Here is a 57671-nt window from a genome sequence, read left to right as displayed (position 1 = left end):
GAATCTTTCCACGACCACCGCATTGCCATGGCCTCCGCTGTATTATCACTTAAAGGAAAGGGTGAAAGCAAGATCAAAGATGCAGAGTCAGCTGCGGTTTCCTATCCTACCTTCTGGGAAGATCTCGAAAAAATGATGAATTGAAGAGTGATGAAGTAAATCGATAGTATCATTTAGCCTACTTCATTTCTTATCAATTTATCACCCACCACTTCTGACAATACGTCGGTCATTACGTCAGTATTGATACGCTCTTCAAAAGTTGGCATTGGTATTGCTTATCTACTTATGAATTTGAATAAACCATTACGCACATGGGAGATTTTACAGAATTTGGTATCGAAATTGAGCGGCACCTGTCCAAGCTGGGGAAGGACATTCAGCAGTTTGTGGAAAAAGTGGTGCCTTTGGCCAATGATGAAAAAGACTTTGCTCCCGATTGCGATATCCTGGAAAGTGAGGATGAGTATAAGATCATGCTGGATCTACCCGGACTATCAAAAAAAGAAATTGGGATCTCCCTGAAAAACAATGTGCTTACGGTGAAAGGTGAACGTGAGATTACTGCCGGAGACGAAGAAGAATTCAAGCGACAGGAACGACGACGTGGTGCTTTTGCCCGCGCATTTGCCGTTCCTCAGAATGTGAATGCAGCAGAAGTGTCTGCCAGTTTCAGAAACGGCGTTCTGACGATCGCCATGCCAAAGTCGGAGGCATTGAAGGACTCACAGTCCATTCCGGTTAAATAAGTTTAGTAATGAAGTGATGAGCAATAAAGTAGTCTTATAAAACTATCAGTGAGATTTTGAATGAACGAGTAAAGAATCAGAAAAACTTGCTTCATTACTTGATCACTCATCACTATAAAAAGAATATTAATAACAGTAAAAAGTAAAACAGAACAGACCAATGGGAAAAATCATAGGAATTGACTTAGGAACAACCAACTCATGCGTGGCCGTAATGGAAGGCGGTGAGCCGGTGGTTATTCAGAACAGTGAGGGTGGAAGAACGACACCTTCTGTTGTGGCTTTCTCCAAAGATGGAGAGCGACTGGTAGGTGCCCCTGCTAAACGTCAGGCGATCACCAACCCGGATAAGACAGTGGCATCCGTGAAGAGATTCATGGGCCGCATGTTTGATGAGGTTAAAGGAGAGACCAAGCAGGTTTCTTATAAAGTGGTAAAAGGTGACGACGGCACGGCACGTGTTGAGATCGAAGACCGTAAATATGCACCACAGGAAATATCAGCTATGGTTCTTCAGAAAATGAAGCAAACCGCTGAAGAATATCTGGGTGAAAAGGTAACAGAAGCTGTAATTACGGTTCCTGCATACTTTAATGATGCCCAGCGTAAAGCCACTCAGGAAGCCGGAAAAATTGCCGGACTTGAAGTGAAGCGTATCATCAACGAGCCAACCGCTGCTTCACTGGCTTATGGTTTGGATAAAAAAGATGATGACCAGACCATCGTTGTGTATGACCTTGGTGGTGGTACCTTTGATGTTTCAATTCTGGAACTCGGTGACGGTGTATTTGAAGTGAAATCAACCAACGGTGATACTCACCTCGGTGGCGATGACTTTGATCAGCGCATCATTGATTTCCTGGCAGACGAATTTAAGAAAGATGAAGGCATCGACCTTCGCAAAGATCCAATGGCAATGCAGCGACTCAAAGATGCTGCTGAGAAAGCCAAGATCGAGCTTTCAAGCTCACAGAAAACCAATATCAACCTACCGTTTGTGACGGCTACTGACTCAGGACCTAAACACCTGAATATAGACTTGAGCCGTGCCAAATTTGAGCAATTGGTTGATGATCTTGTAAAACGATCCATCGACCCTTGCAAGAAAGCGCTTGATGATGCCGGACTGTCAAAGTCTGATATCGATCAGGTCATTCTGGTGGGTGGTTCAACCCGAATTCCAAAAATTCAGGAAGAAGTAAAAGCCTTCTTTGGCAAAGACCCAAGCAAAGGCGTAAATCCTGATGAAGTGGTTGCCGTAGGTGCTGCCATTCAGGGTGGTGTGATGTCCGGTGATGTGGAAGATGTAGTTCTTCTCGACGTGACTCCGCTGACTCTGGGAATTGAAACCATGGGTGGTGTGATGACTCCATTGATCGAGTCTAACAGTACGATCCCAACCAGTAAGTCGCAGGTATTCTCTACTGCCGCTGACAATCAGTCCAGCGTAGAGATCCATGTACTGCAGGGTGAACGTGCCAAAGCTCAGGATAACCGAACCCTTGGCCGCTTCCACTTAGATGGAATTCCACCGGCACCACGAGGAGTGCCTCAGATCGAAGTGACCTTCGATATTGACGCAAACGGTGTGTTGAACATTACCGCGAAAGACAAAGGAACCGGAAAAGAGCAAAGTATCCGTATCGAATCTTCTTCAGGATTATCCGAAGAGGAGATCGAAAAAATGAAGAAAGCTGCGGAAGAGCATGCAGAAGAAGACAAACAGATCAAAGAGCGGGTAGAGAAATTGAATCAGGCCGACAGCCTGGTGTTCTCAACCAGGAAGCAGCTTGATGAATACGGAGATAAGATCTCTGATGAGAACAAGAAGGCTATTGAAGAGGCCGTTGAAAACCTAGAGAAAGCTCACAAAGAAGAGAACATCGACGAGATCGATGCAGCTATCGAAGCTGTAAATCAGGCCTGGTCCGGTGCTTCTGAAGAGATCTACAAAGCTACTCAGGAAGAAGCTGCAGCAGGCGGAGCCGCAGGTGCTGAAGGTGCCGGCGCTCAGGGCGAAACAGCTTCTGATAGCGCAGACAGTGGCGACGATGCCGTTGATGCCGACTATGAAGTAGTTGATGACGAAGACGACAAGAAGTAAGCTGAGTTTTCTCACTTACTCTCGATAAATTTAAGATCCCGCTTTGGTTTTCCCGGAGCGGGATTTTTTTGTTTGTGGAGATCAATGGAATAGAACACGGATAACGCAAATGTTGTGGATAGTCATGGAAAGGAAAGAAATAATCGTAAGCCTGCGAAAATCCGCTCAATCCGCCTAATCCGCGTTCCATTCTTCATGTCTTTCAGGTGCAACATTCGTATCTTTGAAGTATGAAAATTTTAGCCATTGAATCTTCTTGTGACGATACCTCTGCGGCAGTTTTAACCGACCAAGGAGTTCTATCCAATGTTATTGCCGCACAATCCGTACACCTTCAGTTTGGCGGAGTGGTACCGGAATTAGCTTCCCGTGCGCACCAGAAAACCATTACGCAAACGGTTCAGCAAGCCCTCGAAGAAAGTGAAACCTCATTGGATGAAATTGAGGCTATTGCCGTTACTCAGGGACCGGGTTTACTCGGTTCACTTCTGGTGGGAATTTGTTTTGCTAAAGGGTTGGCTTTATCAAGAAACATTCCATTGATCGGGGTGAATCATATGGATGCGCATATCTACGCTAATTTCATCGATCATCAGCCGGAGTTTCCGCTGATCGCCCTTACCGTATCCGGGGGGCACACGCAATTAGTTCATGTAAGATCTCCATTTGAACATGAGATCATTGGTGAAACCCGTGATGATGCTGCCGGCGAGGCTTTTGACAAGATCGGTAAGCTTTTGGGTTTGCCCTATCCGGCCGGACCGCATATGGACAGGCTGGCAAAGGAAGGTGATCCTAAATTTCACAAATTTCCACAGGCGTTACTGCATGAAGGGTTGGATTTCAGTTTTTCGGGTTTAAAAACAAGCGTACTGTATTATTTACAAGATAAGGACGAGGATTGGATACAGGAGCATTTGAATGATTTATGTGCCAGCGTATCCTTTGCCATTTCGGAAGTGTTGGTAAAGAAATTAAAGCGGGCGATCGAGCAAACGGGAGTGAAAACGGTATTGCTTGCAGGGGGAGTTTCCGCCAATTCCATGCTTCGGGAGAAATCCCTGAAAATGGCAGAAAAAATGGGAGTGCAATTTTACTCTCCAAAATTAAGCTACTGCACCGATAATGCCGCCATGATCGCAATCACCGGAAAGATGAAGGCTGATCTGGGGCTGTTTGATGATCTGGACCTGGTGCCTTTTTCTTCACTTTCGTGAATTAAAAATTCAACATTTTGAATCTTTAATTTTGAATTCGCTGCGTAGCTGCGACAGCCAGTTGGTCTGCTCGCTCGTTCAACTCAATACCAGCATGTCCCTTTACCTTCACCCAAACAACTTCATGTGGCTCCATGGCTTTTAGCATATCCTGCCACAGCTCTTTGTTCTCAACCGGTTTTTTGTTGGATTTACGCCACCCCCGTTTTTGCCAGTTTTTGATCCATCCTTGTTGGAATGCGTTTATGATAAGGGCACTGTCACTGTGAATTTTTACCAGGCAGGGCTTTTTGAGTGCCTTCAATGCCTCGATCACTGCCTGCATTTCCATGCGGTTATTGGTGGTTTGAGGATGCCCTCCCGAAAGTTCTTTTTCCGTTCCATTCCATTTTAGAATAGCTCCCCATCCACCCGGACCGGGGTTTCCGCTGCAGGCTCCATCTGTATAAACAATGACTTCAGGTTTGTTAGACATACCGTTGTGTGATCTGATTCAACTTTTGCTTCATATTTCGTGCAGCCTCTGCCACATATTCAGGCCAATCACCTTCATCTTTGCCGGCATAGATGATTCCACGGCTGGAATTGATCAGTGGAATGCCTTTATGATTTCGTAAGGCCTTTTCAAGTTCCGAAACTGATCCGCCCTGAGCTCCAATTCCGGGGATCAACAAGGCTCCTTCGCTGTGATAGGACAGGACAGATTCCGATTCCTCTGCCTGTGTGGCACCAATCACCATGCCCAAGTGGGTGGTGGCGGATGTAGATCTTTTAGCAAGCTGATCGGCTATGAACTGAGCCATAAGGTCAAATCCACGAAATGGCTTTTTGAGAAAATCATCAGCACCCGGATTTGAGGTAAGGGTGAGCACGTAAACTCCCTTCGACTCATTCTTGGAAAATGCTTCCAAAGTTTCAAATCCCATAAGTGGATTCAGGGTCACTGCATCCACGTCAAATTCATCCCAGAACGCTTTTTTATAGTGTTCGGCTGTGGAGCTGATATCACCTCTCTTGGCATCGGCTATAATGATCTTGTCACTTGGAATATGCTCAATGACTTCTTCAAATACTGAAAGTCCATTGGGACCCAATGCTTCAAAAAAACCCAGATTAGGCTTAAAAGCGGCACAGTATTCGGAAGTGTAATCGATCACTAATTTGCAGAAATAAGAAACTTGTTCTTCAGGGCTGTCAAACTGATCTTTTACGGATTGGGGGAGAAGTTCCAGGTTAGGGTCTAAACCCACACATAGGGTAGAACCTGTATTCGAAACAGATCGATGTAATTTTTCGGAAAAGGTCATAGATGAAAATTTTTGAGGAAGATAACATTTCTGAAATCCAATGTTTTGGGTTGTGAAGAATTCTGAGCTTTGGCTAACTAAAGAATTGAACGCACATGAGGTGGATTGTGCGGATCTTCGCTGATTAGTTGTAAGAAAAATGTGACAATTTAAAATCCGCGCCCAACTGCTGGATCAGCGTTATCAGTGTTCCATTCAATTATGTTTACAATCAAGATATAGTTGGCACTCTTGTATATACTTGTAAAAACGTTGGGCTGAGTAATTAAATTTTTTAGCTTCACCCATCATTATAATCTAATTCAGTACCTATGAAATTGTTTGAAACTGCTTCCACTTTTCTGAAACTAACCATGATGGTGTTAATATTTAGCTCCGCCTCTCAAATGGTATTTGCACAGGATGATAGTGCAGAACCTGATTCTACCGATAAAGAAGAGCTTAACGATCTGCCACTGGAACCCGGCAGGGAGTTTTCCTTTGATCTGACAGAAGGTTCGTGGATATCACTGGATGTGAGTCCTGACGGTGAAACCATAGTTTTCGACTTTTTGGGAGATCTGTACACTATGCCCATATCAGGCGGTGATGCGACTCAGATCACTAAAGGGATGCAGTTCGATAGTCAGCCCCGGTTTAACCCTGATGGCACGAAGATCGCTTTCATTTCTGATGCCTCAGGCGGGGAAGGGGTTTGGATCTACGATGTGGAAACCGAAGAAACGGAGCAGCTTACGCGTGGTAAGGACAATGAATATCAGTCGCCCGAGTGGACACCGGATGGTAAATATGTGATCGCCTCTAAGGATGATCCCGGTAACCATAAGATCTGGATGTATCATATTGATGGTGGTTCAGGGACTCCTTTGGTCGATGAACCCGGAAACCTGCGCATGACTGAAGGTGCTTTTGGTCCTGATGATCGTTATGTGTGGTTTTCAAGACGATCCGGAACCTGGAATTACAATGCCTCCCTGCCTCAATATCAGATCGCAACCTATGACAGGGAAACCGGAGAGATCACCAATCAAAGTAACCGTTATGGATCATCCTTCCGGGCAACTTTATCAAACGATGGAAAATGGCTGGTGTATGGTACCCGACACGATGAACACACCGGTTTGGTGAAACGTGATCTTGATACAGGTGATGAGAGCTGGCTGGCCTATCCGGTTCAGCATGATGATCAGGAGTCGCGGGCAACACGGGATGTACTGCCCGGAATGTCCTTTACTCCGGATAATCAATTTGTGATCACATCTTACGGAGGTAAGATCTGGAAGCTACCCATAAATGGTGGGGATGCCCAAGAAATTCCGTTCCGAGTAAAAGGGACGATCGAGCTTGGTCCTGAATTGGACTTCGATTATCCTATTGAGGATACACCACAATTCGAGATCACTCAGATCCGGGATGCGGTTCCTTCACCTGATGGGAGCAAGATCGCATTCACTGCATTAAATGAAATTTATACCATGGAGCTGCCTGATGGCAAACCACAAAAGCTGGTGAATTTGGATGAAACACAGGCTCAACCCGTATGGTCGCCGGATGGAAGATGGATCGCTTTTGTAACCTGGACTCCCGAAACCGGAAAACTTTATAAGGTTCAGCCAAATGGTCGTAGACTTCAGCAACTGAATGAAGAAGAAGGAGTTTTTCAGGATCCGGTGTGGAATAATGATGGAAGCCGAATTGTAGTGATCAAGGGTCAGCCTCAGGATTTTAGAAATGCTACACAAAGATCGGCTTTTCAGGGTACAAGTGACCTGATCTGGATCGATGCCGATGGCAGTGAGAATAATTTCATTACCTACACCAATGGTCGCTCAAACCCTCATTTTATAAAGGGAACGGATCGAATTTATCTCTCCAGCTGGGGCGGTTTGTCATCAATCAGGTGGGATGGAACCGATGAAAAGGAACATCTTGAAGTGAGCCGAAGCGGTGGAGGAAATGCCTCGTGGATACGCATGGCACCCGAAGGAGATCAGGCGCTTGCACAGATCGGAACGGATCTATTTGTTGTGACAGTACCAAAAGTTGGAGGGGAGGCACCGAACATCAGAGTGGGTGGATCCTCAAGTTCATTTCCAAGCAATAAACTGACCGATATTGGCGGACAATTTCCGGCCTGGAGCTGGGATGCAAATCGTATTCATTGGTCCATCGGGAATGCCCATGTGATCTATGATCTTGAAGACGAGGAAGCATATCAGGATAGCGTTGAAGCTGCAAAAGAGATGGAAGCTGAGGAGGAAAAATCTGAGGCTGATGATGAAGGTGAAGATGAATCGGAGAAAGATAAAGAAGAAGAAAAGAAAGAAGATGAAGGCTACAAGCCTCTGGAGATCAAGATAAGCGTAATGGCCGATCGGGATATTCCTGAAGGAGTGTTGGTGCTTCGCGGTGCAACGGTGGTCACTATGAATGATGATGAGATCATCGAAAATGCAGATCTTGTGATCCGAAATAACCGGATCATTGGAGTCGGTGAGCGAGGAGACGTTGATGTCCCTTCAGGAGCTGAGATCAGAGATGTTTCTGGGAAGACAATTATTCCCGGGTTTGTGGATACACATGCCCATTTCCGTCATCCTGTGAACCTGCATCGTGGCGAATTTTGGAGTTATCTGACGAATCTGGCATATGGTGTTATAACTACCAGAGACCCACAAACGGCTACTACGGATGTATTGACCTATCAGGATCTGGTTCATGCCGGAAAACTGCTGGGACCAAGAGTGTACTCAACCGGACCGGGTGTTTTCAGCAGTGAAAATATCAAAGATCTGGATCATGCCCGGGATGTCATGAAGCGATACAGTGACTATTATGATACCAAAACCATCAAGATGTATGGAGCCGGTAACCGTGAGCAGAGACAGTGGATCATTCAGGCAGCCAAGGAAGAGCAATTAATGCCGACAACGGAAGGTTCTTTGGATTTTAAGGAAAACCTGACTCAGGTCATTGACGGTTATCCCGGGCACGAGCATTCTTTCCCTGTGTTTCCACTTTATAAAGATGTGATCGATCTCACAACCTTTTCGAGAACGGTTTATACTCCGACTCTTCTTGTAGCATATGGCGGTCCCTGGGCAGAGAATTATTACTATGCTACCGAGCGCCCCCATGATGAGGTGAAGCTTCAGCGGTTCATGCCACATCATAATCTGGATGAACGTACCCGGCGCCGAAATGCGGGCTGGTTTATGGAAGAAGAACATGTGTTTCAAGAACAATCTGTGTTTGTGAAAGATCTGGTTGAAGCCGGTGGCCGGGCCGGAGTGGGAAGCCATGGTCAGTTACAAGGCCTGGGTTACCATTGGGAACTTTGGGCGATGCAGTCGGGTGGTATTTCAGAACATGATATCCTGAAAGTAGCCACCATTCAGGGTGCTGAAGCCATTGGTTTGGATACCGACCTTGGAACTATAGAAGAGGGTAAATTAGCTGATCTGTTGATCCTGAACTCGAATCCATTGGATGATATCCGGAATTCGAAAGACCTGGCATTTATTTTAAAGAACGGGTATATGTACGAAGCCGAAACCCTGGATGAAGTATTTCCAAATCAGCGAGAATTACCGACCTTTTGGTGGCAGAATACCGAGCCAATGAATGTTCCCGGAGTAGAAAAGTAGTGTTAAGGTGTGAGAGTGTTACCAAATTTTCTGCAGGTAACGCTTTAACACCTAAGCACCGAACACTAAAGTACTGTCTCGGGGTGGACTTCCTCAAAACCGTGAGGCGGACGATCGAGTGTCCAGGTCTCAAAAAAGAAATGGCGTTCTGTATTGAATTTCTTTCCATTAATGCTGAAAAAGCGAAAATGGTCGGGCACTAATTTTTGCAGAGGAAAGAACATTTCGCGATATACATTCTTTTGTGAATACATTAACAGATCAAACCCATTCCTGGCCGGCACTTTGTAAAGGGTCATATGACCGGTCTCAAGTGCTTTCTTGAGGGTCTTTTTATGTGAGTTTTTTTTTGTATTCAGATCTGAAATATCAAGATCGATCATATCTTCATTTGAAAGTACTAAAGCTTCATTTAGATCGATAGCTTCTACAGCATCCTTAATCGAGAGGTATTTATTGGTATGAGTAAATATCTGTATATCAGGGAAGGCCATTTGCAGGGCATTGAGCACCCGATCGTAGGCCTCCAATACGTTTAAACCAAAACGCTCTTCATTCAGATCGGTTCCCGAAAAATAGAAACTGGAAAATGTGGGATCCGGCTTCATGAAATCTTCCAGTGAAGATTCCATCTTCTTAGGGTTTACAGGAGAGTCCTGATCATCAAGTTTGTTAAGACGTTGATCGTGATGGAAGATGAGTTTGAAGATGTCTGTTACCATAGGTAAAATTACTATAATCTGTTTTCAATGTTTTTATAAAGATCACTGACAAAACCCTCATGCTCAGGCTTCATAAATACACTGCGTAGTATGGTCACATTCTCTGAATCTGCTTTGAATTCAGGATGAAGGCGAGTGAATGTCTTGGTTGGAATTCGGTAGAGGGAGAGATAATATGAGTGGTCGTTCATTCCCCGGTCGAAGATCTGTTTTGAGAGAGAAGAGATCTCTGAAGTGGAATAGGCAGTGGCAGGGAAATACCCAAGTATGTCAAGTTCAGGTTTTTTGAAGGCTTTTAATTTAGAACCGGAGTTTGTCAATTCGTACATCTTAAGAGCAGCTTTACGGCACTTGGTAAGAATTGGGCCAAATCCTTCCTTTTCCTTCAATGGAAACAGTTGTAGGGTAGTCCAAAGAGCCACAGCTGCTGCCCCTGCCCGTGAACACTCCAGGCTAATTTCCCCAAGATGCAGATCTTCGGAAGTGAAATAAGTGTAGGGGGAATCGTGCTTGTAAAATTTACCAACCGAAGGGTCTTTAAAAAGCACACAACCACATCCATAGGGCTGAAGACCATGCTTATGTGGGTCAACTACAATACTGTCGGCTTCCTGCATAAACTGCCAGGAGGTTCCGTCAATTAGATCCGAATTCATCAAGGTTCTGAAAAAGCCACCGTAAGCCGCATCAATGTGAATACGAATACCATGTTCCCGAGCCCATGGCAGTACCTGATCGAGAGGTTCAACTTCGCCAAGACCGGTCGTGCCAAGTGTGACGACCATCGTGCCTATCTGATCTGGATCAATAGCATCAAGATCAAAATACCCGTCTTCAGAGACCGGTACCTTAATTCCTTCAACCCGTAACACAGAACACATGCGTTCGTGTGTGTAGTGGGACTGATCCGAAAAGGCGATCTTCTTATCCGGATGAGACTCACGGGCGATCCACAAAGCCTCCAGGTTGGCAATAGTGCCACTGGCAGTCAGATGGCCCAGGTAGGTATCTCCGTATCCAAAAAAATCAGCAAGTTCAGCAATGGCTTCTTTTTCCATTTCTGATGATGGCGGTCCACCATCCAGCGCGTGATTATTTGGATTGATGGACATAGCCATTGCATAGGCTGCCCAGGATAGTGGGTGAGGTGGTTTGAGCATTTGTCCCGCATAAACGGGATGCTCAAACGGGTAATTCCCTTTAAGCCGCTGAGTTAACCGGTCAAAGACTTTGGCAGCCTTTTCGTCAGAAAACTGTAGAGTTTCGTCAGGTTTCCAGGCACCATAAGAGTTGATCCACTCATTAAGCGATCTAAGACCGGTTTTCAGAGACTTTTGTGCTTGGGGATCCATTAGTAAAGGTTAACAGAAATACCTGCAGAAAGCACTTGTTTCAACTGAATTTCACGTGAGAAATCGTTGTCGTATCTAAGCTCGAATTGAAATGAAGCACTGATCAGGCTATTGATCTTTCCAACCAATTCATTTCCCCAAACCACATCGGTTTCATCAAAAGGGATCAGGAAATTAGTGAACGTTTCGACAGCACTGGTATATAATATATTTTCAAATACCTCTTTCTCATAATATATGCCGGTCGTTAAACCACCCTCAGATCTGAAATTCTCCCCGGGATCCAGGCCATATTCAGGAGCCAGTTCATCTTCTGTTACAAAAGTTTGTTTAAGTCCAAGACCAGCCTCAAATATGATAGCAGGTGCCGGTTTGTAGGAAAGACCCACGCTTTCTGATAGATAACCCGGAGCCATAAAGCTTGAGATTCGAACATCTGCTACATTTGGGTCAGCTGTGTACTCAAAACCGTCATCGAACTGGGTTCTGAAAGCAATAGTCGCATAGCTCGAAAGGGTACCGTCTTCCCTGAACTGATAGTTGAACCTGTTGGAAATAGCGATAAGGTCATCGGTTTTGCGTACGCCTTCATCTTTAACTTTAGATTGTCCGTATTTCAGATTTGTTCTGAAACCGTAACTAAATTGATCTTTTTTATACATCAGTGTAAATACGGATGAAGCTGTTCCACTCAGGGTACTAACACCACCCTGAGACCAATTGTTGTAAGCAGCCTGGGAGCCGTTCAGGTTTGCAACCCAGGTCTGAGTCCAGCCACTCAGGGTATCAGGTATGGAGATATTTTGAGCCTTAGCTTGTGTACTGAAAACCACAAGTAGCGAAAGGATAATTAATTTATGGGTCGTGTTATTCATGATTTTTTTGTCGTTAATTTTTGAAAAGAACCGCTTCTTTTAGTTTTGAATCTTTGAGCATTACTTCAATGTGTTCCCCGGGTTTTGTTGGCACAGTCATTCCAGTCAGGTCTGCAGATAACGGGTATTTTCGGTGCCCCCGATCAATCAGAACTGCGATCCTGATAGATTTTGGATCATGGATCGAAGCTACAGCTGATAGTGCTTCAAACATGGTTTTACCCGAAAAGATCACATCATCCACAAGTATCACTTGTTTGTCACTGCAGTCCGGCAAGGTACTTCCAGGGTTATTGTCCGCAATGTTATAATTGTGGACGGTCACATTTTCCTCAATGATCGCAGAAATGTCAGCAGCGATCTCTTTGGCTGTTGTCAAACCCCGTTCATTCAGTCCGATAATAACCAGGTCTTCCCCGGTAGATGATTTTTCCAATATCTGAATTGCCAGGCGTTTTAATGTGCGAACAATTCTCGCCCGGTCCATCAAAGTAAATTGTTTGCTCATAGTCTGTATTTTAAATTAAACCAAAGGTAATGTTTTCTATACTTAGTGTTAAAATCATTGTCAAAAATATGCAGAGAAATTATTACCTTAACAGTGTTAACCATAACCGAAATGAGGGAGAGGTATGAAAAGAGGAATTGGAACATTATTAGTTGGGATGACAGCCTTTGCCGGAGGTATTTTGGCCGGCTTGGTGTTATCGCCTAAAAGTGGACGAGAAAACATTAAGTGGGTAAAAGATCAAAGTGAAGATACCAGGCACTGGCTTGAAACAACCGGTCGAAAGCTCAAAGAGGATAGTGAAAAAAGAATTGACCGTTTTTCTGAAGGGATCAAAAAATCCATGAAAGATTCTCTGCCTGACCTATATGAAGCGACTGAAGATCTGGACTTCTCAGAAGATGAGGAGATAGAAGAGATCACCAAACATGGTTGATGCGGGTTTCCAATATTCGGAAGCTTTTCTTCAGTGGATCTGGGAAAATGGGTTGTTTGATACTAGCGGTTTGAGAACCGAGTGTGGCAAAGTAGTGCAGATCCTTGATCCGGGGGACCTTAATGCCACGGATGGACCCGATTTTAAGTTTGCCAAAATTGTTATTGACGATCTGGTTTGGCATGGTGATGTTGAATTACATCTGAAGGCTAACGATTGGTATAACCATAATCATCACCTTGATGCTAACTACAACAACGTGTTTTTACATGTGGTTGCTAACGGAAAGGTCAGCGAAGTAGAGTCCCAAAACGGTAGCAAGCCATATCTACTTAATTTAGGGAGGTATCTCTCCTCAAACTTAAAGGTCTTTCTGCAAAGCTTTGAGAATCAGTCGGATTTACCATGTTCAGGAAATGTTAATTTTATTTCTGAAGAAGTATTTCGGGAGCAACTGGATAAAGCACATTCAGAATATCTGGAAAAGAAGGCTGACGATATTCTCGCTATGTATGATCCGGAAATGGTACCCTCAAAGGCCTGGAAAAAAGCACTGATCCTTTCAGTGTGGGATGGTTTGGGGATCGCGCACAACCGGGCAGCGATGAAAGTTACCGGAGAAAGATTGCTTGCAACCTGGAGTGGCGAGCGAATCGATTTGGGGGTCGATCTTGCCATGAGGGAGGCCGGGTTAATTGAAAGTTCCGACCTGATCTGGAACTTAAAAGGGGTGAGGCCTGCAAATCATCCAAAAATAAGGATCAAGCAAGCGGTTCAGATATCATATGAAATATTAAACACACCCTTTGAGGCCTTTCTGAGTAAGGATGGCAGTCAAATTGACCTGTGGGATAAATGGGGTAAACGCTACAATTTAGAGCGCTCATCCAGAATGAAGATCTTATTCGGGACCGTTTATCTGCCATCACTCTATGTGTTAGGAATGTTGTTTGCTCATAACACTTTGAAGGCGGAAGTTCGCACAGCCTGGAAAGAACTTAAAACGCCAATTCCAAAATCATTGCTGAAAAAATTTAATACACTGCCGTTGAATGAAAAACATTATAGCAGGAAATTAGGTGCTATCCATCAATTAAAATCATATTGCAGGCCCAGAAGGTGTTCAGAATGTTTTGTTTTAAAAAATGCGATTCAGTCTTGATTGCTTTTAAAGTGATTTCTATCTTTGGAGTCTGTCAATGACATGAAATGCCCGGTCGTCTAATGGCAGGACAGCTGGTTTTGGTCCAGTCAGTGGGGGTTCGAATCCTCCCCGGGCAACAACATTTATGAAAGGATGACTGTAAAGCCATCCTTTTTGTTTATTGATCAATAATTGGAAGATCATATCTTCACAAATAACCTGAATCGAAAGCCTGCAAAGTGGACACTCCCCTGGCGATATTTTCCGGCACAAGTAACCCGGCTTTAGCAAGAGCAATTGCTGAAGAATATGGGACATCATTAGGTGATGTAACCATAAAGAAATTTTCTGACGGCGAGCAATACGTTAAGTATGAGCAAAGCATCAGGGGGGAAGATATCTTTGTGATTCAATCAACTCCTCCTCCCGGTGATAACATCATCGAGTTGTTGTTACTGCTTGATGCTGCAAAGCGGGCTTCTGTTAAGCGAGTTACTGCGGTTATTCCATATTTTGGATATGCCCGGCAGGACAGAAAGGATCAGCCCAGGGTGTCGATCGGTTCAAAACTGATGGCGAACCTGTTGGTACAGGCCGGTGCTGATCGAATTCTTACAATGGATCTGCATGCAGCACAGATACAAGGTTTTTTTGATATCCCGTTGGATCACTTATATGCCAGCAGGGCTTTTATTGATTATTTTACCTCAAACCCGATTGACAATCTGGTGGTAGTTGCACCGGATGTTGGAAGTCTGAAAATGGCAAGGGCTTATTCCAAGAAACTGGATGCAACCCTGGCGTTTATTGACAAAAGGCGGCCAAAGGCCAACGAATCAGAAATCATGAATTTGATCGGTGAGGTAGAAGGAAAGAATGTGTTAATCGTCGATGATCTGATCGACACTGCCGGAACACTAACAAATGCTGCTTCAGCTCTTAAGGAAAGAGGAGCTTTGAGCATTAAAGCTATTTGTACACATCCGATCTTATCGGGACCGGCATTTCAGCGAATCGAAGATTCGCCAATTGATGAGTTGTTAGTAACTGATACTGTTCAGCTGCGCCAGCCTTCCGACAAGATCAAGGTGCTGAGCGTTGCGAACATCTTTGCTGAAGCTATACAACGTATTCACACTAACGACACTATCAGTGCACTGTTTGATAATTAATGATTAAGGTAAACGCATTATGGCATACCCAGAATTAGTAAAACTTGAAGGAACAATCAGAGAGACCAGTAAGCAAGCCAATAAGGCGCTTCGCGAAGAACTACGTGTTCCTGCAGTACTCTATGGACCGGAAGTTGAAGAGAATATCCATTTTTCTGTAGATGAACTGGAATTAGAAAAGATCCTCAGAAAACCACAGACCAAGCTTCAGGAACTTACCGTAGATGGTAAGACCTATAAAACGCTCCTGAAAAGAACGGAATTTGATCCTGTTACGGATCGCATTGTTCATGCCGATTTTTATGTGCTTGCTGACAAGCATAAGGTAACACTCAGGGTGCCGATCAAAATTACCGGTAACGCAAAAGGCGTTGTTGAAAATGGTGGTCGTGTGTTCAAACCAATGAATTTTGTGAGAATTCGTGTACTTCCTGAGGCTATTCCGGCAGAATTTGAATTAGACATCACACCACTGCAAATTGGCCAGTCTCTGCATATCTCAGACCTGGATCTGGAAGGAATTATTCCTTTGGATGATATGAGCAGAACGATCGTAACCATTCGTCCTCCAAAAGGAGCCGACTTCCTCGAAAACCTTGTGTCAGGTGTTACGGATGAGGCTGCTGAAGAAGAAGTGGCTGAAGGTGAAGCGGTTGCTGAAGGCGAAGAAGTGGCTGAAGGTGAAGCTGCTGAAGGCGCAGAAGGTGATGAAGAAGAATCAACTGAGGAATAGATCCAAAGTTATTCACTAACATAAACGTGTTCCGAAACCATGTCCATTATTGTAGGATTAGGAAATGTTGGACAAGAGTATGATGGAACACGCCACAATATAGGTTTTGAAGTTGTTGATGCATTAGCTGAGACGCTTTCTATTACATTTGGCCCGGGTGACGGGCCTTTTGTGGTTGCAGAGGGCAGGCACAGAGGCAGAAATGTTATTCTGATCAAACCCACCACATACATGAACCGAAGTGGGTTGGCTGTGCGAAAAGCTCTTTCAACATATAAAACTGAAATAGATCATTGCCTGATCGTTTATGACGACCTCAACCTTGAGGTAGGGGATGTCAGGCTAAAGGCCACAGGCAGTGCCGGTGGCCATAATGGTATTCAAAACATCATTGATCTGTTGGGGAGCCGAGAATTTCCCCGTTTGCGTTTTGGGATCGGAAACGATTTTCCAAGAGGAAAACAGGTCGATTTTGTGTTATCACCATTTAAAAAAACAGATCAGAAGTATTTAGAAGAAGGCTTGCAAAAAGCCCATGATGCCTCACTATATTTTGTACGTGAAGGCATTCAGAAAACAATGAATCAATTTAATTAACCATAGGTCTCTTAACCGACTTATTGAACTTTAACTACGTAACGGGAAACAATGGATAACATAATCTATTTTATACCGGTGGCCGGAGTGATCGCACTTCTGTACACCATCTTTAAAACATCCTGGGTATCAAAACAGGAAATTGGAACAGAACGCATGGAGCGCATTAGCAAAAGTATTGCAAGTGGCGCCATGGCCTTTCTTAAAGCCGAATATCGCGTACTGGCCATTTTTGTAGGTGTGGTAGCTGTACTTCTTGCATTCAGTGCCGACCCTACCACTTCCAGCTGGATGGTAGCCATATCATTTGTTGTAGGAGCTATTTGTTCCGGATTAGCCGGTTTTATTGGTATGAAAGTTGCCACTAAAGCTAATGTCAGAACAACACATGCAGCGCGTACAAGCCTTGGTAAAGGTCTTGAAGTTGCGTTTGCCGGTGGATCTGTTATGGGTCTTGGTGTAGTTGGCCTTGGAGTTCTTGGATTGAGTTTGCTGTTCATCATCTTTGGAATGCACTTTGGACTTGAAGGAGCCGGAGCCGTAAATAAAGTACTGGCCGTTGTAACCGGTTTCTCATTTGGAGCTTCATCCATTGCTCTGTTTGCACGTGTGGGCGGTGGTATTTATACCAAAGCCGCTGATGTTGGCGCTGACCTTGTAGGTAAAGTTGAAGCCGGTATTCCTGAAGATCACCCTTTAAATCCTGCAACCATTGCAGATAATGTGGGTGACAATGTAGGTGACGTAGCCGGAATGGGTGCTGACCTTTTCGAATCTTATGTAGGTTCAATTATTGGTACTATGGTATTGGGTGCTGCTTTTATTGCGGGTGCCACTATAGATGGTGCTGCATGGGCAGATGCCTTTAATGGTCTTTCCGCTGTGATCCTGCCATTAGTTCTGGCAGGTGTTGGAATTCTGACTTCCATCATGGGAACCTTCTTTGTACGTGTTAAAGAAGGTGGTGATCCACAAAAAGCCCTTAACCTGGGTGAGTTTTTGTCTGCTGCTGTCATGTTGGTAGCCTCTTTCTTTATCATCACCTGGATGTTGCCTGAAACATGGACATTCAACGGTGAAGTATATAGCAGTACCGGTGTATTCTGGGCTACCATCTTTGGATTGGCTGCCGGACTTTCAATTGGTCTTATTACAGAGCATTACACAGGAACCGGAACTAAACCGGTATGGTCTATTGTGAAACAATCTGTGACAGGTTCTGCAACGAATATTATTGCCGGTCTTGGTGTGGGAATGATCTCAACGGCAATCCCGATCATCATCATTGCGCTTGCAATTATTGGTGCCTACGAATTTGCCGGTCTTTACGGTATTGCGATCGCGGCTGTTGGAATGCTTTCTAACACTGGTATTCAGCTGGCTGTTGATGCTTATGGCCCGATCTCTGATAACGCCGGTGGGATTGCTGAAATGGCAGAACTTCCAGGAGAAGTACGAGAGCGTACTGATAAGCTGGATGCTGTTGGTAATACAACCGCGGCAATTGGTAAAGGTTTTGCCATCGGTTCTGCGGCTCTTACCGCATTGGCCCTGTTTGCTGCGTTTATTACAGCCTACAATGCTACTCATGAAACCCAATTGATGGGCATTGATATTACTTCCCCATCTGTAATGGCTGCGTTGTTTATTGGAGCGATGTTACCGTTCCTTTTCTCAGCACTTTCTATGAATGCTGTGGGACGTGCTGCTATGAGTATGATCGAGGAAGTTCGTCGTCAGTTCAAGGATATTCCTGAGTTGAAGAAAGCTTTAACTGCCATGAACAATAATGAAGGCAAAAAGCTGGCAGACTGGTCAGAAGAAGATCGTGCTGCATTTGAAGCGGCCGATGGAAAAGCTGAGTATGAGAAGTGTGTTGAGATCTCAACAGCTGCTTCTATCCGTGAAATGGTTCTTCCGGGAACCTTGGCGGTTGTAGTACCGGTATTGTTTGGATTTGTACCGGGCTTCATCAGTGATGACCCTACGCTGGGTGCTCAGATGCTGGGTGGGCTTCTCGCCGGTGTAACCTCTGCAGGTGTACTTATGGCTCTGTTTCAGTCTAATGCCGGTGGTGCCTGGGATAACGCCAAGAAGATGATCGAGGAAGGCGTGACCATCGACGGTGTTGAATATGGAAAAGGCTCTGAGCCTCACAAGGCCGGTGTAGTTGGAGATACGGTTGGTGATCCTTTCAAGGATACTTCCGGTCCTTCACTGAACATCCTGCTTAAGCTGATGTCAGTAGTAGCTCTTGTAATTGCTACTATGATCTAAAGCTTAGTCAGCTAAAAATTTAAACCCCGTGCATATTTTATGGACGGGGTTTTTTTATGCTTTTAATATCTGAAGAGTGTGTTCCAAAAAGCTTCGCCATAATTAAAAGCTAACCAACCAAAAGAGAAAACACCAAAACCAAGCGCAACCCAGGTATAGGTCTCTACTTCATCAAAGCCATATCGGAAGATCCTGATCCCGGCTAATCCAAAAAAGCTAAACCCAAAAAGCAGACCGGATAGGCCACTTATCCGTTTTCTTTTCTGATTCTTTTTATGTTCTTCCTTTGAGGGTATTTTTATTTTCATGGTACAAAATTTAATCCCACATCTTTCCCTTCCCGTAGCCTCACGATGCATCCTGAGGCTGCGGGAAGGGTATAGGGTAATTTTCAAAACACAGCATTTTATCAGCTACAAAAGAACCTTTTAAACCTGAAATACATTATAAAAGATACAATCGCAATAAAAACAGGAGTACCATTATGGCAGCTAAGAAAATATTGATGATCGTTGGAGACTATGGAGAAGACCTTGAGATCATGGTGCCGTTTCAGGCCTTGCAGATGGTTGGGCATGAAGTCCATGCCGTCTGTCCTGATAAGAAAAAGGGAGATACCTGCCCAACGGCCGTTCATGATTTTGTAGGAGATCAAACCTATAAAGAACTGCAAGGGCATAATTTTACGCTCAACTATGATTTTGACAAAGCCGATCCGGAAGATTACGATGCCTTGGTTCTGCCGGGAGGGAGAGCTCCTGAATATCTCAGATTGAATGATGAAGTGGTGTCTAAGGTCAAACATTTTCTGGATGAGGATAAACCGATTGCAGCCATTTGCCACGGCCTACAGATATTTGCCAGAACCGGTGGGATAGAAGGGAAAACACTGACCGCTTATCCGGCCTGTGGTCCTGAAATGGAGGCCTGTGGGGCTAACTATAAAGAGGTTCAGCCTACTGAAGCCGTAGTTGATGGAAATCTGGTAACCTCACCGGCATGGCCCGGACATCAAAAATGGCTGGCCGAGTTCCTGAAGGTATTAGGAACCGAGATCAAGCATAATTAGAGAAGAAATAAATTAATGTAGGGACACAAGATCTAGTGTCCCTACATTATTATTAATTACAAATCATTAAACGTCGAAGTCGATGCCCTGAGCCAGTGGCAAAGAATCACCCCAGTTCATGGTATTGGTTTGGCGACGCATGTAAGCTTTCCAAGCATCAGAACCGGATTCACGTCCGCCACCGGTTTCTTTCTCACCACCAAAGGCACCACCAATTTCAGCACCGCTGGTACCAATATTGATATTGGCGATCCCACAATCAGAGCCGCGGGCACTTAGGAAGGTTTCAGCTTCACGCATATTCAATGTGAACATGGCTGAACTGAGTCCTTGTTTTACACCGTTATGCATGGCAATAGCTTCATCCATGTCTTTGAACTTCATCAGGTAGAGAATTGGTGCAAAGGTTTCTTCCTGAACGATCTCATAGTGATTTTCAACTTCTGCTAAAGCCGGCCGTACGTAAAATCCATCTTCTTCAAGAACATCGCCACCGTAGATGACTTTACCGCCTTCTTTTTCGATCTCTTTCAATGCATTTTGCATGTTGTTGATGGCATCCTGATCGATCATTGGCCCAACCAATGTGGTTTCCTCCAAAGGATCACCGATCGTGATGTTGTCATAAATATTCATCAGTCGTTCTTTAACCTGATCATATACTGATTCATGGATGATCAAACGACGTGTGGAAGTACAACGCTGACCACAGGTTCCCACGGCTCCAAATACGGTGGCACGTATCGCCATTTCGATATCTGCATGTTCAGAAATGATGATGGCGTTGTTTCCACCGAGTTCAAGGATCGTTTTACCTAATCGGGATGCGACCGTTTTTCCTACCTCTTTACCCATACGGATAGAGCCGGTAGCCGAAATAAGTGGAATACGGGTATCTTCGGTCATCCATTCACCTACCTGACGGTCTCCGGTTACCAGGTTAAATATTCCTTCAGGAAGATCATTTTCCTTCAAAACTTTAGCGACGATCTTCTGAACTGCGACTCCGCAAAGAGGAGTTTTCTCTGAACCTTTCCAGATCATCACGTTACCACAAACGGCAGCAATCATAGCGTTCCAGCTCCAAACGGCAACCGGAAAGTTAAAGGCTGAGATGATGCCAACAATTCCAAGTGGATGCCATTGCTCGTACATTCTGTGTTCAGGACGCTCACTATGCATGGTCTTCCCGTAAAGCATGCGCGACTGACCTACTGCAAAATCACAGATGTCGATCATTTCCTGAACTTCACCCAAGCCTTCCTGATAGATCTTACCCATCTCATAGGTAACCAGTTTTCCAAGTGGTTCCTTGTATTCACGTAATTTTTGTCCGATCTGACGAACGATCTCTCCACGCTGGGGAGCAGGCATGTTACTCCAAACCTGATAGGCTTTTTGAGCTTCTTCAACCACGCGGTCATATTGTTCTCTTGACGTGACGCCAACTGTAGCGATCTTCTCACCATTAGTAGGGGTGAAACTGCTGATGGTTTCCTTGCTTTCAATATGTTTGCGCCCTGTACTTGTGCCAGGATTAATGCCTTCAATTCCTAGTGTTTTCAGAAACTCCATAGTCATAATTTTTTAGCTGAAATTTCAATAAAGATAGGGAAGTATGCTGACAGAAAACAGAACGCGGAAATCAGTTTAAACACTGTATTCTGTCTTCTGAGTTCTGTATTCTTAAAACATGAGAAAAGCATCGAACAACGAGATCAAGTTATTACGAAAACTGAACCGTAAAAAGTACCGTGAAAAAGAGCAGCGGTTTGTTGTTGAGGGAGAGCGGGCCGTTGAGCAGGTGGTTGAGAATGGGTTGATTGAGATGGAGGCGATTTTTATTGGAGAAAGGTTCGAGGTTCAAGAGGGAAGGTTCAAGGGTCTCGAGGTCTGTGTTTTAGAGGATGAAGTTTTTACTGAAGTGGCGGATACGGATAATCCACAGGGAATTTTGGCGGTTTGTAAGATGCCGGAGGAAATTCAGCTCGAAAAATTAGCCGTAGAAACCGGCATTATTGTAGCGACGGATGCCATTCAGGATCCCGGAAATATGGGGACTATTCTAAGAACAGCAGCATGGTTTGGGGCAAAGGCTTTGATAGCCGGAAAAGGAAGTGTGGATGTCTATCATCCCAAGGTAGTGAGAAGCACGGCGGGGGCTACGGGTAGTATCCCCGTTTTAACGGGTGATCTTGAAGATATTGTTAATGAACTTGAAAACTCAGGTTGGCAAGTGATGTTATTGGATGGGGGGGAATCGGCTGAGCCTTTAAGATCGGTTCAACCCACAAAAAAGACCATTTTGGTTGTGGGCAATGAAGGGAATGGCATTAACAAAAATTTGTTGAATTCAGGAAGAAAAAAAGTAAAGATCGAATCCGCCTCCGGACAGGACAAAGTAGAAAGCCTGAATGCTGCTGTAGCCGTCAGTATTGCTTTGTGGAAGTTGCACTCACGGTGAATGTATCTTCTAGTTTCTATGAGTGATGTAAAATCGATTTGTATTATTGATTTTTTTTTTAATTATTTGCTTACTCCTAAATTAATATAATATCAATAATTAGGTGGTTAAAATGAGTAAATTAAACAAAGTACTTCAAACATTGTTTTGCACTATAATCATTATTTCGGGTGTATTTATATTTGCCCAACAGGATGCAAATGCATTTAGGACATGTGATGATAGAAGTTATGGGGGAGAAGAAGATCCGAATACATATGAATGTATAAAGCAACCGGTAACGGTTGATTGTTTTGTTTGTATTGCAAAACCTATTGAAAATTGAATAGAAATAGCACTAATAAAGCCACACGAAGAGTGTGGCTTTATTAATATAAAATAGGCTTTTATGAGGAACCTTAAAATACTCCTTCTCTCAATTTTACTAATGTTTATTAGCTGTAAGGATAGAGAAATAAAAAATGAGGTATTTGAGTTTGAGGTAGTGAAAGAATTTACTTTAGACGAAGCGGCCACCAGTAAATTATTTTCTTTTTATCCACGTGCCACTTCAGCTAATCAAAGTGATATAATTGGTTTTTCGAATACAAAAAGTCCTGTAGGTATAATTTTAGTTGATTATGACGGTAATTTTATTGAACAGATAGGTTCAGAAGGAAGAGGCCCTGCTGAAATTTTATCATCACGCTATTTCGGTTTTAGTCAAAATGACAAAACTTTGGCAGTAAGGGATAACAGCTCAGCTCTAATAAAAAAATTTAATCGAAGTAATGATAGTGTAGAATCACATGAGGATCATTTTAAAGATGGGATTAACATAACTTCTAACATCATGACCCAATGTAAAGACAGTTGGTATTTAGGTGTTAGTTTTTATCAAGAGGAAGATCAGGATTCAGTTAATACCATCGGTGTTTTTGATTCTGATTTTAGATTAGAAAAAACTTTTGGCTATTCAGATCCTTTTTTTCAAGGGAATAAAGATGTTTTAAAAAAACCAATACTACACGTTAACTGTAATGAAGGTTTAATTTATCTAACACATTATAAAATACCGTACATTCAAATTTACGAATTAGAAAATTATTCATTAAAACACAGAATTGATTTTAAACCTGAATCCTTTAAACTTTCTGATGAGTTTATAGAAATGATATATGACAGGGAGGCTTACCATGAAATGTTAGTAAATGAACAAAGTTCTTCTCTTTTTGTGTATGACAATGAAGAACATATTGTTTTGATTTTTAGACAGGCTACAGAAGATTATTTTGAGTCTAGAAATTTCAATGATTTTATACATAGAGCAGCAATTTACTCAAAGAAAAATTATTCATTTATTGGTGAGATTTCTATAGATGGAATCCCAATGGGGTCAACTAAAGAAGGGTATTTGATCAATATGCTCAATGAGGATCAGGATGAGTATAGAATACAGTTGCTAAATGTAGTTAGTAAATGATATGAGAGAAATGAAAACTACCATATTCTTTGGTTTGTTAGCTTTAGGGTTTCTTTACTTTGTGTATATAAAATATAATGAAGCTCCCCCACCGATAACTATTATTGATAAACCGCTACCGGAAGAGCTAAGCGGATTTACCAAAGGAAATAAAGATGCGAGTTTTAAAGTGTACAATTTTTTTGATTATTCATGCCCTTACTGTAAAGAATCAGAGAGAATTTTATCAAAACTACAAAATGAGTTTACCCGGAAATTTCAGATTATCCATGTACCAATACCTTTAGCAGATGATAATTCAGCCACATATCAGGCGGCTGCTAATTCTGTATGCTATTATGGGCAGGCAAATGATTTAAAAATGCATAAGTATCTTATGGAAAATCAAGACAGCTTGCAGGTAGTGTCAGATAGAAATATTGATCAGATTCCGTTTCTTAAGACGAAATATTTAAAAGAAATTCAAGAATGTATGGATGAAGGTAATTTTGAAAATACTTTGTCAACAAATAAACTAATTGTAAGAGAAATAGGAATTTCTTCAGTTCCAGTTACAATAGTAGCAGGGGAGATATATGTTGGATTACAACGCGAACAAGATTACCGAAATATCATAAGTAAGCATCTTGTTAATTAGAATATCGAATCAGCTCCCGGACAAGAAAAAGTAGAAAGCCTGAATGCGGCGGAGGCGGTAAGCATCTCTTTATTTCAGTTATCAGTAAACAGGGTGTTTTTTAATTTGATCGTTGAGTTAGGGTCGGCCACCTTCTGCTAACTGCTAACTGCTAACTGCTAACTGCTAACTGCTAACTGCTAACTGCTAACTGCTAACGATAATAATTCTCTGTTAAATCCGATTTGGTCGTTGCAAATGTTTCGGTCATTAGCTTTATTTCTACAGCCACTCATTATTCATCTACTTACAATGGCTGACACATACCTTCTCACAATTAAACACTCTCCTCTATGCCTAAGAAGAAAGAGAAGAAGATCTTCGTCCTTGATACCTCCGTTTTACTCTATGATTATGAAGCCGTTCGCAACTTTGAAAAGAACGATGTAGCCATTCCCATTACTGTTCTGGAAGAGTTGGATACCTTTAAGAAGGGTAATAATGTGATCAATCTTCATGCCAGGGAATTCATTCGCTACCTGGATGGAATATCCGATACCAACATGCTTCAAAACTGGATCCCATTGAATGGCCGGTCTCATGGCAAGCTGCGGGTGATCACCAATCAGCAGAGTTCAATGGATGCGACGAAGGTGTACGGCTCCGATAAAAATGATCACCGGATCATCAATGCGGCTTTGCATCTAAAGGAAGAAAATCCTGACCAACGTGTCATCCTTGTTTCAAAAGATATTAACCTGAGGCTGAAGGCCCGCGCTCTCAATCTGGAAGCGGAAGACTATGAGACCATTCGGATCAAGGATATTGAACACCTTTACCGGGGGAAAACGGAAATTGAAGTCGATAATCCGGCTACCATTGCAAAGTTCTATGAGGACGGGGCTATAGATCCTGAAGACTTAGGTCAAAAGGATCCATCCTGCAATCATTATTTTATTATGAAGGGACACGGGGCGTCGGCATTAGGCTGGTATAATCCGGCCTCAAAAATGATAGAAGTGGTAGATAAGGTTCAGGCTTATGGCATTCACCCTAAGAATGCTGAACAGACTTTTGCTTTGCATGCCCTTCAGAACAAGAAAGTGTTGTGTACCACCATCACTGGAGCTGCCGGTACCGGGAAGACCTTGCTGGCGCTTGCTGCTGCATTAGAGCAGCGTAGTGATTTTAAACAAGTATATATGGCCCGGCCGATCGTACCACTCAGTAATAAAGACCTGGGTTATTTGCCTGGTGATGCCAATCAAAAGATCGACCCTTACATGCAGCCTCTTTGGGATAACCTGAGTTTTATCAAAAATCAGTACAAGGAAAGCAGCAAGCCGTTTAAGAAAATCGATGAGATGCTGCAAACCGATAAGCTCCGGATCGTACCGCTGGCTTATATTCGTGGGCGCAGTTTATCGAATGTGATCTTTATTATAGATGAGGCTCAGAACCTGACTCCTCATGAGGTCAAAACGATTATCACCCGGGCAGGGCAAAATACGAAGATCATCTTTACGGGAGATATCTTTCAGATCGATACACCATACCTTGATGCTCAGAGTAATGGGCTAAGTTATCTGGTTGACAGAATGCACGATCACGACTTGTATGCACATATCAATCTTGAAAAAGGAGAAAGGTCGGACCTGGCTAATTTAGCCTCAAAACTTTTATAGGGTAACAGGTGAATGCTCAGAGGTTCACGGAGCAATTAGTATCTTACTCTTAATGCCTAATTCAGCATTAATGGTCTTTCGAGGGGCTCAGGAAATCAACCTGAAATCTGAAGTGGTTGGTTTCGAGTGCCATGATATCATATAGGTCTTGAACCACCTGAAAGACAACTTTAGGTGCTCCGATAATGGTAGTGGAGAGGTAGCCAACTTCAATGTCAACATCATATTGGGCGAGGTGCTCCAGCAAGTCTTGTACTTTTTCGATCGGATCTTCTTCAGATAAAGGGATGTAAGTTAGCTGGGCAATTGTTCTCATAGGAAAATAGGCTGGTATTATTTGATGCTTGAATTGGATCAAAGATAAGGCAGAAGACGTAAAGAGGCTAAAAAAACCTTTATTGCTTGATGGGAGCTTATTTGTCATATTTGCCCCAAGGTTTAATCATAACGACTGAAGATATATGAAAGATCTGTTCAAGGAATTTAAAGAGTTTGTATCACGTGGAAATGTGGTGGAATTAGCCGTTGGTTTGATCATGGCTACCTATTTTGGGGCCATAACAAAGTCGTTTGTGAATGACATTATCATGCCACCTATTGGATATCTGATAGCCGGGGTCGATTTTGCCGAACTTAAATGGCAGATCGCTGAAAAAGTTTTGGCCGATGGAACCATCGAGGCCGTTACGATCAATTACGGGGCTTTTATCAACACGATCATCACTTTTATCATCGTTTCTGCCGCTATCTTTTTTGTTGTGAAGAGCTATAATAGGTTCATGAAAAAAGAAGAAGCCAAGCCTGAACCGGCTCCTGCCAAACCATCAAAGGAAGAGGAATTACTTACAGAGATCCGAGACCTTTTGAAAAGATCTTAGCGACCGATCGATACATTCATATTCCAAATACACTAAACCCACCACTAACCAATGAGTAAGAAAGACACGTTCACTCCCTTTGTATCTGCTGAAGATGACCTTCCACAAATAACTGTAAAGGCCGTAATACTCGGCTTTTTACTATCTGCGATTCTGGCCGGGGCCAATGCTTATTTGGGTTTAAAGGTTGGGATGACGGTTTCTGCATCCATTCCGGCGGCTGTGATCTCCATGGCAGTTCTAAGGTTATTCAAGGAATCCAACATTCTGGAAAATAATATTGTGCAAACAGCTGCCTCAGCCGGTGAATCATTAGCCGCGGGTGTGATCTTCACCCTTCCGGCACTAATTCTGCTCAAATACTGGCTTGATTTTCCATTTATGGAAACGGCCGCGATTGCGATGTTTGGAGGAATTCTTGGGGTCTTATTTACCATTCCGCTTCGGCGTGCCCTGATCATTGAAAGCGAACTGCAATTTCCGGAAGGGGTCGCAACCGGTGAGGTGCTAAAAGCCGGAACCGAAGGGGGTAAAGGGATCAAGACGATCATTCAGGCCGGTGTGGCCGCTGCTTTGTTTAAGCTGAGTCAAACCGGATTAAAGATCTTTGCCAGTTCTGTTGGGGGATCTGTAAAAGCCGGAAAATCAATTTTTGGGATGGGAGCGGATCTATCCGTTGCCTTATTAGCAGTTGGATATATTGTAGGATTGAATATCGCGGTTCTGATCTTTGCGGGGGGACTCATATCCTGGCTCTTCGGAATCCCCATCTATATGGCTGTAACAAGCCCCGATGAGATCGCTGCCATTGTCGGCGCGGCAGAAGGATATGATGCTGCATTGGCTATCTGGAGCGAAAAAATCCGCTACATGGGTGTTGGAGCGATGGTCGTTGGAGGTGTATGGGCTCTCATTTCCCTGGCAAAGCCATTGGTTGACGGGATCAAATCATCTATGGCGGCCGTTAAAAAACTCAAGAAAGGTGGCGGTGACAGTATTCCAAGAACCGAACAGGATACTCCTATCAATATTGTGATCTGGGGGGTATTTGGTTTGGCGATTCCGATCTTTATCGTATTCATGTATGTGATCGACATTGATCACTTGTCGGTCAGTTCAGGAGCTTACTGGACCGCGATAACCTTTGGTGTGGTATTTTCTCTGTTTGCCGGATTCTTATTCTCATCCGTGGCCGGTTATATGGCCGGTTTGGTAGGTTCATCGAATAATCCGATCTCCGGGGTTACCATTGCCACGGTTCTCGCAACCTCATTGTGCCTACTGGCCATTTTGGGCGGTGAGGTTGATTTTGCAGCTGACCTGGAGAAAGCCAAAAGTGCGGCGGCGGCAGCTATTATAGTAGGAGCGATGATCGCTTGTGCGGCAGCCCTGGCCGGGGATAATTTACAGGATCTAAAAGCAGGTCAGATCGTAGGGGCTACGCCATACAAACAACAGATCATGCAGGTTGTTGGGGTTGTAGCAGCCGCCATTGTGATCGCTCCGATCTTAAGTCTTTTGTTTAATGCCTACGGTTTAGGGGGAGTATTTCCAAGAGAGGGAATGAACCCGCAGGAAATGCTGACGGCACCACAAGCCACGCTCATGCAATCGGTTGCAGAAGGCGTGTTTGCCCGAAACCTGGAATGGCCAATGATCATAATAGGAGGTTTGATCGCGGTGGCAATCATTATTCTCGATCAGATCTTAAAGAGTAAAGGGACAGAATTCAGGACGCCGGTATTGGCTGTAGCTGTAGGAATCTACCTGCCGGTTGAGCTCTCAGTCCCTATTTTCATAGGAGGTATGATCGCTTGGAGTGCTGCCAAAGTGGTGGCTAAGCGGGCGAGAACCGAAGGTGAGGATGTTATGGAAGCAGAAAGTCAGGCTGAACGAAAAGGACTCTTATTCTCATCCGGATTGATAACGGGTGAAGCCTTGATCGGTATCATTCTGGCTATCCCGTTTGCTCTGTTCGAAAGTACGGATGCCTTACGCATTATGCCGGAGGGCATGGAATGGCTGACAAGTTTACTGGGAATAGGTGCGGCTATTTTCTTTATGATGTGGCTCTACAAAGTAGCCGTCAAAAAAGGAGATTAAAGAACCTTGTTAATTAGCTTGTGTACATTTAAAACATATGGTTGAAATCACCGGTGGAGCATTCAACGGCGAATCCCTGAGGACCTTTTAATAGGTTTCAGGATTCAAACAGATCTCACTTATCAAGGCTGACCACTTCAACTGCTGTGGTCAGTTCCCTGCCAAGAAATCGTTCAGCCAGTTCGTGAAAACGCTGAGGGCGGTCACTTACATAACACTGAAAGTTTCCGCCTTCTGAATTCAATAGATCCATCTCTGTCAGTTTTTGTTTAGCAGAAGCAGCAATAGATTCAGCAGAGTCAATGATCTTTACGTCTTTGTTTTTTAAGACCGAGGGTATGGTTTCTTTAAACAAAGGATAGTGGGTGCAGCCAAGGATCAGGGTTTGAATGCCCGAATCATCAAAATGATCTAAATAATGATGTAAGGTCTGGATGGCTACATCGTTATCGATCCATCCTTCTTCAGCCAGTGGTACCAATAGCGGACAAGCTTGCTGATTTACTTTGATGGTGGTATCAAATGCATGAATGGATTCTACATAAGCTCTTGAATTAACGGTTCCAAGGGTACCGATCACACCTATGTTCTGATGATCAGGCATTTGGACGGCGGAACGGGTTCCGGCAGTGATCACATCCAGTACCGGAATATCACCGGCTGCCTGAATGATCTCTTCTTTGGCGGATGCCGAAACCGTATTGCAGGCTATCAGGATCATCTTCACACCCTTATTGAGTAAAAACCGGGTGATCTCTAAGGCATAAGCGCGAACCGTCTCCTCAGACTTAATACCATAGGGAACACGTGCCGTGTCCCCAAAGTAAATGATATTTTCATGAGGCAGCGCATCAATAACGGCTTTTGCGACAGTCAGTCCCCCGATGCCGGAGTCAAAAATACCAATTGGAGCTTTCTTTAAATCTTGCAAAGTTTGAAGTTTGTGGAATTAATTATTCATGGAAGGTATTCAATTCTTAAATCTTAATTCAAGCCTTTGTACTTTGTTCCTATGAACAAAATTATCTTACTTTTTTCTGTTTTATTTTTAGTTAATCATTCTTTGAAGGCTCAGTCTGAGGCCGTGATCGACACACTGCAGGGTGAACTTGAGGACATTGTAGTTGTGGGTTACGAAGGGAACCGAAGCCTGATGGAAACTCCCGGTGCAGTTTCTAATATAAAGGCAGAGCGCATTTCAGGCTTTGACGAAAGTTCGATCGTGTATGGATTGAATGCGGTGCCGGGTGTGAGAATTGAACAGCGTGCTCCGGGCAGCTATCGAGTGGCCATTCGGGGAAGCTCGCTTCGCGCTCCATTTGGAGTTCGTAACGTAAAGATCTACTGGAATGATATCCCGTTTACCGAACCATCCGGAAGCACCCCACTTAACTTGCTGGATGTGATCAACATGCAGGAGGCTGAGATCATAAAAGGGCCTGCCGGAAGCATCTATGGGGCCGGAAATGGCGGGGCTATTTTGTTTAACAGCCGGCAAAGCAGTGCTGATCGTATTGGTGTTGGAGCCATGATCGGTTCATACGGAACGAACCGATACACGGCATTTGCTGAACAGCAAACTGACCGGGCAAACCTCAGGTTTAACTACTCAAATCAAAGCTCGGATGGATACAGGGAGCAGTTGTTTTTGGAAAGGCAAACTGCCGAGCTTTCAACACGTTATCAGCTGAATGACAAGCAGATCCTTAAAACGAGCTTTTTGTATTCTGATCTTTATTACGGTATACCCGGCGGACTAACCCTTCAACAATATCAGGATGACCCAAGTCAGGCGCGCCCCGGTAATCCTTTCGTATTAGGCAGCGTTGAAGCCAATGCCAGCATCGATCAGCAGGCATTTCTTGCGGGAATAAGCCATGATGTTGAAATAACCGAGCGCCTGTCAAACCTGACGACTTTGTACGGCAATTTCAGTGCCTTTGAAAACCCCTTCAATCTCGACTATAAGAAAGATAGCAGGAAATCAGGCGGAGGCAGGACCCGGTTTTATTTCGATACGGATCTGGGTGAGGTCAGAACCCGTTTTACGTTTGGGGGCGAATATCAGGCCGCCAATTATGCCGCACGGAATTACGAAAATACCGGCGGATCCACCGGCGCCTTGAATTTTGATGATGAGATAAAAATTCAGTCGTCTCTTCTATTTTTGAATACGGAAATAGATCTGCCGGCAGATTTCTATTTGACAGCAGGTTTAAGCTACAATCGGCTCACGTATAATCTGAACCGACTGGTTACGAATTTACAGGATGATGTACCGGGTGTTGCCGAGAAATCCTTCGATCCTGAGTTCATCCCAAGAGTTGGTTTGTTAAAGAAATTTTCTGAAGCATTATCTCTGCATGGCAGTATCAGTAATGGATTTTCGCCACCCACCATTGAAGAATTCAGGACCAATGAAGGCAGTATTGCTCTGAACCTTGAAGCTGAACAAGGGACCAATTACGAACTTGGTTTCAGGGGGAGTTTTCCGAAAGTGAGATTTAGTTATGACGTAACCGGTTTCCTTTTCAAGTTGAGTGAGACGATCGTTCAGCAACCATCCGATCGTAATTCAACCGTAGTATTTGAAAACACCGGAGCTACCGATCAATATGGGCTTGAAGCAGCTACAAGCTGGCGGATCGTACAAAACAGAGATCGGTTCATTGAAAGCCTAGATTGGAATTTATCCTACAGTTATCATGATTTCAGTTTTGTGGACTATCGTAAAGAGGGGGAGGATTATTCCGGAAATGAGCTCACAGGAGTGGCTCCTCATTCACTCAATTCCAGCTGGCAACTGGATACCTCTACAGGGATATACGTAAATCTGAATTATAATTTCACGGACGAGATCCCTCTTAATGATGCGAATACAGTGTACTCTGAGGCTTATCATCTGTTACAAAGCCGGATAGGGTACAGGGTGGGATTTTTTGATAGCATGAACCTTGACGCCTATTTCGGCATTGATAACCTGCTGGATGAGACATACAGCCTTGGCAATGATCTGAATGCTTTTGGTGATCGATTTTATCAACCGGCAGCTCCTCGTAACTGGTTTGGCGGACTGAAGGTAACTGTTGATCTGTGACCAACACTCTATCAAATTGCTGCTTATGCTCTACGTGGTATCGAAAGGGTAACATCCCTAAAACTTACGTGCCAGTACCACAGTTTCCTTAAAGGTCTTGTTCTTTCCGCTGGTACTGTTGTAAGCTTCAAAAAGCACGATGTAGATCCCAACCCGGTTCCTGCGATCATCATCGGTGAGGCCATCCCAGATCAGGGAGCCTTCAAAGCCAGCAGGGGTTCCGTCAGCAAGTTGTTTCACCTGTCTCCCGTATCGGTCAAAGATGCGGACTCTTAGCAGATAATCTGATTCATCAAGTTTGTAGTTGATGAACAGGTTGTCGTCGAATCCGTCACCATCCGGTGAAAACGGGTTAGGGGTGAAGGTCAACCCGGTATCTTCAGGTTTAGCACCCGCTATTTGATAAATTGAGTTTTGTTCAGCCGGAGTGCCACCGTTTACCCGCGTACTCGAACTCCAGTTTGTGTCATCATTACTCGGTCCGTTGGGGTCGATACGCTCCAGTGAGATCCCATCTGTATCAAAAAGATTAGGGTTGTGCCAACTTTCCTCATAGTAAACCGAATCGATGGTAATTCCGGTACTGTCAGCAATATAGACGGCATCATCGGATGAAGCTAAACTCAAGCTGGACCGGTCGGTTCTTAGTTTGAATTCATCGGTAGATTCAGTGATCTCGAAAAACTCTGCCAGCCGGCTATTGACGAAATCGGTAGCCTGATCTTCCGCATAGATCAAAACGTATCCGTTAGACGGGATCCATTTGTATTGTGAGTTAACGGGGTGTATGGTTCGGACCTCTTCGTTTTCATCGGGGGCATCATGCAGGAATATCCCTTCAAGAGAAATGGCATGATCCGAACGGTTATAGAGTTCGATGTATTCGGTTTGATCGGGCAGATTATCATCAGAATCGGCCAATGGGTCGAACATGATCTCGTTTATAACTACTGAACCGGGGGTAAGGGGTTGTGAAACCTCGATACTCAGTTCACCGCTGGAATTACCCCGATAATCCACCAAACCCGAAATAGAGAGGATCAAAGCTTCACCGGAACCTGCGTTAGCCGTTTCTGCGATGAGTTGATTCCCATTGTTTGGGTCGAAATCATAGATCGACAATGGATTTCCATTCAATGTCATTGTGGCATTATCAGGTATTACAAATTCAGAGAATACCAGTGATATTCGGTTGTTCTCTATGGTTTTTGCAAAAATTACCTGAGGAGGCTGCTGATCGGGTTCAAATACAGAACTTTGGTTTCCGGCGGAGTTTCCGGACTCAGAAATACTGCTGCTCCAATTGTTAGGATCGTTGGAGGCAGACAAGGGATCTTTTCTTTCCAGTGATACACCGGGCGAGTCGCCTCCCCAGGTATGCTTGTAGTTCAGGCTGTCGATCACCATTCCCGTTTCATTTTTAATGACTACAACATCCTGGTTATCATTCAGTGAAGGGAAGCCCGGCAAATAAACAGCCTCTCCATTTACCATGTTGGTTGTTAGTGCCTTAGCGACTGAAAAGTTTTCAGCATCTGTCAGTATCAGGTATTCTCCACTTCGGATCTGTGTTCCCAAAGGAAGAATGGTAGAGTTGGCAGCATCGGCAAAGGACCAGTTACTTAAATCAAAATTCTTGCCACTTTGGTTGTAGAGCTCAATAAACTCCGGAGAATCACCGGTTAAGCGTCTGTAGAGGATCTCATTTATCACGATATCACCGGGCAAGGCGTTGGAGTATTGGGTGAACTCGATCGTCACAGTTTCACTGCTTTGCAGGTTGCCAAAAATATCAGACTGTGCCTGAACGGTTACAGTATAAACTGAACCATCAGTCATAGCGGATGAAAGGGTGATAGTGATCTCATTACCATTCGTTTGCTGAATGTCACTGATCCCTATATTTGGAGAGGTGCTGTAGTTGGAAGGAACCGTCGCAAAGTCTGAGCTGACCCGTTCGTTATATCGGATCCTGAGCATGTTTGTCCCAACTGTAAATCCATGGGTAATGACAGGAGGATCATCATCTGTGGGGACTTCGTTTGGGCTGCCCGGAGTAGCCTGATTGGAGGATGGTGAATCACTCCAGTTTTCAGAAAATGTGGAAGGAGCCTCCGGATCAAGTCGTTCCAGTGAAACCTGATCTCCGCCCCAATTAGAATTATAAGTCAGGGAATCGATAAGAATTCCGTTTTTATCCCGGATCACGATATCGTCTGCTCCGTTGTTGAGGGATGAAAAAGAGGTGCCGAGTACGATCAGATGTTTATCCGGGAACCTTTCAAATAACGTGCTGTCAGGAACGAGGACCACATAACTTCCCTGAATCAATTCTGTGGGAGAGTTGGTGATCGTACGACGGGTGCCGGTGTTATCATTCAGGGTCCATCCGGTCAGGTCGAGATTCTTACTGCTTTTATTGTACAGTTCAATGAATTCAGAATAATCAACGGCGGGATCATACATGAACTCGTTGATCACCACATCTCCTGAATCGGCCTCCTGAATATCAATGAGAAAGAAGGAGTCAGAAAGGGAAGGCGCAGAATTACCAAAGATATCCTGCTGATTTTCGATGATGATTTCGTACGTGGTTCCTGTGTCTTGTCTTGGTAATTCACTCTCAAACAGAATGGTGACCGTATCAGGTTCAGAAAATGTAACTGAAGCTATATCAGGGATCTGATCATCGATCTCAGCCGGACCTTGAAGGGTGTAATTTGAGGGATTTTCTGCTGTGGAATTTTGAATACGCTCGTTGAATAGAATTTGCAAACGGCTGTTGCTAAGGACGGTGAGTTCAGATATTTCAGGGGTATTAAGATCATCAGTGATCATATTTTCGATACCCGGGGTGGCCAGCTGTGGTGAAGGAGAAGGTCCCCAATTTTCACCATATGCCGGAGAAACAGCCATACTTCTGCGCTCAAGTGAGACCTTGATCCCTCCCCAGGAATTATCGTAGGTCAGGGAATCGATCAGAATGCCGTCAGCGTTTCTGATCACAATATCATCGGGTGTGGTGCTGTTCAGGTTGGCAAAAGCAGATCCCATTACTAGCAGGTTTGCATTCGGGAAAGAGGTATTAATAGTGCTGTCAGGGGCAAGGACGATCCGTGAATCCGGCAGTAATGTTCGTTGTTGATCGGTCAGGGCCCGCCTGTTTCCGGAGTTGTCGTTGAAGGTCCAGTTTTGAAGGTTATAGGCACTGTCCGTGGCATTATATAGCTCAATGAAATCAGTAAATCCGTCGGCAGGATCATACATGAATTCGGTTATGAAAACATCACCGGAATCGGCCACTCCGTAGTCTATGACAAACAGAGACCGGGTTATAGCTTGACTTACATTTCCAAATAGATCGGTTTGATTCTCAATGGTCAACTCATAGGTTGTGCCTTCCGGCTCACCGGGAAGGTCACTGCTCAACTGCAGCAGCACGCTATTCGGTTCGGTGTATGTGATCGACTGAATGTTTACGCCCGGGTCCGTAATGTTATCAGCCTGAAGGGAATAATTCGAGACAAGGGTTGCCGGACCCTCCTGAATTCTTTCTGAATAAAGCAGTTGAAGTTCCGATCGGCTTATGAGGTTAGTTTCCGTGAGTTGAGCCGGTAAATTATCGGTCTCAACGACGTTTGAGTAACCGGGGGTACCAAGATCGGGAGAGGGAGAATCACCCCAGTTTTCCTGAAATAGGGATGATACAGCAGGATCCCGGCGTTCAAGGGATACATTCTCACCACCCCAGCTGTTGGTATATTCCAATGAATCTGCCATGACACCTTCTGAAGTAAAAAGTCTTACCTGATCTGAGGTGGTACTGTTAAGATTTGGCAGAGAAGCCTGTACATAGTAGGCCGGTCCAAAGGTGTTGATCAATGCCGAGCTATCGGGAGTAATAACGGCAAAACTGTCAGGATAAATAACCAAGTCAGAAGCGGAGATCGTGGTAAGGGTGAGTTCATCACCGACCTGCCAGTCTTTGAGGTTCAGGTATTTTCCTGACAAGTTACGGATCTCTACAAAATCGGTAGCCCCGGCGGGCGGGTCTTTCATAAATTCATTGATAATGATATCTCCGGCGGCAAAGGTATCAAACAGGAAGAACTCCTGAGTGGTGTTGGCATTGATCGTCCACCCGTTTATACTTTGGAGGGCATTGATGACCAGATTGTACGGGCCGGAAGACAGAGGGCTGATGAGGTCTAACTGGATCTGATTCGCCTGGGGTTTCGTTATGCCGGTAGCCGGATCCAAAGGGGAAGTATTTGTGGAAAAGTCAGAAGGTTGAACCGAATTCAGGTCAACCTCTTCACTGAATTCGAGTACCAGCTGTGAATTTGTAACGATCGTAAGGTTGGTGAGATCAAATGGGTTCTGAAAGGTGAACTCAAAGGTGTCGCCAGCACTGTTTCCAAAGATATCTGTGAGAGTAGATACCTCCAGGTTCCAGGTGCCGTCATATTCACTCAACTCACGGTCAAGAGTCAGGGCAACAGTATCTGCAGTTAATTGAGTAGCTGAGGTGATAGTTGGAATCGGCGGAGTGCTTGCCCCCGATGCCGGGTTCAGGCTCAGGCTGTAGTTGCCGGCACTCTCTGCAGAGGCATTTTCCAACCGCTCTGAACTTACCATAAGCAGCGTGAGTGGGTCACTTGGTAACATTTCATTTATTTGGGGTGCTTCCACATCTGCCGAAACCTCATTAGCCGTTCCCGGCGTGCCAAAATTTAGGTTGGGAGAATCGCCCCAATTTTCCGGGTAAATAGAGGCTACTGCAGGATCTCTGCGTTCAATGGCTACATCAACGCCGCCCCAGTCACTATCATAATAGAGGGAGTCAGCTATCATTCCGGTGTTATCAAATAACCGGATCTCATCATCCCCATTATTCAGGGCCGGGAGTGAAGCCAGTATGTAATTCGCAGCACCATAAAATACATTGAGTGTGGTTGTATCTGCTGAAATGACCGCATAATCATTTGGTAAAAGAGGCGTATCTGTTGATGCAATGGTGGTCAATGAACCATTATCTCCAATTTGCCAGTCTTTGAGGTTTAGATATTTTCCAGAAAGGTTACGGATCTCCACATATTCGGAGGTACCCGTTGGAGGATCTTTCATGAACTCGTTTATCACAACATCACCCGGTGAGAAATCATCATAAACGACCACCTGAAACGTGGTATCTGTGAGTGTAGTTGAACCGGACAGATCATCGATCCCTGAAATATTAAGACTGTTAATGCCACCCGGTAGCGGGTTCGTGAAGCTCAGCCTAAGTGATTCAGTACTCAGCGAATTAATTGATTGTGGATTAACTGAGCCCGGTTGCAGAGTAAAATCTGTAGTTTGAACCGATGCGGCATCATAAGCCTTGTTGAAACTGATATCGATCTCAGTATCGCTTATCAAAGTGACGTCAGTGACAGTTATGGGCGGAATATCGATCTTGAAGTCGAAGGCAAAACGGTCGGTTCGGGTAGAGGTATAGGTTGTCACAAAGCCAAAATGAGAAGCTGTTGTGAAGGTGTTATCTAACCCGGTGGCCTCTTGTACCAGGATGCCCGTATATCCCGAGGCTATCTCAAGGATCCAGTTTCCCGAGGCATCGCGGGTGACTTTTACTCTGTAATCTCCACCACCGCTTATATTTGTCGTACCGGTTAAAACTTCACCGTCTTTAGCTCCGTTAGTCATTCTAAATAGCCTGAATACATCCCCGGATAAATTTTCACCTGCCTGAAGCATATAACCATTGATGTTTGCAGTCAGGTCTGCGTTATCACTCATAAGGTAAATTTCTGCTTTATTCCCATCGGAAGGAGCAAAGCCATCCAACCGAATAAAAAATTCCCAGTACCCGGTAACTTTAGTGGATGGAATACTTAAATAGGATGAGCCGGCAGCTGCAGCTTGCTGTTGAAGAAGTATGTTATCACCTTCGGTAGTGAAGGTGAAGTCAGCGGTTGTACCCGTCCAGTCAGAAATATCCTGATCAGTAAAATCGTCTTCAAAATTTACAGTTTGTGCAAATACAGAGCCGTATGGCACAAACAGGAAGAATGCGATAATGTAGAATTTTGTACTTAACATGATGTCCCCGAAACAATGTTATGAGTTATTAGAACATGTTAGTTACCTGCTTTTGATAAAAAGGTTGAAAATATCTTTGGGTACAATATTCAGACGCTTGTTTACTTTTTTAAGAGAAAGCGTTTTTAAAGGATCAATATCCAGAAGTGTATTGATCCTATTCTGAAGGTCGAAAGCTAAAATTCTGATCTGTTCCAGATAGTTGAAGTAAAAATCCTGGAATGAGACCCCTTTCTCAAACCTTATGGTCGGTTCAGGCAGATCGATCTCAAGCTTTCCGGTAAGAAGTTTAAGTTTACTTTTATGTCGTGAAATTGAATCAAGGTCCAAGAATTCACAGGAATAATTATTTGCAAGGTGGTCTGAGATCCTTTGTTTAGGATCTGCAGATAAAGACTGAGTTTCGTCACTCAACAATGCTTCAAGAGTAATGGCTTCAGCATATTTAATGGTGAGTTCGAGTTGAAGGGCGATGAGTCCGTAATCAAATGCGGAACGATAGGTTTCGTCAACGGTGGACAGGACATCTTCCTGAATAGTTGATGAAGTCTCAGATTCCCGGCCCCGGATCATGACATCAATCAGCTCCTTGATCTTTCGGATACTGCCGGCGCAGGCATAACCTTTATCACGGGGAGAGATGAGGATGTGGTGTTTATCTGCGTATTCATATAGAAGGTTGGCTTTGGCCGGTTCAGAGTCGTTAAAATGATCGTCGCCACGCTCTATCATGGTCCGGCCGATCATAAAAACTCCGGCTACCAGTTTGGTTTGGGAAGTAAACTCAACAGGTACGTACTCGTGTTTATATTCAAACTTATGGTTACGGATCAGATATGCGGTAGAAGCCACCAGTAATTTAGAAAATATGTAAAGATCAGCCGTTGTAAGGTGGTCATATCTGATGTCAAATACTTGTCTGTAATAATTCCTGTACCGATCTATAAGAGTCATCAACGCAGGCCAAATTCTCATCATATCGTGCAGGGCCGTCATATTATACTGCTTGCCGTCACGACTATCACCAAATTTGCAGAGGTGGTATTCAGTAGGAATGGTTTCGCAGTAAAATGCAGGTATGGCATTGTCTTCACCTAAATATCTGCCATCACTTCCCTTTATCGTAGAGGTTCCCTGCCATACACCGTACTTGAATTCCATGTCGTTTCTAAGAAACGGGGGTGGCAGAATTTTTGAACCTATTTTCACGATCGGCCCCGAAAGCAAAGGAACAGAAGAAACCTTTGTAATAATGTGCGATATGCTGTTTTTTAGATCTATCAAAATGCATAATGGTTTGTGGCCAATCTAAAAAAATGAGGTGAGCTTTTCTCTAAACTTTTTATAAAAAAATAGGGTAAAAGGACTTTCAACCCTTTACCCCTGGAAGGACTATGAGGATACTCTAAAATCCTCATCATTTGACTAGTTACACCCCGAAATCATTAACCGTAGAGTTAGAGCGATGAGATAGGAACTCCTTACAAAATTTTTGTACTTTTTTTAATACAATATTATTTGGCCTAAATGAATAAAAATCAGGTGACAATATGAGGGCGCTTCCCTTTACGATCGACAATTTGAACGGCGGGTTCATGAAACTGGAGGGAATTCTGAGAGTGAAAGAGGATCGTTTGCTGTTTGAATTCCATAAAAAAGATGCCGTTCTGGAGGCATATCAGTCTGACCTTAAAAGTGTAGAGATCCCGCTTTCAGAAATAGATATGTTGGAATTAAAAAAAGGATGGTTCAGTGCAAAATTGATTTTGCACGGTAAGTCTGCATCCAGCTTTAAAGATCTGCCGGGGAAAGACCTGATCGAAAGAGTATTAAAAGTAAAAAGGAAACATCGTGAGGTAGCGACTCGTATTTCATCAAATCTCAATTTAAAATTATCAGAAAAGAAACTTCAGGAACTGGATGGTGATCAATGAGTATTCCCTATAATTATTCGATGTATGAATCAGATGACCTGAATGTGAAGGTCAAGGAAGTGAAGGGTATTATCAGTTATTCTGATGACGAACTGTTGTTTGAATATAAGGTGTATGACGCCATGGGTAACGGCCTGAGCAATCTGTCCAAATTTGCCATCCATATTGATAACATCAAAAAAATGAAATACAAAAAGGGGTTTCTTTTTACAGGTGGGAAACTGATCGTTGAAGCTGATAAGTGGGCTTTTCTGGAGCCGTTGCCCGGTAGCGTACAGGGAAAGATAAAGTTAAATGTAAAGAGGCGAGACAAAGGAGAGGCCATACGACTATCGACCAAGCTGAATCTCTATATGTCGCAGAAGCGCCTCGATGAAATGGATAGGGAATAATAAATGTATATCTATAATGTAGTGACGCAAGATCGGGCGTCACTACATTAGCAGAGTTAATGATCCTATTTCAGAAACCCTTTCTTCACCAATAATTCAGCATTCAGGATCGCCCCGCCGGCCGCACCTCGAATGGTATTATGTGCCATGGCCACAAAACTGACATCAAAAACCTCGGCCTTTCTGAGGCGCCCTAAATGCAACTGCATTCCGTTTTCAGCATCGGCGTGTAAACGGGGCTGTGGATATTTTTCTTCCTCATGTAACTTATATAGTTCTTTTGGAGAGAAGGGCAGGTCAAGATCAGCGATCGGATTTCTCCAGTTTGTGTACGCCGCTTTCAGTTCTTCAAAGTTTGAAGGTGGGTTTTCCAGCTTCACGGTTGCTGAGATCATATGACCGTTAATAGTTGGCACCCTGGTTGCCGAAGCCTGAACCGGGAAATGTGGTTTTGCTAAGGTACTGCCTTCAAGAGTGCTTAGAAGTTTTCGGGTTTCAGGGCCAACTTTTGGCTCTTCTCCTGAAATAAATGGAATCACATTACCTAAAATGTCAAGGCTCGCCACTCCGGGATAACCCGCTCCGGAAATGGCCTGCATGGTGGTGAGGATAAGTGCTTCGATCCCAAAGGCATCGTACAAGGGTTTCAGTGAAATGGCAAGAGGCACCGCTACACAGTTTGGGTTTGTCACGATCCATCCGCTCCCATTTTTGGTGAAAGTCTGTTTTTTGATGAGTTCGGTATGATCCGGATTGATCTCAGGAATAAGCAGCGGAACCGTAGGATCCTGACGATAATTCTTGGCATTTGAGATGACCGGGATACCGGCAGAGGCAAACGCTTTCTCAATTTCTCCGGCAACCGATGAATCCAACCCTGAGAAGACAAAATCTACCTCACTAAATTCAGAAGGCTCACAGTTCTTAACGGTCATCTCCTTTACTTGCTCAGGTAACACGACGTCTTCGATCCAATTGGCTGCGTCTTTATATTTTTTACCTGCTGATCGTTTGGAAGCTCCCAGGGCTTCGATTTCAAACCATGGATGTCCCTGAAGTAATCGAATAAATTTCTGTCCTACCGCACCGGTGGCACCTAAAATTCCAACTTTCATGATGAATGAGTGAGTTTTTATAGATCAAAATTTTGTTAGCACTGAAAATAACCATTTTAATACCCTTAATGTGAGTTTTTTAGATGAAGAATGTTCACTTTTTTTAATGAATGAGATAGACACTCTTTTGAGTAGCACTTAATTGTTCTGCCTCGAACACTCAAAAGGGGGTAGGTTGGATCGATCAATTGTTTACTTGATCAGACTTATAAGATAGGAGCACCCTCGAAGCGTCCGTTAGGTCCTTCGAGCGTTGCGGGTAGTTGACTACATCATTCGTTTCCGAACGCTGCGAGGACCGAGGGACGCTCGCAGGTTCTACCTCGTCTAGCCTCATTAACCTCATTCCCAACCATCCCGATCAAATCGGGAGAACGCCCGCCCGGACCTCCGGTTCGAGTCATTTAATTTGGTTGCCCGCCTCGGCAACCCCTCTTTGTTTTTCCCTAAACTTAGGGGAGAAGACTCTTTAGCTTAATTTCATACTCCGTAAACTTCAATATTCAATATTCCTGGTTGAATGTTCGATATTCATTTCCACTTCCATCCAATACATCAGTACTCTATCTTAGCCCCATGAAATTTATCTACGATAAACTTGAAGCGCGCAACCCCCACATTTACGCCTGGCTGGTATTAGGGCTCCTATTCCTGATCTACATCTCAAGCTTCGTTGACCGACAGATCGTGGCTGTTTTGGGGACTGCCATTCGGGATGACCTCGGTTTCACTAATACACAGATCGGTGTGCTCTACGGCCCGGCTTTTTCCCTGATTTATGCCGTTTGCGGGATTTTTATGGGATGGTTTGCTGATCAGTTTTCCCGGAAACGGATCATTCTCATTGGGTTGGTGATCTGGAGCCTGATGACCGTTGCCAGTGGGTTTGCCAGCTCTTTCGTGTTTCTTGTGACAGCACGAATTTTTGTAGGGGTAAGCCAGTCGGCATTAAGTCCCGCCGTTTATTCTTTGCTTGCTGATTATTTCCCTCCCGAAAAAAGAGCCCGAGTATTCTCAGTGTACGCCTCCGGGATCTTTGTTGGGGTAGGTCTCTCTTTTTTGATCGGTGGCTCCGTAGCAGAAGCCTATGACTGGCGGGAGGCCATGAAGATCGTAGGTTGGCCCGGTTTGGTGATCGCAGCTATTGGGTTTTTGTTGATCCGAGAACCGGAGAGGAAGTCCGGTAAAAGTGATCGTAAAGCTTCGGAGTTTTTTAATGTGCTTAGATTTATCCTGAAGAAGAAAAGTGTGCGGTATTATCTCGCCGGATTTTCACTGCTTTCCCTCAGTGGTTATACCATTTTAGCTTTTATTGGAACCGTTTTGAACGATACGTTTCAGGCTCCGTCCATGATATCTCAATACGGGTGGTTCATGTTCCTTGCAGGGGTTGGGGTGAACCTATCCGGATGGCTGGCCGATAAATTGGCCATAAAATACGGCCCGGAGAAACGCTTTGTGATGGGGATTGTAGCAGCTTTGGGCGGGCTCCCATTCTATTATTTCGGGTTGATGGCCGAGTCGGTAACGATGGCATTTATACTCATTGGGATCGGGAATGTGATCGCCTCATCATACAATGGAGTGGCTGCGGCTCTCATACAATATTTTGTGAAGTCTGATATGAGAGGGATGGCCGGTGCCGTTTATTTATTTGTGATCAGCATTGTGGGATTCGGGATCGGTCCGCCCGTAACCGGCTGGCTCATCGATCATGTGTTTACGGATCTGTATGGACCATCAAAAGCATTGCTTCTGGTATTTACGATATGTGGGTTTCTGGCTACAGTTTCTTTTTTGAAGGCGATGCAGCATTATCACGAAGATGCAGTGGAATAACAAACCCCACCCCGTAGAGACACCATGCATGAAGTCTCTACGGGGTGCGGTTTAAGGATAGGTTATTTGATTCATTATTCCTGCTACTACTGCTACTACCGTAAAGGCGAATCGCATTCGCCCCGGTAGGGCATTATCTCGTTTCCAGCAGGGATGTAAGGAACAAGCGTTAACTCTCTTTTGATCCCCAGTTACTGATTAATACTGCCCACCCATAAGCTACTAATTACATAGAATTTGTAGTATCAATAAGATATATTAGGCCTGTCAGGGTTTTCAGTTTCAACGAAAATGATTTAAACATGTTCATTCAAAACAAGCATAGGCATTCTCTGTTAGTTGTCATTTTTTCATTTATTGTTATTAATTCTTGCAGCTCTGAAAAGCCACGAAAAGAAGTGTTGGATTATGACACTATCCCCATGATAGAATTGGTAAAAGATTTTAGTATTACAGAATCGGAGGATTACATTCCTGCATGGGTAACAAGGATGTTTCTTACGAAGAATGGAGATATCCTGGTATCAGAGCGCATGGAAAAATCGATCCATCAATTCGATAGCCTGGGGAACTATGTTGCACAGGTAGCGAGAGAGGGAAGAGGACCCGGAGAATTGACCCAGAATGCTAACGCGCATTTTAATGGTAAGCTATTGGTAATGAGTAACAACAATGGCATGTTGACGGAATATCGCCCTAATGATGAAGGTATCTACGAATATTATACAGATCATACGCTTCGGCTTCCCGGGGTATTACGTGGTATTCACTCCACAGATGATTTCAGTGCTTTTTACATAAGTGTAGATTCGGTTCGAATACCTTTTGGTACAGTTCCACCAGAATTTACTACCGATTTTATACACCTTGTCCGGGTTGAAGGGGATAGCCTAAGAGTCGAAGAGAAAGTTTTATCTATAGAAACTCACTCTTCTTATGTTCAAATTTCAGAAGACGGAAATACGATGAATTATAGTTCTTTGCCCTATCGTTACTCAGAATATATGATCCCTCTTCCCGGTAAACGAATCATGGTTCAACGACCTTCAAGCTCATCTATCGAAATTTATGATGAAAATTTTGATTTAGAGCACCAACTAAATTTGAACGTGAAAGACCGATTAGTCACAGATGCCGATATGGATTATTATTTTCCTGAAATCAGTAGCACAGAACGAAGAGATCGCCGGGAACTGATAAGGGATGTAAAACCACCCTTTACCCGAGTTTTATTGGATGATAACAATAGGTTTTGGTTGCAAATTGATGAAACTGAAGATGGGATAGAATATGTGGTGTTGAATTATAAAGGAGATCCGCTTGGTCGTGTAATGCTGCCCTCCGAAAGTCAACTTCATGCTGTCCGAAATAATAAATTGTATTTGGTAGATCGTGATCCTGAGACCAGGATCGATGTATTTAGTGTAGAGCTTTAGATCTTACACTCGTTCCCAACCCAGATGTTGGGAACGGGAGAATGTACTACCGTAAGGGCGAATCGCATTCGCCCCGGTAGGGCAAGAAAATTTGAAGCAAAAACAAGTAAGGCTTAATTCAACTCTTGATCCTGTTCGCCCGAAACATCCCATCCGCAGCCTGCAGGATCTTCATTCGCAACTGATCGTTATAATCGTGACGTTCATCCAGAAAAGTACGCACAGTTTCCACGGATGAATCAGAAGCGTAGTTTCCAAGTGTTACATCCAGCCAGCGTTTTGGGAAAAAGATATCGCCGGTGACCTGAATTTCCTGAAGCAGTTCCAGGCTTGGTTGAATGTACTTCTCAGAATCTTCTACACGAAGCGGGTGATGCAGGTATCCTAAAGCACCGAGAACCCACGATTCAACCTGCCGGTTTTCTTCTTCTGTCAGTGATTCAAAGAATTCATCCCGAGTTTGTTGATCATTTGACAGTGCAGGACTTATAAATTCGAACCGACGTTTGCGATCTTCATTCTCGATCTGCTCCGTCTGTTTTGAAATGATCTCAGAGGCTTGTTCCGGTAATTTTACAGCTAAGTTACCGGCTATTGAGATATAATCTGACTCTGACAGGTTGAGTCCCTCAATCTCAAGTTCACCCGCCCAGATATCATATATCTTTTGTATCTCTTCTGTAGAAAGAGCAATATCCCTAAAGGCATTAAAGAACAATTTCTTTTTAGAGCTTTCAGACTGACTCATCATCTGTTCCCAGAGGATTCGTTCGGTTTCTGTTGAGAGGTTTGTCCTTTCATTTTCCGTTAAAAATCTCCAGTAAATGGTCTCAATGTAACCGAGGATCTGATTTTGAAGCAGCTGATTTTCCTCGACCTGTATCAATTCCAGCAGTTTATGATAAAATCCGATCGGATCTACCTCATTTTGTTCCAGCATATTTTCGTACAGGTTGATGAGATGAGAGCCTTTCCGAACATTACGCAGGTGTTGCCAGTATTGTAGCGTTTCAAGATCGGCAGGAAATAACCCGTAACCACGGCCATTGGCATTGAAGACTTTAGTTTCGGCATTCAATTCGTCCAAAGTCGCAAATTTGGATGGTTCATCGCTCAGGATATCAAAGAATTTGAAGGAGCTATCCCGCGGACTGATCGTCCATATGCCAACCTGTTGAGGCCATACTCGTTCCATACCGGCCGGATTAGTTTGCACCAAAATATCATAACGAAGCGGTTCCCGTCCGGGAAGTTCATCTTCCCTGAATTCATAACTGAAATGAGGACGGCCGGGAGTATTCACCCACACCTCACTCCAGGATTTCAGATCTTGTTCAACTTTTTGATCCAAAATATCGATCAGATCCGGCCAGGTGGCATTATCGAAGGCATAGGTGCTCAGATATTCCTGCATACCTTCCCTGAAAAGGTCTTCTCCAACCAGTAACTCAAGTTGCCGCATCATGATGGGAGCTTTGTTATAGATGATAGCACCATACATTTGTCCGGCTTCATTAAGGTTTTCAAGATGTTGCCGGATGGGATTTGCCCCCTCGGTTCGGTCCACAGAATAGGCACTTGGATGATGCCGAAGCAGGAAATTCAGGTCATGATCGATCTCCGGAAAACCCGGGTTGACGATCTTTGCTGCCATAAAATTGGCGAAAACCTCTTTGGTCCACACATCGTTGAACCACTCCATGGTCACCAGGTCTCCAAACCACATATGAGCCGTTTCATGAGCGATCAGGCTGGCCCGGCTCAGTAATTGTGAATCGGAAGGGTCTTCATCCAGAAAGAGGGATGAGGCATTATACTGAATGGCCCCAACGTGCTCCATTCCTCCATATTGGAAAGAGGGAATGAGAGCGAAATCAAACTTCTGAAAGGGGTAATCGATACCGGTGTAATCTTCCAGCCAGTCGAGTGAGGCTTTGTGCAGACGGAAGATGTCATCTATGTTTCGGTCTGTTTTATCCTGATCCGATTCTCTGTGAAGCATGGTCATTTCAACGTCATCTATGGATTGGGTGATCTTCTCAAAATCGCCCGCTACAAATGAAAACAGATAGGAACTGATCAGATCAGAAGGGGCAAAATTCAGGGTTTTGGTAGAATCAGATTCGTGCTCATAGTTGACCGGGGCATTGGCAATGGCTTCCCAGTGTTTAGGGATCTCAAGGGTGAGATCAAAAACGGCTTTCAGGTCAGGTTGATCGAACAATGGAAACGCCGTTCGGGCCCTGTCGGGGACAAACAAAGTGTACAAATAATCCGGATTACGATTCAGTGAAGACTCACCGGCTGTAAAGTCAATATCCACGGTGTTGGTCCCTGAAGTCAGGTGATCAGCAGGCAGAATTATATGCTCGTTCACGAAAGTGATTTGAACTTGCTCCCCATTGATAGACAGTGAATGTAAGTGGTCGTCCGTATCGCGGAAATCGAGTTGAATGTGATGACCTGCCTCTTTCAGGTCAAAAGAGATGGTTGCCTGGGCATCGATCGTTTCCGATCGTTCGGCAGGGAGATTGAAGTATAATTCATAGGTAATATTTGAAATATTGGCTTTTCGAAACTGAGCGAGTTCCAGTGAAACTCCGGGTTCTATACTCGGAGAATTTGAACATCCCAGGGTTCCAAATATCAAACTTAAAGTAAGAAGGTAATTACGTAATGTGGAGAAGTTCATAGACCTGATGTTTGTGATTTAACGCATGCAAAACTACCAACAATCAGGAAGATATCAAGTACAAAATATGTTAATTGTCGTGTTAGAGAGACCGTGGAAATCCGTAAATCAATTTTCTGAATGGAACCGTTTATTTTGGATTACCTGTAAAAGTCAGCCCTAACACTTTCAAAACAATGGTTCCCAAACCTCAAACGTTGTCATCCTAGCGCCCGAACAGTTATATTCGATGTAGAATGGTGAACGCGATGGACTGTGTCCGACTACTGGCGTGATCTCAACGTATAATACAAACGAGTAGCTCCACCTTTGAGACCCTTCGCGAAATACAACCTATACCTAATTCCAATTGAATTCGCTCAGGTTGACAACCAAGAGGTGGGTTTATGTCGAACTCACGTTATTTATTTCCACACCGGTTCACATTTGAATAACCCCGGACAATGAATTGCGATAGCATGGAAGCAGTCCGGGGTTAGTAAGCGTACATTGAATAAAGCTTCGCCCGTTAGATGTTTAAACCTCTGATGGTTTACGAAGCTTGGGCAAACTTCTCTTTAATGACCAATTTTCCACAACCCTGCGAAAACCAACAGAGACACTGGCACCTGTGTTTTCTTGGGTTTTCTTTTTTTTGGACTATTTATCCCAGGGTTGCTCCCGCTTATGGGGCTTTACCCTGGGTTATTCATATGTGACCCTTTCAGGGTCAGGAAGGAACAATGAGCAGAATTCTGCCATTGAATTATCTAACTTCTAAAGGGAAGGCGCAGCAAGGTTGCTGAAAACTTTAAGTTTGGGATTTTCAGATCTTTAAACGTAATTATGGATAAGTGGCTCTTAAGCAGTTTGTGAGAGTTATATATTTGGGGAAGGAACTTTATATAACCAGAGTAAATGTGTGACCTATGAGTTTTCTGAAAGCCAGCATCCTGTTCATATGTATTTTTATAGGGTTTAATGTGCATGTTCAGGCACAGGATATCACTTCGTTAATGGAGATCAGGGTTGAGGTTGTTACAGGGATCAGTGGAGAATTTCTCGAAATTGAGATCACAGACACCCTGAACAATACCGGAAAGTATGCGAGTCGCCAGCTTATATTTGGGAAGCCAACCGGTCACATTCAAAAAGAAGCGTCACTATTATATAAGGTAAAAGCATCACCAAATCAGGAGTTGTTATTCAGTCTTGATCCGGTTCAAAGCTTTAAAAATGAGGATGGTTCTGAGGTCACATTTCAGATCAGCTCTATTTATTACACTTATTCTCCGGATAGAGATGAGTTGACTCCGATAGATACGAATGTATGCGAGAGTGTTAAAACCGATAATTCCGGGGTGGTGTTTTTTTGGGTAAAGGGACAATTTCTATTTCCTGAATCTGTGAAGGGAAGATTTGTTAACAACACGCCGGTCTTAACCATGCAATGTGAGGAGTTTGAGTAGACAACGTGATTTCGACATAAAACTATCTCATGGTGGTCACCCTTGTAGGTATTAGGTTAATTGAGGTCAGAATGTTAAACATTTTCCTGTACGACCCTGAAGGGGTCACATATGAATAGCCCCGGCCAATGAAATGCGATAGCATTGAAGCAGGCCGGGGTTAGAAACATGAATACACAAAGCTTCGCCCAAAAGGTGATTTAGTCAGTACCGTTTAACGAAGCTTGGGCAACGAACTTTCTAGTGGCTTTGGTGTCCGCTTGCCCCAACCCTGCGATAGCCCTGTGATATTTTGGCACCTTTCGTGGCTTGGGTTTTTGCTATTTCGGGGATGTACCCCAGGGTTGCATCCGCTTACGCGTTCTTACCCTGGGCTATTCATATGTGACCCCTTCAGGGTCTTCATCTTAACCAACATTGTCCTCGAATTACCCGACAACTACAGGGATGACACCTTCAGAAAAATTATTTCGAACTCAGGTTAAATAAGTTGTTCTCAGAAATTATTTTTAAAACAAAAAAGCAGCCTGATTGATCAGGCTGCTTTTAATGTCTAATTCTTGCAAATAAATAAATACAGATCAGGCAGGTGTCTCCACGTTGAACTGCTCTTCGATCAGTTTTACAAACTGAGCTTTTGGAAGGGCTCCGGCCGCCATCTGTGGCTGTCCATCAACCGGAATAAATAGAATAGATGGAATACTTCGGATCCCAAACACGGCAGCCAACTCCTGTTCCGCTTCCGTATCGATCTTGTAGATATCCACTAAGCCTTCGTATTCTTCAGATAGCTCTTCCATGATCGGTGCTACCATTTTGCAGGGACCACACCAATCGGCATAAAAGTCTATGATCGCAGGTCTTTCCCCTTTATAATTCCATTCCTGATTGTTCTCGTAATCAAATACTTTTTTCAGGAAACTCTCTTTTGTTAAATGTTCGGCAGACATGTTTTTTCTCTTTTGTTAATGTGTGGCAGCTGACTATTTATTCAGTCAAGCTGGTACAATTTGTTGTAATAATTTGTAGTAAGGTACGAATATTGATTGAGAATTAGGGACAGTGGGCAATAGATACTGATTATAAATGGCATAGTTTAGAATGTGGCCCTCCATTAGGTTCTGAGAAACAGCTTAGTTCCCGAGTCAAAGAGCAAACCGTAGGGGAAATTCATGAATTGCCCCTACGGTTTGCTCTATTAGGAATGTGAAAAACAGCAAGCAATAAAAAAGGCAGCCTGAAGATCAGGCTGCCTTTTGAAAGATCACTTATTAAAATTAAGTGTTACTTCAGATCAAAACGATCGAGGTTCATCACCTTATCCCATGCTTTCACGAAGTCGTTAATGAACTTCTCTTCGGAATCTTCACTTCCGTATGCTTCTGCAACAGCACGGAGTTCGGAATTTGAACCGAAGATCAGGTCAGAACGGGTGGCCGTCCATTTCACTTCGCCACTATCGCGGTCTTTCGCTTCAAACAGACGCTCGTCCTCAGAAACGGCTTTCCACTCATATCTCAGGTCAAGGAGATTGAGGAAGAAGTCGTTGGTGAGGGTTCCGGGCTTGTCGGTGAAAACGCCATGCTTGGAGCCGTCAAAGTTGGCATCCAGTGCACGCATTCCTCCAACCAGAACCGCCATTTCAGGAGCCGTTAGAGAAAGCAGCTGAGCTTTGTCAACCAGCATTTCTTCTTCTGTGGCTACACGACGTGCATGCGGTTTGAAGTAGTTACGGAAGCCGTCTGCTTCTGGGCGTAACCATTCGAAGGATTCCACATCGGTTTGTTCGTCAGTGGCATCGGTTCGTCCGGGAGTAAATGGTACCGTTACATCGTGACCGGCATCTTTGGCTGCTTTTTCAACAGCAGCACATCCACCCAGTACGATAAGGTCAGCCAGGGAAACTTTCTTGTCTCCGGACTGCGCATCGTTGAATGATTCTTGAATGCCTTCAAGGGCTTCAAGTACTTTATTGAGTTCGTTCGGATTATTGACATCCCAGTCTTTTTGAGGAGCCAATCGAACGCGGGCACCATTTGCTCCGCCACGCTTGTCAGAATCGCGGTAGGTGGAAGCAGAAGCCCAGGCGGTTCGTACCAGCTCAGATACGGAAAGTCCGGCATCCAGGATCTTGCCTTTCAGTTCTTCAACATCCTTTTCATCGATCAGTTCATGATCCACAGCCGGGATCGGATCTTGCCAAAGCAGATCTTCCTCAGGAACTTCAGGTCCTAAATAGCGGGATTTTGGTCCCATATCACGGTGAACCAGTTTGAACCAGGCACGTGCAAATACGTCTGCAAATTCATCCGGATTGTTGTAAAATCGCTCAGAGATCTTGCGATACTCAGGATCTTCGATCAAAGCAAGATCCGTGGTGAGCATCATCGGAGCATTTTTCTTATTTGGATCGTGGGCATCAGGCACGGTTCCGTCGCCGGCTCCGTCTTTAGGTTCCCACTGATATTTTCCTGCAGGACTCTTGGTCAGTTCCCACTCATACTCAAACAGGTTCTCAAAGAATCCCATGTCCCATTTGATAGGCTCGTTGGTCCAGGCACCTTCCAGTCCACTGGTGATGGTATCAGCGCCTTTTCCGGTTCCGTAATCGTTTTTCCAGCCAAGTCCCATTTCTTCCATGGGTGCTGCTTCCGGATCCGGACCATTATGTTCTTCAGGAGCCGCTCCGTGTACTTTACCAAAGGTGTGTCCGCCGGCGATCAATGCTACGGTTTCTTCATCATCCATAGCCATGCGCTTGAAGGACTGACGAATAAATTTAGCCGCTTTTTTTGGATCCGGTTCGCCATTGGGACCTTCAGGATTCACGTAAATAAGACCCATGTGGTCAGCGGCGAGTCGGCCTTCCAGGTTACCATCCTCATCGTGGCGCTCATTGGCCAGCCACTCTTGTTCAGGTCCCCAGTTGATATCTTTTTCAGGTTCCCAGGCATCCTTACGACCGCCGGCAAAACCAAATGTTTCGAAGCCCATAGATTCGAGGGCCACGTTTCCGGCCAGGATCATCAGATCGGCCCAGGAAAGTTTGCGGCCATATTTTTGCTTGATAGGCCAAAGCAGTCGGCGTGCTTTGTCCAGACTTACGTTATCGGGCCAGCTGTTTACGGGTGCAAATCGTTGATTCCCGGTTCCCGCTCCGCCACGGCCATCAGCCACGCGGTAAGTACCGGCACTGTGCCATGCCATACGAATCATAAGCGGACCATAGTGCCCCCAGTCGGCAGGCCACCAGTCTTTTGAATCGGTCATCAGATCGGTCAGATCTTTTTTGACAGCCTTCAGATCCAGTGATTTGAATTCTTCAGCATAGTCAAAATCTTCACCCATTGGGTCAGACAGATTTGAGTGCTGACGTAAAATATCGAGGTTCAATTTGTTTGGCCACCAATCGCGGATCTTTGTTCCGCCCCCGGCAACTTCACGTACATCCCCATTTCCGTGGTGGAAAGGGCATTTACCTTCGTTGTTCTTTGAGTTTTCCATAGACATTCTTTCTCCGTTAAATTTCTCTTCAGTAGACTTGAAAGTAACTGATTCCCAAGGCCTGAACCAAATCAATAAACATTTAAACCGTGATAGGTTTTGTTTATGAAGAAATTGTGAAGAAGGCGGAATGCAATTTAATCCACGTTGATCAGGCTGATCTCGAAGATGAGGTTGGCATTAGGAGGGATGCTTTCACCTGAACCGCGTGAGCCGTAAGCGTAAACGGATGGAATATAAAGCGTGATGGAACCGCCGGACTGCAGAAGGGGAATACCAATCTGCCAGCCATAAATGAGATTTCTCAGCGGAAAGGTGACCGGGTTTTGGGATTGGTCAAAGACGGTCCCGTCGCTCATGAGTCTTCCCTGATAATTCACGGTAACCTGACTGCAAAGCTCGGGAAGTTCACCGGTGCCCTGTTCATCAATCACATATCTGAGACCTGAGTAGTGCTCCTGTACATTTTCGATATTATTTTCGGAGATATAGGTATCGATGGCAGCAATTTCTTCATCAAGCTGAGCGGAATCGATCCCTGTCAGGTTCAATTCGTAGTTACATTCATCGGTATTGCTGAAACAACCGCTTGAAATGACAATGATAGTAAGAAATAGTGCTGCCAGTACTGCTTTGAAATAAAGACGCATTGAAATATTAAATGATATGTGTAGATGAGGTAATTAGAGCATCAAAGATACGACAGAACTTCGCATAAATGCATCCTAAATAATGTATGTTTGAAAACTTAAACCCTAAATGGGAAGATCTTTCTAAGGACTGGTTTTCTTGAATACACTTGATAGTTGTCATACTGAGCGCCCTAGGTTTTGAATTGGCATGTTAGGGTGAACGCGAAGGATCTCAACGTATAATACAAACGAGTAGCTCCACCTTTGAGACCCTTCGCGAAATACAACCTATACCTAATAAAAATTGAATACGCTCAGGGTGACAACCAAGAGGTAGTTTTACGTCAAACTCACGTTATTTAATTCCTCACAGGTCACATATAAATAGCCTCGGCCAATGAAATGCGATAGCATGGAAGCAGTCTGGGGTTAGAAATATGAATAAACAAAGCTTCGCCCAAAAGGTAATTTAGTCTAACCCGTTTAACGAAGCTTGGGCAATCAACTTTTTTGTGGCTTTGGTGCCCGCTTGCCCCAACCCTGCGATAGCCAAGTGATATTTTGGCATCTTTCGTTGCTTGGGTTTTTGCTATTTCGGGGATGTATCCCAGGGTTGCATCCGCTTATGCGGTTTTACCCCGGGCTATTTATATGTGACCCCTTCAGGGTCTTCATCTTAACCAACATTGCCCACGAATTACCTAAAACATCTACAAGGATGACAACTTCAGCAAAATTATTTCGAACTCAGATGATTCAATAAGCAACCTTGGAGCGTTTAAAAGACCTCCAAGCGTTGCGGGATTGTTTCCGACACTTTTTTGCAAGAATACTCCAAAAGGCGGGGACACATGCAGTTCTAGAGCTAAAATCTAAACATCATTGAGTGCCTCATTCAGGGCCTGAAGACTCTTCTTAGCATCCCCGAAAAACATCTGATTTTTTTCATCATAGAATAACGGATTATCAATACCTGCGTAACCGGGACTCAAACTTCGTTTGAAGACGACGGTGCGTTTGGCCTCATCCACATTGAGAATGGGCATGCCGTAGATCGGGCTACCGGGTTCTGTCTTGGCAACCGGATTGACCACATCGTTGGCTCCAATGATCAGCACTACATCCGTAGACTTGAATTCAGGGTTGATCTGATCCATATCGAGTAGCTGATCGTATGGAACATCCGCTTCGGCAAGCAACACATTCATATGTCCGGGCATACGTCCCGCTACAGGATGGATGCCGTATTTCACTTGAACGCCCCGTTCCTCAAGTTTCATGGCCACTTCCTTGAGTACGTGTTGAGCTTGTGCCACAGCTAAGCCATAACCCGGTGCGATCACCACTTTAGAAGCATAGGCCACCTGTATAGCAAGATCCTCAGCTGAGGTTTCACGAACCGTTTTGTCACCGGCATCGCCACCGGCTGAACCGCCGGAATCCCCACCGAAAGCTCCGAAGATCACGTTGGCCAGCGAGCGGTTCATAGCTTTACACATAATTTGTGTAAGAATGAGTCCGGCGGCCCCTACAAGTGCACCGGCAATGATGAGTAGGTTATTACCGATCACAAAACCGGCCATAGAGGCGGCCAGTCCTGAGTAGGAGTTAAGCAATGAAATAACCACCGGCATATCAGCCCCGCCAATTGGGATAACCGAAGTGATACCGATCAGCAGAGATAACCCAAGGATGACCCAAAAAATAGTTTGGTTGGTTGGGTCGAATGTGAAAAATGCGATCAGAACCAATACGGCGATCATAGAACCGATGTTGATAATATTCAATCCCGGGAAGGTGATGGCATTTCCGGAAATAAAGCCCTTGAGTTTACCAAAGGCAATGAAACTTCCGGTAAAAGTAAGGGAACCGATAAAGATACCGAGACCGGTGGTAACCAGGCTGTCCGGGGTCATCGTGGTTGGATCAACCAATCGGGAAAATTCACCCCAGGCAACGAGTGCAGAAGCACCGCCGCCAAATCCATTGAATACGGCAACCAGTTCCGGCATGGCGGTCATAGCCACTTTTTTGGCCAGTACGGCACCGATCAACCCACCGATCAGAATACCGGCTATGATCCATTCGAACGAGATGATCTGTTGGTCAAAGAGTGTGACCACAATACCAATAAACATCCCGAGGGCAGCTAACTGATTTCCTTTTCTAGCTGTTGCAGGTGAATTCAATAATTTCAGCCCACGAATAAAGAAAAAGGTCGCGATCAGGTAGATGATCTGAATGGTATCTGGTAAATAGGGCAGAAGCGATTCGGGTATAAACTGACTCATTTCTCATCTCCCTTTTTCTTGAACATTTCCAGCATGCGGTCGGTCACCATAAACCCACCCACTACGTTAATGGAGGCAAAGATGATGGCCACAAACCCAATGATCTGACTGAGCTGGGAATCAACGCCCGAATGACCGGCTACGATCAGGGCTCCCACAATGGTGATCCCCGAAATGGCATTGGCGCCACTCATAAGGGGCGTGTGCAAAGTCGGCGGCACTTTAGAAATAAGCTCAAAGCCAATAAAACAGGCCAGAACAAAGATGAAAAGGGAGAATATGAGTGTCGACATAGTTCTTAGTTATTTGTGATTGGTTATTCGTTTAATTGGTGAATGACCCATGATCCAATTAACCAATAACCATTTCCTGTTAACCACTTTTCAACATGGGGCTGATGACTTCGCCCTGATGCGTGATGGTGGTTTTTAACAATATTTCGTCTTCAAAATTGAAATTCGGTTTACCGTCTTCGATCAGCAGGTCCAAAAGGGCATACATATTCTTGGAGTACAGCTTGCTGGCGTGCAGTGAGAGCTGACTTGGCAGGTTGTTCGGGCCAATGATATTCACTCCGTATTTCTCAACGGTCTTCCCATGTTCGGTCAATTCACAATTCCCTCCATTTTCAGAGGCAATATCCACGATCACTGAACCGGGCATCATGTCCTTCACCATGGCTTCGGTGATCAAAACAGGAGCGGGCCGGCCGGGAATGAGGGCTGTGGTAACAATTATATCAGATTTCTTAGCGTGCTCGTGGATCACTTTGCGCTGCAGATCCTGTTTGGATTCATCCAGTTCTTTGGCATAACCGCCTTCGGTTTGAGTTTCTTCTTCCCCCAGTTCCACTTCCACAAATTTCGCCCCCAAACTCTCTACCTGTTCTTTCACCTCGGGACGGATATCGAACGCTTCAACGACAGAGCCGAGTCGTTTTAGAGTGGCGATGGCTTGCAATCCCGCAACTCCGGCGCCAAGCACCAGTGACTTAGCCGGGGGAATAGTTCCGGCCGCGGTCATCATCATCGGCAGGTATTTATCGAGTTCATTGGCCGCGATGAGGGCAGCTTTATATCCGGCGATGGAGCTCATAGACGAAAGGGCATCCATATTCTGAGCGCGTGAAATTCTGGGGACCGCATCCATTCCTAATGCAGAAATTCCAAGTTCTTTTAGCAGATCAACCAGCTCAGGATGCTGCAGCGCCCAAAGGAAACAGATCAAGACGGCATCATTTTTCAATTGCCTGAGTTCCTCACCGGCCGGAGTTTGGATGGTAAGAAGTATATCCGCTTTTGAGAGGATCTCATTACGTCCTCCGGCTATGGTGGCTCCGGCATTTTTATATTGTTGATCCGGAAAATTAGATGCCGTTCCGGCTCCCGGTTCAACCCAGACTTCCAGACCCTTTTTGATAAGCTGTTCTGAAATCTCCGGGGTGAGGGCCACTCTTCGTTCGAAATCTGCCGTCTCTTTTAAAACACCTACGATCACTGTCTTTCCTCCTATTTACTTAACAGCAATTAACTTACTGAAATGAATCTAAATCGCAAATATATTTGAGAGGGCTTTTTTGAAGGGGTCTTGCCAGCTACAACCTCGGTATCTTATTCAAGGAACTAGCGCAGGCGTCTCGCCTGTGCGGTGGTTGGATTACACTTGGCTGCCTGTATTCATAACCCAATCCCTGTCCCTTGCCCTCCGGCTCACAGAAGTAAAGTTGGTTTTCTTACAGTCATCGCCGCAGGGTAAGGGAACGCAATGTTGAAAATATTTCCAAGATTAGTCCTTCCCAAGCAGTCTGGAATCTAAAAGTTCGTATAAGTTTCAAAATCCAGCATACACTCCCAACAGATACTACAGAGTTTCCCCGCTTGGGCGGGGATCAAGGGGTGGGTAAAAGGTGCCAAAGCTCAGGATGCTGGCTAAAAATACGGTGTTTGATTTAAGAAACTAGCGCAGGCGTCTCGCCTGTGCGGTGGTTGGGGTAGACTTGGTTGCCCAATTCGCTACCTCTTCTGTTTGCCTGCCGATTGAGGTAGTACAGCAAAATCTTTTGTCATTATCTCGTT

45 protein-coding genes and 1 tRNA gene (1 of these 46 running past the window's edge) are annotated in these 57671 nt (G+C 44.4%); 26 read left to right on the top strand and 20 right to left on the bottom strand.

From position 1 onward, the window contains the following. The 4 genes from aroA to tsaD form a co-directional block, all read left to right on the top strand. On the top strand, nucleotides 1-144 hold the 3' portion of the coding sequence (aroA, locus tag C3B73_RS00245) for a 3-phosphoshikimate 1-carboxyvinyltransferase (protein WP_103663629.1). Its footprint begins 1143 nt before the window's first position; the window shows 144 of its 1287 coding nt (coding positions 1144-1287); its start codon lies beyond the left edge, outside the window; it ends in the stop codon at nucleotides 142-144. A gap of 170 nt (nucleotides 145-314) precedes the next feature. Beyond that, nucleotides 315-749 (top strand): Hsp20/alpha crystallin family protein, encoded by a 435-nt coding sequence (locus tag C3B73_RS00240; protein WP_103663628.1) that lies wholly within the window; start codon nucleotides 315-317, stop codon nucleotides 747-749. A 160-nt stretch (nucleotides 750-909) separates the two neighbouring features. Next, nucleotides 910-2853: a molecular chaperone DnaK gene (gene dnaK, locus C3B73_RS00235; protein ID WP_103663627.1), complete on the top strand. Its 1944-nt coding sequence runs from the start codon at nucleotides 910-912 to the stop codon at nucleotides 2851-2853. 230 nt (nucleotides 2854-3083) lie between these two features. Next, nucleotides 3084-4070 (top strand): tRNA (adenosine(37)-N6)-threonylcarbamoyltransferase complex transferase subunit TsaD, encoded by a 987-nt coding sequence (tsaD, locus tag C3B73_RS00230; RefSeq protein ID WP_103663626.1) that lies wholly within the window; start codon nucleotides 3084-3086, stop codon nucleotides 4068-4070. Between the two features lie 25 nt (nucleotides 4071-4095). On the opposite strand, the gene rnhA is transcribed toward tsaD, so the two are convergent. Together rnhA and pyrF are read right to left on the bottom strand one after the other, a co-directional pair. Then, nucleotides 4096-4545: a ribonuclease HI gene (gene rnhA / locus C3B73_RS00225; RefSeq protein ID WP_103663625.1), complete on the bottom strand. Its 450-nt coding sequence runs from the start codon at nucleotides 4543-4545 to the stop codon at nucleotides 4096-4098. After that, a complete protein-coding gene (pyrF, locus tag C3B73_RS00220) occupies nucleotides 4538-5377 on the bottom strand; it encodes an orotidine-5'-phosphate decarboxylase (RefSeq protein ID WP_103663624.1) in 840 nt (279 codons plus the stop codon). The genes rnhA and pyrF overlap by 8 nt, the downstream gene beginning before the upstream one ends. Before the next feature lie 311 nt (nucleotides 5378-5688). Between pyrF and C3B73_RS00215 the strand changes: the two genes are divergently transcribed. Further along, a complete protein-coding gene (locus C3B73_RS00215; RefSeq protein ID WP_103663623.1) occupies nucleotides 5689-9024 on the top strand; it encodes an amidohydrolase family protein in 3336 nt (1111 codons plus the stop codon). Between the two features lie 65 nt (nucleotides 9025-9089). Here the strand turns inward: C3B73_RS00215 and C3B73_RS00210 are convergent, their stop codons facing one another. The 4 genes from C3B73_RS00210 to C3B73_RS00195 are packed head-to-tail and all read right to left on the bottom strand — an operon-like array spanning nucleotide 9090 to nucleotide 12481. Then, nucleotides 9090-9746: a hypothetical protein gene (locus tag C3B73_RS00210; RefSeq protein WP_103663622.1), complete on the bottom strand. Its 657-nt coding sequence runs from the start codon at nucleotides 9744-9746 to the stop codon at nucleotides 9090-9092. Between the two features lie 11 nt (nucleotides 9747-9757). After that, complete coding sequence (locus C3B73_RS00205) at nucleotides 9758-11098, bottom strand: pyridoxal phosphate-dependent decarboxylase family protein (RefSeq protein WP_103663621.1); 1341 nt, start codon at nucleotides 11096-11098, stop codon at nucleotides 9758-9760. Further along, nucleotides 11098-11973: a DUF3078 domain-containing protein gene (locus C3B73_RS00200; RefSeq protein ID WP_103663620.1), complete on the bottom strand. Its 876-nt coding sequence runs from the start codon at nucleotides 11971-11973 to the stop codon at nucleotides 11098-11100. Before C3B73_RS00200 ends, C3B73_RS00205 begins: the two co-directional genes overlap by 1 nt. A gap of 13 nt (nucleotides 11974-11986) precedes the next feature. Beyond that, nucleotides 11987-12481, bottom strand: a complete 495-nt coding sequence (locus tag C3B73_RS00195; RefSeq protein WP_232802864.1) for a phosphoribosyltransferase family protein — start codon at nucleotides 12479-12481, stop codon at nucleotides 11987-11989. A gap of 124 nt (nucleotides 12482-12605) precedes the next feature. Between C3B73_RS00195 and C3B73_RS00190 the strand changes: the two genes are divergently transcribed. The 7 genes from C3B73_RS00190 to C3B73_RS00160 all read left to right on the top strand — a co-directional run bounded on the left by C3B73_RS00190 (nucleotide 12606) and on the right by C3B73_RS00160 (nucleotide 18840). Then, nucleotides 12606-12917, top strand: coding sequence for a YtxH domain-containing protein (locus C3B73_RS00190; RefSeq protein ID WP_103663619.1), 312 nt, complete (start codon nucleotides 12606-12608; stop codon nucleotides 12915-12917). Further along, nucleotides 12910-14079 carry a DUF2851 family protein gene (locus C3B73_RS00185; protein WP_103663618.1) on the top strand — a complete coding sequence of 390 codons (1170 nt, stop codon included), beginning with the start codon at nucleotides 12910-12912 and terminating at the stop codon, nucleotides 14077-14079. The genes C3B73_RS00190 and C3B73_RS00185 overlap by 8 nt, the downstream gene beginning before the upstream one ends. A gap of 48 nt (nucleotides 14080-14127) precedes the next feature. Next, a tRNA-Gln gene (locus tag C3B73_RS00180) sits at nucleotides 14128-14198 on the top strand. Between the two features lie 102 nt (nucleotides 14199-14300). Then, on the top strand, nucleotides 14301-15233 hold the full coding sequence (locus tag C3B73_RS00175; protein ID WP_103663617.1) for a ribose-phosphate diphosphokinase: 933 nt from the start codon (nucleotides 14301-14303) through the stop codon (nucleotides 15231-15233). A 19-nt stretch (nucleotides 15234-15252) separates the two neighbouring features. Continuing rightward, nucleotides 15253-15966, top strand: coding sequence for a 50S ribosomal protein L25 (locus C3B73_RS00170; RefSeq protein ID WP_103663616.1), 714 nt, complete (start codon nucleotides 15253-15255; stop codon nucleotides 15964-15966). Between the two features lie 39 nt (nucleotides 15967-16005). Beyond that, nucleotides 16006-16563, top strand: coding sequence for an aminoacyl-tRNA hydrolase (pth, locus tag C3B73_RS00165; RefSeq protein WP_103663615.1), 558 nt, complete (start codon nucleotides 16006-16008; stop codon nucleotides 16561-16563). 51 nt (nucleotides 16564-16614) lie between these two features. After that, complete coding sequence (locus C3B73_RS00160) at nucleotides 16615-18840, top strand: sodium-translocating pyrophosphatase (protein ID WP_103663614.1); 2226 nt, start codon at nucleotides 16615-16617, stop codon at nucleotides 18838-18840. A gap of 62 nt (nucleotides 18841-18902) precedes the next feature. On the opposite strand, the gene C3B73_RS00155 is transcribed toward C3B73_RS00160, so the two are convergent. Beyond that, on the bottom strand, nucleotides 18903-19148 hold the full coding sequence (locus tag C3B73_RS00155; RefSeq protein WP_157939375.1) for a hypothetical protein: 246 nt from the start codon (nucleotides 19146-19148) through the stop codon (nucleotides 18903-18905). Between the two features lie 176 nt (nucleotides 19149-19324). Between C3B73_RS00155 and C3B73_RS00150 the strand changes: the two genes are divergently transcribed. Beyond that, the gene (locus C3B73_RS00150) at nucleotides 19325-19909 is read left to right on the top strand and encodes a DJ-1/PfpI family protein (RefSeq protein ID WP_103663612.1); all 585 of its coding nucleotides are present in this window, start codon (nucleotides 19325-19327) and stop codon (nucleotides 19907-19909) included. 66 nt (nucleotides 19910-19975) lie between these two features. Here C3B73_RS00150 and amaB read toward each other — a convergent pair whose 3' ends face one another. Further along, complete coding sequence (gene amaB, locus C3B73_RS00145; protein ID WP_103663611.1) at nucleotides 19976-21484, bottom strand: L-piperidine-6-carboxylate dehydrogenase; 1509 nt, start codon at nucleotides 21482-21484, stop codon at nucleotides 19976-19978. Nucleotides 21485-21602: 118 nt separating this feature from the next. On the opposite strand from amaB, the gene C3B73_RS00140 reads away from it, so the two are divergent. From C3B73_RS00140 to C3B73_RS00120, 5 genes are all read left to right on the top strand, one after another. Continuing rightward, entirely contained in the window at nucleotides 21603-22373 is a 771-nt protein-coding gene (locus tag C3B73_RS00140; RefSeq protein WP_103663610.1) for a TrmH family RNA methyltransferase, read from the top strand. A gap of 112 nt (nucleotides 22374-22485) precedes the next feature. After that, on the top strand, nucleotides 22486-22698 hold the full coding sequence (locus C3B73_RS00135) for a hypothetical protein (protein WP_103663609.1): 213 nt from the start codon (nucleotides 22486-22488) through the stop codon (nucleotides 22696-22698). Nucleotides 22699-22761: 63 nt separating this feature from the next. Then, on the top strand, nucleotides 22762-23835 hold the full coding sequence (locus tag C3B73_RS00130) for a 6-bladed beta-propeller (RefSeq protein WP_108722907.1): 1074 nt from the start codon (nucleotides 22762-22764) through the stop codon (nucleotides 23833-23835). A gap of 10 nt (nucleotides 23836-23845) precedes the next feature. Continuing rightward, nucleotides 23846-24472: a DsbA family protein gene (locus C3B73_RS00125; RefSeq protein WP_157939374.1), complete on the top strand. Its 627-nt coding sequence runs from the start codon at nucleotides 23846-23848 to the stop codon at nucleotides 24470-24472. 332 nt (nucleotides 24473-24804) lie between these two features. Then, nucleotides 24805-26136 carry a PhoH family protein gene (locus C3B73_RS00120; RefSeq protein ID WP_103663606.1) on the top strand — a complete coding sequence of 444 codons (1332 nt, stop codon included), beginning with the start codon at nucleotides 24805-24807 and terminating at the stop codon, nucleotides 26134-26136. 67 nt (nucleotides 26137-26203) lie between these two features. On the opposite strand, the gene C3B73_RS00115 is transcribed toward C3B73_RS00120, so the two are convergent. Then, a complete protein-coding gene (locus tag C3B73_RS00115; RefSeq protein ID WP_103663605.1) occupies nucleotides 26204-26452 on the bottom strand; it encodes a YkoF family thiamine/hydroxymethylpyrimidine-binding protein in 249 nt (82 codons plus the stop codon). Nucleotides 26453-26597: 145 nt separating this feature from the next. Between C3B73_RS00115 and mscL the strand changes: the two genes are divergently transcribed. Together mscL and C3B73_RS00105 are read left to right on the top strand one after the other, a co-directional pair. Then, nucleotides 26598-27014 (top strand): large-conductance mechanosensitive channel protein MscL, encoded by a 417-nt coding sequence (gene mscL / locus C3B73_RS00110; RefSeq protein WP_103663604.1) that lies wholly within the window; start codon nucleotides 26598-26600, stop codon nucleotides 27012-27014. Nucleotides 27015-27065: 51 nt separating this feature from the next. Further along, a complete protein-coding gene (locus tag C3B73_RS00105) occupies nucleotides 27066-29117 on the top strand; it encodes an OPT family oligopeptide transporter (protein ID WP_103663603.1) in 2052 nt (683 codons plus the stop codon). 115 nt (nucleotides 29118-29232) lie between these two features. On the opposite strand, the gene murI is transcribed toward C3B73_RS00105, so the two are convergent. Continuing rightward, nucleotides 29233-30048 carry a glutamate racemase gene (murI, locus tag C3B73_RS00100; protein ID WP_103663602.1) on the bottom strand — a complete coding sequence of 272 codons (816 nt, stop codon included), beginning with the start codon at nucleotides 30046-30048 and terminating at the stop codon, nucleotides 29233-29235. Between the two features lie 81 nt (nucleotides 30049-30129). Between murI and C3B73_RS00095 the strand changes: the two genes are divergently transcribed. Further along, complete coding sequence (locus C3B73_RS00095) at nucleotides 30130-32214, top strand: TonB-dependent receptor family protein (protein WP_103663601.1); 2085 nt, start codon at nucleotides 30130-30132, stop codon at nucleotides 32212-32214. A gap of 57 nt (nucleotides 32215-32271) precedes the next feature. Here the strand turns inward: C3B73_RS00095 and C3B73_RS00090 are convergent, their stop codons facing one another. Both C3B73_RS00090 and C3B73_RS00085 read right to left on the bottom strand, forming a co-directional pair. After that, nucleotides 32272-38313: a lamin tail domain-containing protein gene (locus tag C3B73_RS00090; protein ID WP_103663600.1), complete on the bottom strand. Its 6042-nt coding sequence runs from the start codon at nucleotides 38311-38313 to the stop codon at nucleotides 32272-32274. Between the two features lie 42 nt (nucleotides 38314-38355). Further along, the gene (locus C3B73_RS00085) at nucleotides 38356-39474 is read right to left on the bottom strand and encodes a hypothetical protein (protein WP_103663599.1); all 1119 of its coding nucleotides are present in this window, start codon (nucleotides 39472-39474) and stop codon (nucleotides 38356-38358) included. 389 nt (nucleotides 39475-39863) lie between these two features. Between C3B73_RS00085 and C3B73_RS00080 the strand changes: the two genes are divergently transcribed. Both C3B73_RS00080 and C3B73_RS00075 read left to right on the top strand, forming a co-directional pair. Beyond that, nucleotides 39864-40247: a hypothetical protein gene (locus C3B73_RS00080; RefSeq protein ID WP_103663598.1), complete on the top strand. Its 384-nt coding sequence runs from the start codon at nucleotides 39864-39866 to the stop codon at nucleotides 40245-40247. Next, nucleotides 40244-40639 (top strand): hypothetical protein, encoded by a 396-nt coding sequence (locus tag C3B73_RS00075; RefSeq protein ID WP_103663597.1) that lies wholly within the window; start codon nucleotides 40244-40246, stop codon nucleotides 40637-40639. The genes C3B73_RS00080 and C3B73_RS00075 overlap by 4 nt, the downstream gene beginning before the upstream one ends. Nucleotides 40640-40704: 65 nt before the next feature. Here C3B73_RS00075 and asd read toward each other — a convergent pair whose 3' ends face one another. Next, entirely contained in the window at nucleotides 40705-41754 is a 1050-nt protein-coding gene (gene asd / locus C3B73_RS00070; RefSeq protein WP_103663596.1) for an aspartate-semialdehyde dehydrogenase, read from the bottom strand. A 576-nt stretch (nucleotides 41755-42330) separates the two neighbouring features. On the opposite strand from asd, the gene C3B73_RS00065 reads away from it, so the two are divergent. Both C3B73_RS00065 and C3B73_RS00060 read left to right on the top strand, forming a co-directional pair. Beyond that, nucleotides 42331-43593, top strand: coding sequence for a spinster family MFS transporter (locus tag C3B73_RS00065; RefSeq protein WP_103663595.1), 1263 nt, complete (start codon nucleotides 42331-42333; stop codon nucleotides 43591-43593). A gap of 422 nt (nucleotides 43594-44015) precedes the next feature. Next, nucleotides 44016-45029, top strand: a complete 1014-nt coding sequence (locus C3B73_RS00060; RefSeq protein ID WP_157939373.1) for a hypothetical protein — start codon at nucleotides 44016-44018, stop codon at nucleotides 45027-45029. 118 nt (nucleotides 45030-45147) lie between these two features. Here C3B73_RS00060 and C3B73_RS00055 read toward each other — a convergent pair whose 3' ends face one another. Beyond that, complete coding sequence (locus C3B73_RS00055) at nucleotides 45148-47721, bottom strand: M1 family metallopeptidase (RefSeq protein ID WP_103663593.1); 2574 nt, start codon at nucleotides 47719-47721, stop codon at nucleotides 45148-45150. Nucleotides 47722-48629: 908 nt separating this feature from the next. On the opposite strand from C3B73_RS00055, the gene C3B73_RS00050 reads away from it, so the two are divergent. Further along, on the top strand, nucleotides 48630-49169 hold the full coding sequence (locus C3B73_RS00050; protein ID WP_103663592.1) for a hypothetical protein: 540 nt from the start codon (nucleotides 48630-48632) through the stop codon (nucleotides 49167-49169). A gap of 581 nt (nucleotides 49170-49750) precedes the next feature. On the opposite strand, the gene trxA is transcribed toward C3B73_RS00050, so the two are convergent. From trxA to C3B73_RS00020, 6 genes are all read right to left on the bottom strand, one after another. Then, a complete protein-coding gene (gene trxA / locus C3B73_RS00045) occupies nucleotides 49751-50119 on the bottom strand; it encodes a thioredoxin (RefSeq protein WP_103663591.1) in 369 nt (122 codons plus the stop codon). Between the two features lie 334 nt (nucleotides 50120-50453). Continuing rightward, the gene (gene katG / locus C3B73_RS00040; protein ID WP_157939372.1) at nucleotides 50454-52673 is read right to left on the bottom strand and encodes a catalase/peroxidase HPI; all 2220 of its coding nucleotides are present in this window, start codon (nucleotides 52671-52673) and stop codon (nucleotides 50454-50456) included. A 137-nt stretch (nucleotides 52674-52810) separates the two neighbouring features. Next, complete coding sequence (locus C3B73_RS00035) at nucleotides 52811-53323, bottom strand: FKBP-type peptidyl-prolyl cis-trans isomerase (RefSeq protein WP_103663589.1); 513 nt, start codon at nucleotides 53321-53323, stop codon at nucleotides 52811-52813. Between the two features lie 854 nt (nucleotides 53324-54177). Continuing rightward, nucleotides 54178-55596 (bottom strand): NAD(P)(+) transhydrogenase (Re/Si-specific) subunit beta, encoded by a 1419-nt coding sequence (locus C3B73_RS00030; RefSeq protein ID WP_103663588.1) that lies wholly within the window; start codon nucleotides 55594-55596, stop codon nucleotides 54178-54180. Continuing rightward, complete coding sequence (locus tag C3B73_RS00025) at nucleotides 55593-55889, bottom strand: NAD(P) transhydrogenase subunit alpha (protein ID WP_103663587.1); 297 nt, start codon at nucleotides 55887-55889, stop codon at nucleotides 55593-55595. Before C3B73_RS00025 ends, C3B73_RS00030 begins: the two co-directional genes overlap by 4 nt. A gap of 79 nt (nucleotides 55890-55968) precedes the next feature. After that, entirely contained in the window at nucleotides 55969-57093 is a 1125-nt protein-coding gene (locus C3B73_RS00020; protein ID WP_103663586.1) for a Re/Si-specific NAD(P)(+) transhydrogenase subunit alpha, read from the bottom strand. Between the last annotated feature and the right edge of the window lie 578 nt (nucleotides 57094-57671).

This window comes from Gracilimonas amylolytica, assembly GCF_002911695.1.
Lineage (GTDB): Bacteria > Bacteroidota > Rhodothermia > Balneolales > Balneolaceae > Gracilimonas > Gracilimonas amylolytica.
The sequence above is the reverse complement of the archived record's forward strand: the minus strand, read 5'-3'. Positions and strand labels throughout refer to the sequence as shown.

Coding starts and splice junctions, on each gene's coding strand:
- C3B73_RS00240 (WP_103663628.1), top strand. CDS start 315: ATGGGAGATTTTACAGAATTTGGTATCGAAATTGAGCGGCACCTGTCC.
- dnaK (WP_103663627.1), top strand. CDS start 910: ATGGGAAAAATCATAGGAATTGACTTAGGAACAACCAACTCATGCGTG.
- tsaD (WP_103663626.1), top strand. CDS start 3,084: ATGAAAATTTTAGCCATTGAATCTTCTTGTGACGATACCTCTGCGGCA.
- rnhA (WP_103663625.1), bottom strand. CDS start 4,545: ATGTCTAACAAACCTGAAGTCATTGTTTATACAGATGGAGCCTGCAGC.
- pyrF (WP_103663624.1), bottom strand. CDS start 5,377: ATGACCTTTTCCGAAAAATTACATCGATCTGTTTCGAATACAGGTTCT.
- C3B73_RS00215 (WP_103663623.1), top strand. CDS start 5,689: ATGAAATTGTTTGAAACTGCTTCCACTTTTCTGAAACTAACCATGATG.
- C3B73_RS00210 (WP_103663622.1), bottom strand. CDS start 9,746: ATGGTAACAGACATCTTCAAACTCATCTTCCATCACGATCAACGTCTT.
- C3B73_RS00205 (WP_103663621.1), bottom strand. CDS start 11,098: ATGGATCCCCAAGCACAAAAGTCTCTGAAAACCGGTCTTAGATCGCTT.
- C3B73_RS00200 (WP_103663620.1), bottom strand. CDS start 11,973: ATGAATAACACGACCCATAAATTAATTATCCTTTCGCTACTTGTGGTT.
- C3B73_RS00195 (WP_232802864.1), bottom strand. CDS start 12,481: ATGAGCAAACAATTTACTTTGATGGACCGGGCGAGAATTGTTCGCACA.
- C3B73_RS00190 (WP_103663619.1), top strand. CDS start 12,606: ATGAAAAGAGGAATTGGAACATTATTAGTTGGGATGACAGCCTTTGCC.
- C3B73_RS00185 (WP_103663618.1), top strand. CDS start 12,910: ATGGTTGATGCGGGTTTCCAATATTCGGAAGCTTTTCTTCAGTGGATC.
- C3B73_RS00170 (WP_103663616.1), top strand. CDS start 15,253: ATGGCATACCCAGAATTAGTAAAACTTGAAGGAACAATCAGAGAGACC.
- pth (WP_103663615.1), top strand. CDS start 16,006: ATGTCCATTATTGTAGGATTAGGAAATGTTGGACAAGAGTATGATGGA.
- C3B73_RS00160 (WP_103663614.1), top strand. CDS start 16,615: ATGGATAACATAATCTATTTTATACCGGTGGCCGGAGTGATCGCACTT.
- C3B73_RS00155 (WP_157939375.1), bottom strand. CDS start 19,148: ATGAAAATAAAAATACCCTCAAAGGAAGAACATAAAAAGAATCAGAAA.
- C3B73_RS00150 (WP_103663612.1), top strand. CDS start 19,325: ATGGCAGCTAAGAAAATATTGATGATCGTTGGAGACTATGGAGAAGAC.
- amaB (WP_103663611.1), bottom strand. CDS start 21,484: ATGGAGTTTCTGAAAACACTAGGAATTGAAGGCATTAATCCTGGCACA.
- C3B73_RS00140 (WP_103663610.1), top strand. CDS start 21,603: ATGAGAAAAGCATCGAACAACGAGATCAAGTTATTACGAAAACTGAAC.
- C3B73_RS00135 (WP_103663609.1), top strand. CDS start 22,486: ATGAGTAAATTAAACAAAGTACTTCAAACATTGTTTTGCACTATAATC.
- C3B73_RS00130 (WP_108722907.1), top strand. CDS start 22,762: ATGAGGAACCTTAAAATACTCCTTCTCTCAATTTTACTAATGTTTATT.
- C3B73_RS00125 (WP_157939374.1), top strand. CDS start 23,846: ATGAAAACTACCATATTCTTTGGTTTGTTAGCTTTAGGGTTTCTTTAC.
- C3B73_RS00120 (WP_103663606.1), top strand. CDS start 24,805: ATGCCTAAGAAGAAAGAGAAGAAGATCTTCGTCCTTGATACCTCCGTT.
- C3B73_RS00115 (WP_103663605.1), bottom strand. CDS start 26,452: ATGAGAACAATTGCCCAGCTAACTTACATCCCTTTATCTGAAGAAGAT.
- mscL (WP_103663604.1), top strand. CDS start 26,598: ATGAAAGATCTGTTCAAGGAATTTAAAGAGTTTGTATCACGTGGAAAT.
- C3B73_RS00105 (WP_103663603.1), top strand. CDS start 27,066: ATGAGTAAGAAAGACACGTTCACTCCCTTTGTATCTGCTGAAGATGAC.
- C3B73_RS00095 (WP_103663601.1), top strand. CDS start 30,130: ATGAACAAAATTATCTTACTTTTTTCTGTTTTATTTTTAGTTAATCAT.
- C3B73_RS00090 (WP_103663600.1), bottom strand. CDS start 38,313: ATGTTAAGTACAAAATTCTACATTATCGCATTCTTCCTGTTTGTGCCA.
- C3B73_RS00085 (WP_103663599.1), bottom strand. CDS start 39,474: ATGGAATTCAAGTACGGTGTATGGCAGGGAACCTCTACGATAAAGGGA.
- C3B73_RS00080 (WP_103663598.1), top strand. CDS start 39,864: ATGAGGGCGCTTCCCTTTACGATCGACAATTTGAACGGCGGGTTCATG.
- C3B73_RS00075 (WP_103663597.1), top strand. CDS start 40,244: ATGAGTATTCCCTATAATTATTCGATGTATGAATCAGATGACCTGAAT.
- asd (WP_103663596.1), bottom strand. CDS start 41,754: ATGAAAGTTGGAATTTTAGGTGCCACCGGTGCGGTAGGACAGAAATTT.
- C3B73_RS00065 (WP_103663595.1), top strand. CDS start 42,331: ATGAAATTTATCTACGATAAACTTGAAGCGCGCAACCCCCACATTTAC.
- C3B73_RS00060 (WP_157939373.1), top strand. CDS start 44,016: ATGATAGAATTGGTAAAAGATTTTAGTATTACAGAATCGGAGGATTAC.
- C3B73_RS00055 (WP_103663593.1), bottom strand. CDS start 47,721: ATGAACTTCTCCACATTACGTAATTACCTTCTTACTTTAAGTTTGATA.
- C3B73_RS00050 (WP_103663592.1), top strand. CDS start 48,630: ATGAGTTTTCTGAAAGCCAGCATCCTGTTCATATGTATTTTTATAGGG.
- trxA (WP_103663591.1), bottom strand. CDS start 50,119: ATGTCTGCCGAACATTTAACAAAAGAGAGTTTCCTGAAAAAAGTATTT.
- katG (WP_157939372.1), bottom strand. CDS start 52,673: ATGGAAAACTCAAAGAACAACGAAGGTAAATGCCCTTTCCACCACGGA.
- C3B73_RS00035 (WP_103663589.1), bottom strand. CDS start 53,323: ATGCGTCTTTATTTCAAAGCAGTACTGGCAGCACTATTTCTTACTATC.
- C3B73_RS00030 (WP_103663588.1), bottom strand. CDS start 55,596: ATGAGTCAGTTTATACCCGAATCGCTTCTGCCCTATTTACCAGATACC.
- C3B73_RS00025 (WP_103663587.1), bottom strand. CDS start 55,889: ATGTCGACACTCATATTCTCCCTTTTCATCTTTGTTCTGGCCTGTTTT.